We start from the raw sequence: 44,956 nt of genomic DNA on the forward strand, positions 1-44,956 counted from the left end.
ACCTGGGACACCAGCGACCTCTCCTACGCGCGCCCGCTGACCATGGAGACCGAGCCCGCCACCCGCTGGTAGCGCCCAGTTGATGACCACTACTCGACGGCGAAAGCCGGCGTCGTCGGGTTGCCAACGCCCTCACGCTCGAACTGGGATCGCAGGGCATCACGGTCAACACGATCCCGTCAGGCTTCGTCGACACCCGATGCTGCGCAGGTCTGAATCCCGTGGCGTCCTCGGGAAGGGCGTCGGCCAACACGAGGCGACCACTTCCGTCCGCCGAGTCGGCCAGCCCGAAGACATCGCCGCGGCGTGCGCGTTCCTGGCCCGTGCGGACGCCGGCTACATCACCGGCCAGGTCATCGCGCGCAACTGCGGAAGGACCACCTGACATGGCACGCATCGAACCGCTCACGATCAAGCAGTGGCCGCCGCAGATGCGGGAGGCTCTGGCCGCGATGCTTCCACCCGAGCCGCGCCACCCACGTCCCGTCCGCGAGGACCGGCCGATGTCGAGGAACACGCTCGGAACGCTCGCGCACCACCCGGCGCTGAGCCGGGCGTTCTTCACCTTCAACGGCCACGTCATCATGGCGACCACCCTGTCCGAGCGGCAGCGCGAGTTGCTCGTCCTGCGGGTCGCGACACTGCGACAGTCCGCCTACGAATGGGCGCAGCACATCTACATGGGTCGTGACGCCGGGCTGACCGACGAGGAGATCAGTCGGATCGCCTACGGGCCGGACGCACCCTTCTGGACTCCGCTGGAATCGGCGCTCCTACGCTGCGTCGACGAACTGGTCCGCGACGGCGCGATAAGCGAGCCGACCTGGACCGTGCTCGCCGGCGAACTCGACGCCCAGCAACTGCTCGACGTGATCTTCACCGTGGGCGCCTACGAGACGATCGCCTGGATGATGCGCTCGTTCGACCTTGACCTCGACCCCGAACTGGTCGAGCTGCGGTCGAAGCCCTACGTGGCCCCCGTTCACACCCCCGTCGGGGCTCCCATAGAAAGGCAGGATCTGTGAGCGTCACCGCTACTCCGGTCACCCCTGAGGTCGGCGTTGAGATCACCGGGCTGACCGGTCGCCAGTTCGTCGCCCCGCGCGTCGCCGCCGACTGCCAGGCCGCTCTGGACATCTACGGCGTGGTGGTCTACCGCGAGGCGCATATCGACGATGATGACCTCGTGACCTTCAGCCGGCTGCTCGGCGAGGTCATCCTGGCCCCCATGGGCGGCCTCAAGACCCACCCCGCGATCTCGCCGATCAGCCTCGACCCGACCAACAGCGAGCTGGCCAACTACCGGAGGAGCACGTTCTTCTGGCATATCGACGGCGTCAACGACGACGTGCCGCAGAAGGCGAGCCTCCTCGCCGCGCGCCGCGTCGCTGATGAGGGAGGCGACACCGAGTTCGCCAACACCTAAGCCGCCTACGACGCCCTGCCCGACGACGAAAAGGAGCACCTGGCCGCCCTTCGCGTCGTGCACAGCATGGCCGCGACCCAGCTGCTGTCGTATCCCAACCCCTCCGACAAGCAGCGGGCTGCCTGGGACCAGGTGCCCTCCCGCGAACACCCGCTGGTCTGGACCCGCCGCAGCGGACGCAAGTCGCTGCTCATCGGAGCCACCACCGAGCACGTTGTCGGCCTGCCACCTGACGAAGGCCGCGCCCTGCTCGACCGGCTCCTCGTGTGGTCCGCCCAACCGCGGTTCGTACTCCGTCACCGGTGGCACCCAGGCGACCTGGTGATCTGGGACAACACCGGCATGCTTCACCGAGCCCTGCCCTACGAACCGACTTCCCCTCGGCTGTTGCACCGCACGACCCTGGCTGGCGTCGAGACCATCGCTTGAGCGGACCGGGCCGATGTCTTCGGTGCGGTCTTCGCCTACCTGGACAAGATCCTTCTGATGGCCAGCGAGTGTCTGCGGCGCTGTCTGCTGCATCGGCTGGTTGAAGCGTGCAAATACCTGCCCGGCCGGCGGTCGAGCGCGACAAGGAGGGTGGGGCGCGGCGCGGAAGGACGAGGTGCGCCCGGCGGCACAGGATGACGGGCGACCTGGGTGCCTGGCTGTGCCTCCGGAGGGCAAAGCCGGCTAGGAGCTGAAGCCGCCCAGGGCGGACCTGGGGCCGACGCGGGGTCACTGTGTTAGTGCGGTGACCCCGCATCGGCATCCAGAGGAACTTGCTGGTCGGACTGATGGGCACCCGGCCGGCCGGATGCCCCACCTGCTGTCTTGCACCCATCTGTCCCGCGGCCCCCGTTGCAGCCAGCGAGCTTGACACGAACGACTACGCCAGGCTCCTGGACAGGCGCCTACCAGTAGCCCGGCGCGCCGATCGTGCTGGTCCACAACAACCTAAGCACCCACCGCAGCGCCGCGATGCACGGCTGATCGACGCCCGGCCTGAGCAGACCGCCTACCAGCTTCGGCCAACGGCTCCGAGCTCCACCCTTGTCGAGCGGTCTGGGCCAGATGAAAAGGTCCCTGGCCAACCTGGTCAGCCAGCGTCGATCAGCTCGACGCCCTCGTGGTTAACACCTCGAGTGGATGCAGTACCGTCCACAGCTCTTGGCCGGTTTCGTCGCCAGAACTGGCCTGGACCTCCAACCGCCGACCATCATGGGTTAAAGATCTCCAGTGATGGAGCTGGACTGGATCTTTTTCGTCGCCCGTCAGTCCGCGATTGGAGTGTTGCCGAGGACCTTGTACTCGGCGGGCTGGCCTTTGCTGTCCAGGGTCGTGGACAAGCCGCCAAGGACGCAGACGGCTGGCGCCCCCGGGACGGCCTTGCCGTTGCAACGGTACTTGATTCCGCCGCCGCCGGGCAGGTCCGTCTCTTTCATAGCTTTGATCGTCGACGCGATAGCCGTCGAGGTGATGTCACCGGAGATGCCTTCGACCGCCTGCTGGAAACCGGCAGCGATCATGAACATGATCATGCCGTCCTGGGTGCTGAGGTCGATGTCCTCGCCGTAGGTCTCGGCGACCTGAGTGTAGAGACGCATTGACGGGCTGTCCGGGCCGATCGGCGCGGAGGCGGAAACGATCACGCCATCAAGCGTGCTGCCAGAAACGGCTGCGCGGGTGGCGTCGGTGACGCACTGGGAGATCGCGCTGATGGTGCCAGTGAAACCGACAGCCTTGAGGCCGTTGATCGCGCTGATGCAGAACGAGTCGTTGCCGAGGATGAAGACCTGATCGGAGCCGTTGCCGACGATCTGCTGCATCTGGGGCGTCATGTCGGCTGTGCCGGGTGCGATCCGGAGCAACTCGTAGTCAACGCCGGCCTTCTGGAACAGGGGCGGCGCGACCTCCTGGGCGGAGCGCAGCGCGGCAGGGACGTCGATGACGATCGCGGTGACCTTCTTGTTGCCCATGTCCTTGGCGACCTGGATCGGGAGGTCGATAACGGAGAAGGTTGGGTTTCCTAGTGAGAAGGTCGTCGGGCTGGCGAGGAGATCGGGATCGTCCGAGCCGTAGAGCATGACGGGGATGTGGGCGTCGTTCAGCGGTTTCCAAGCGCTCTCGATGACGGCTGACGTGCCGATGAGGGCGGCGGTGACGCCGTCGTGAACCAGTTCGTTGCCGCAGTCGGTGGCCTTGGACGGGTCCCCCAAGGTTTCGCAGATCGTCAACTCGATGGGGTGGCCGCCGAGCCCCGACTTGTGCTCGTTGATCCACTTGGCGGTGGCCTCGGCCACCCTGTTGTCGTTTCGATGATCAGCGATTGGGCTGGCCCCGTCCGTGATCACGCCGATCTTGACTGGCGTACCAGTGGCCTTCGCGATTGGACCGAGCAGGTCCTCGGAACTCGCGGAGCCGTTGGCCGTGGGGGTGGAGTCGCTCTGCTCGTCGGAGCCGCAGGCCGAGGTGAGGGCCAGTGTCGCGGTCAGGAGGGCGACCAGCGGTAAACCCGCCGCACGGGTGCGCTTCTGCGGGGCTGCGACGGATCGCAGCGATGCGGCCAATGCCCGGTGGGTGACCAGTCTCCTGATGTCTAGCATGTTCCGCCTTGTCGCCAGATGGTATGACTTCGACGAAAGCCGAACCGTGAACGAAAACTGGCTGACGGTTCGGCTGGGAAACTTTTTAAACTCAGGACGGCCTCGAACGTCGCCCAAAGTGGCGCGATCAAAGGCGCTGGAGGCTTGGCGCCTTGAGTCTTGGCGCACCAGAAAGGCCGCGCAGGCCAATTGGAGATGATCGCCAGGTCGAGCGACACCCTACGTGCGCGGTCGAGGAAATCGCCTCAACACGCCTTGGTGGCGCCGAGTGTCATGGCTGTCGGTGAAGGTGCGTCAAACTGGCAGTAGTGCGCCGAGCGGCGGGTCCTCGTGCCGGACGCCACCCATGATTTCCGTCTCGTTGTCAACGCCGAATCACCCACGTCGCCAGTGCCGATCGTTGTCATGACCATCCCCTCTGACGCGCTCCTATAACGTGCGGACGCCCATGCTGTTGTCCGTGGGTCGACGCCGAGCCTCCAGTAGGCGGGCAGGTGAACGGGCAGACAGTCGATTTTCCTCACACTCGCAGCAGGATGTTGCACGTCTGTATAGCAGGATTTTGCGCTACTGTACAGCAGCTGTCGCGGACGCGGTGGAGGACGCCGCATGGCACTGGGGCGGGCGGGCCGAGTGCGGCGCGCGGTCCCTACGAGGACGATGGCATCGGTGAGATGCCCAGCGCCGACCTCCTTGCCGCTGTCGGACTCCGGGCGGCCTGGTCGTCGCGATCGACCTGTTCGAGATCGAAGGCCGCCCGGCCGGCCCGGGCCAGCCCACCGTCGTCGACCTGCGCGACAAGCGCCACCGCCGTACCGCCGCCACAGGCTAGGGCGCCGCCGGCCACGCGTCAGACGGTCAGCGGAGGGCGGACGCCGGGTCACCAAACTGGGCCACGTGCAGGCGCGCGTAGGAGCCGCCCGCGGCCAGAAGTGTTTCGTGCGTGCCCTGCTCGACTATGGTGCCCTCTTCCATGACGACGATGGTGTCGGCGTCGCGGATCGTGGACAGGCGGTGCGCGATGACGAACGCCGTACGGCCTTCGCGCAGCCTGGCCATGGCCTGCTGGATGAGGACTTCGGTGCGGGTGTCGACGGAGCTGGTCGCCTCGTCGAGCACGAGGATCGTGGGCTCGACGAGGAATGCTCGGGCGATAGTGAGCAGCTGCTTCTCTCCGGCGCTGACGCCGGAACCGTCCTCGTCGATCACTGTGTCGTAGCCGGCGGGCAGGGTGCGGATGAACCGGTCGGCGTGGGCTGCTCGCGCCGCGGCGACGATCTGCTCCCGGGTGGCGTCGTGGGCGCCGTAGGCGATGTTGTCGGCGATGGTGCCGCCGAACAGCCAGGTGTCCTGCAGGACCATGCCGATACAAGAACGCAGCCGCTCGCGTGGCAGGACGGCGATGTCGACGCCGTCCAGGGTGATGCGCCCCGCGTCGAGGTCGTAGAACCGCAGGAGCAGGTTGACCAGGGTGGTCTTGCCGGCGCCCGTGGGGCCGACGACGGCGATGGTGTGGCCGGGCTCGGCAACCAGTGACAGGTTCTCGATGAGCGGCCGGGCGGAGCTGTAGCCGAAGGTTACGTCCTCGAACGCCACCCGACCGGTGACCGGCGTCGCCAGAAGGTTCGGCTCGGCGGGGTCCGGCGTCTGCTCGGGCGCGTCGAGGATCTCGTAGATCCGTTCAGCCGAGGCGAGGCCGGACTGCACCATGCCGGCCATGCTCGCCAGATAGACAAGTGGCTGGCTGTACTGGCGCGAGTACTGGATGAACGCCTGGATGTCGCCGACCGTCAGCGCGCCGGCGGCGATCCGTATCCCGCCGACGACCGCCACGAGGACGTAGTTGAGGTTGCTCAGGAACACCATCGCCGGCTGGATGAAGCTTGAGACGGACTGTGCCCGGTAGGCCGTCTCGGTCACCTTGTCGTTTCCCTCGGCGAAGACCTCGGCCGCCTGCCGCTCGCGCCCGAAGGCCTTGACCACCGCGTGGCCGGTGTACATCTCCTCGATGTGGCCGCCCAGGCGCCCGGTCTGTTTCCACTGCTCCTGGTAGAGCGGTTGCGCGCGTCGGGCGACCAGCATCACGACGAGCAGGGACAGCGGGGCGGTGACGAGTGTGATCAGCGCCAGCAGCCACGAGATCCAGAACATCGCGGCCAGCATGCCCGCGATGCTGAACAGCGGGATGACGAGCTGGCTGAGTGTCTGCTGGAGGCTCTGGCTGAGGTTGTCGATGTCGTTGGTGACCCGGCTGAGGATGTCGCCGCGGCGGTGCTGGTCGAAATACGAGACGGGTACCCGCGAGATCTTGACCTCGATCTCTTGGCGGAGCGCGCGGATGACGCGCTGCACGGCGAGGTTGGCCATCCATCCCTGGACGAAGGCGCACAGACCGGCACCCAGGTAGACCAGCGTCGCGTACAGCAGCGTGCGCCCGAGTGTTTCGGTGTCGACGCCGTGACCGGGGACGAAGTCCACGGTGCGCAGCATCCGCGCGATGGTGTCGTGGCCCTGCGCGTTCAGGTCGTCGACGACCTCGGCCCTGGTAGTGCCCGCATCGAGCTCGCGCCCGATGGCGCCGGCCAGCACGAGGTCGGTCGCGCGGCCGAGCAGCCAGGGGCCGGCGGCTGTCAGGACGACGCTGGCGACGGCGAAAACGCCGGTTCCCGCGAGCAAGGCACGCTGCTGGCGTACCGCGTGCCACAGGCGACGGGCCACGGCGCGCGTGTCGGTGGACCGGTCGGGCTGGCGGGGGGCGGGAACCGCGGCGGCCGCGGCTCGGTCGCGGGAGTGTCGGGTCCCTCTCATGCCGCTTCCGCCTCGGTGAGCTGGGACAGCACGATTTCGCGGTAGGTCGCGTTGCCGGCGAACAGCTCGCCGTGGGTGCCGGTACCGACGACCCGGCCCTCGTCGAGCACGACGATGCGGTCGGCGCCGCGGATCGTGTTCACGCGCTGGGCCACGATGATGACAGCCGACCCGGACGTGTGCCGGACCAGGGCCGCCCGCAGTCGCGCGTCGGTCGAGTAGTCCAGGGCGGAGAAAGAGTCGTCGAACAGGTACACGTCGGGCCGGCCGACCAGGGCGCGCGCGATCGCGAGTCGTTGGCGCTGTCCGCCGGACAGGTTCGTGCCGCCCTGCGCGACCGGTGTGTCGAGGCCCTGGGGGAGGGCCTCGACGAACGCGCGTGCCTGGGCGATGTCCAGAGCCCACCATAGGTCGTCGTCGGTGGCGTCGGGATCGCCGTAGCGCAGGTTCGTGGCGACGGTGCCCGAGAACAGGTAAGGGCGCTGGGGGACGTATCCGATGGTCCTGCTCAGCAGGGTCTGGTCGAGGGACCGCGCGTCGACGCCACCGATCAGCACCGCGCCCTCGGAGGGATCAGCCAGTCGGGGGATCAGGCTGAGCAGGGTGCTCTTGCCGCTGCCGGTGCTGCCGATGACCGCGACGGTCTCGCCCCGGCCCGCGGTGATGCTGATGTCGTCGAGGACGGGTGCCTCCGCGCCCGGGTAGCGGAATCCGACGTCACGCAGTTCGACATGCGCGGGGCGGGGGAGAGCAGCTACCGCGGACATGGGCGGGACGACGGTGCTGGCGGTGTCGAGGACCTCGCCGATGCGGCGGGCGCAGACCTGCGCGCGTGGCAGCATCCGCAGCAGGTAGGTCATCATGACGGCGGCCCCGAGGATCTGCAGGACGTAGCCGAGAAACGCCGACAGCGCGCCGACCCCGATCGCGCCCGTCTCGACCCGCGCGGCGCCGAACCAGACCACGGCGACGCTGGCGACGCTGGCGACCGCGGTGACCAGGGGGAACATCAGCGCCATGAGCAGGCCGACGCGCGCGGAGACGTCGGTGAGCCGCGCGTTGGCGGCGTCGAAGCGCGCGTTCTCGCGCTCCTCCTGGACGAAGGCGCGGATGACCCGCAGCCCGATGATCTGCTCGCGCATGATCCGGTTTACCGAGTCTGTCGTGTCCTGCAGGGTGGCCGACAGCGGGGCCATGCGGCGCAGAATCCCCCAGGCCAACCCGCCGAGCACCGGCGCGACCACCGCGAGCAGGAGCGATAGCGGCGCGTCCTGAGCGAGGGCGAACACGACCCCGCCGACGCACATGATCGGCGCGGTGACCATGAACGTGAGCGTCGTCTGTACCAGCATCTGGACCTGTTGGACGTCGTTGGTCGTGCGGACCGTCAGGGACGCGGCCCCGAACCGGTTCAGCTCCCGGGCGGAGAAGGACTGCACCCGGGTGAACAACGACACGCGCAGGTCGCGCGCAAGGTACGAGCCAACCCGCGCCGCGACCCGCGCGGCACCGACGGTGCAGACCAGTTGCGCGAGCGACACGGCGGTCATGAGCGCGCCGAGGCGCCAGATGTAGGCCGTGTCGCCGGTCAGCACGCCTTTGTCGATCACGTCGGCGCTCAGGTCGGGCAGATAGAGCGCGGCGGCGGTCTGGGCGACCTGGAGTAGCGCCACGAGGATCACGGCCCGCTGGTACGGGCGTGTGTAGGGCAGCAGCAGACGAAGCAGCACGGGGCCTCACATCGGCCGTCGGGTAGCGCCCAGACCTCGGTGTGGGCTGGGCGCCTGCGAGACTAGGCCCACGAGGCGGGTTCCATCAAGTTAGATGTATCGTGATTGATGTAAGGTTGGCATGGACGGATTCGAACTGTTCCAGCTCGGTCGCCGGCTGATGAAGCTCGGCGAGCAGGCGATCCCGGAGATCGGGCTCCACCAGATGTCCGCCCCGACCCGTGCGGTCATCTTCGATGTCTTCGCCAACCCCGGCAGCTCGATCTCGGACATCACGGCGCGGGTCCGGTTCCCGCAGAGCCAGGTCTCGGCCTGCGTGGCCCGCCTGCGCGAGGCCGGCGCCGTCGAGACGATCACCGATCCCGCCGACCGCCGCCGGACGCTCGTGCGCCCCACGCAGGAGGCCCTGCGGCGCGCCGAGGACCGGCCCCCCGCCGAGGTCGACGAGGCGCTCGCCGGGGCGATCGGCAGCACCGACCCGGTCGAGATCCAACGGGTGCAGGACGCTCTGGAGACGCTGGCCGGCCTGCTTAACCCGCGTGATCCACGCGGTGACGCGGAGGTTGTCCCAGGGCAGGCGGAGATACCTGCGACCGATACCACCGGTCAGAAGAGTCGCGTCGAGCGGCGCCCTGTCGGCACGCGTCGGGCGGACACGCCCCAGGGCACTCCGCCCGGCGCGCCGTCGGATAGGCGAACAGGCTGACCTCGCCTCTGTGCCGGCCGCAGCCGCGGTAGCGGCGCGCTGAAGCCACCTCATCACCCTTGGCGGGATGAGACCGGCATCAGGGGGCCGAGTGCCAGCGGTGGCGTAGGGCGAAGGCGGCGGCCTTGGGCCGGCGGTCGCGGGTGAAGACGCCCTTCTTGTTGCCGTCGACCCGCATGATGCCGGGCTTGGTGGCGAAGTCGGCGAAGTTCCAGACGTGTTCGCCGACGACGGCGTCGACGCGGTCGAAGACGCGGTGGTTCATCTCCAGGTATTCGACCTGGTACTCCTCGCTCCACGGCTGCGCTGGCAGGGTGTGTAGCCCGGCGACGGTGTCGGCGCCGTACTCGGTGACGATGATGGGCTTGCCGTGTGCCGCCCAGGCCTCGAGTTCGGCCTGCCAGTTGGCCTCGGCGCCGGCCAGGTCGCCGGTGTTCAGGTACCAGCCCCAGTAGCGGTTGAGCATGACCACGTCGGTCAGCGGGATGAGCAGGTCCCTGTCCGGCCCGGCGAGCAGCATGTTCACGTAGCCGACCGGCCGAGTGGGATCGAGCTTGCGGGCCAGGGTGAACAGCGGCTCGAAGTACTCCACTGAGGCTTGGGTGGTGGATTCCGGCTCGTTCGCGACGCACCACAGCACGACACTCGGGTGATTCTTGTCGCGGGCCACGAGTTCGCGGATGGCCTGGGCGTGGACCTCGCGGCTGGCGTCGTTGATGGTCTCGGGGGAGAAGGTGGGGTACGAGCCGCCGCCCACGATGCCGCCGGAGATGGAGGTGTTCTGGCCGACGGCGGCGGTCTCGTCGATGACGACGATGCCGTGCCGGTCGGCGTGGTCGAGGACCTCTTCGGCGTAGGGGTAGTGCGATGTGCGGAACGAGTTCGCGCCGGTCCACTCCATCAGCGCGAAGTCGTGGACCATGAAGGCGTCGTCGTGGCCCTTGCCGCGGACGGGCAGGTCTTCGTGCCGGCCGAACCCGGTGAAGTAGAACGGCTCCCCGTTGATCAGGAACTGTGTTCCCCGGACCTCCACGGTGCGCACGCCGACGGGGAGCGAGTAGGTGTCGACCACCTCGACGCCGTCGACGAGCTCCACGCGCAGGTCGTACAGATAGCCCTCGCCAGGTCGCCACGGGTGTACGTCGGCCACCGTGAGAACGCCGTGCGTCCCGGTGGCCTGGGCAACCTCGGTTCCCTCGCCGTCGGACAACACCGCCCGCACGGTCAGGCCGTCACCGCCGGTCACGTCGACCTGGTAGTCGACGGCGCCCTCGGTGTCCGTGAGTCCTGTCACGACGGTGACGTCGGTGATGTGTGCTGGCGGCGTGCTGTACAGCCAGACGGGTCGGTGCAGGCCGGCGTAGTTGAAGAAGTCGTGGAAGTAGATCTGCTGCCGGCCGGCGGGGGTGTCCTGGACGACACCCGGAGGGACCGACTGCCAGGTCAGCTCGTTGTTGACCACCGCCGTCACGCGGATCTCGCCGCCTGGCGGCGCCTGCGCGGTGATGTCGGCCTCGAACGGGGTGTAACCGCCCTCGTGTTGGGCGACCTCGACGTCGTCGACCCAGACGACGGCGCGATGGGTGGCCGAATCGAAGCGCAGCACCACCCGCTGCCCCGCCCAGCCTCGGGGCACCCGCACGGTCGTCTGGTACCAGGCGTCCCCGACGTGGTCGCGAGCCGCGGCGTCGGCGAACACGTCGTTGTAACTGGCCGGCACCGGGACCTCCCGCGCCTCGGCCAGCCGGCGGCGCCACCACCCAGCCTCGCGGCCGGCCCGCTCCGGATCGAGGCGGAACAGCCAGAGACCTTCGACGCGCCGGCGTTCACGGGTGGCACTGTCCTGGGGACGCAGCATCGGAGTCCTTCCGCGATGAGACTCGGGACCGTAGCGGGCACCCGGTCCACGCTGAGGGTGCCGGGGCTGGTCCCTGTCGGTTCGGCGCGACGTCTGCGCAGTAGGTCACATGGCCATCCGGGGGGCAATCGGTTGCCAGCAGTTGCCGTAGGCGTCGCGGAAACGTGCCGTGGGCTGCGGGTTCTCCGCGGGAACCAGTTGCCGCGATGGCCGCGGGCGCATACCGTTGCCGCCCTAGGCCCCAGCCGAAGGGCACGCGGCGACGGCAAAGCCCCGTATGCCCGGAGGCTCTACGACCACGAGGCCTCGGGAGTCCAACGATGGCAGACTTAAGCGCGCCGTCAGCACCGCGCGTTGTGACGATCTACGATGTGGCCCGAAGCGCGGGTGTTGCCGCCTCGACCGTCTCTCGCGCCTTCTCTCGCCCGGGTCGGGTGAACGCCGCGACCGCCGAACGCATCCGGCGCATCGCCGACGAGCTCGGCTACCGCGCGAACCCGGTCGCGCGGGCGCTGTCCACCGCCCGCACCAACATGATCGCCGTGGTCATCCTGGACATCGCCAACCCCTTTTACGCGGAGATTGTCCGCGGCGCGCAGGCCGCGGCCGCGGCCGCCGGCTATACGGTTGTCCTGGCCGACGCTCAGGAGTCGGACCGGCTGGAGCGCTCCGCGCTGGAGCGCGCGGTGACCGCGGTGGACGGGATCGTCCTCGCAAGTTCCCGGATGTCCGACTCGGCCATCCGAATGATTTCCAAGCAGAAGCCGGTGGTGGTGCTCAACCGGGCGGTCGTGGATGTCCCGTGTGTGGTGACGGACAACGCACGCGGGGCGCGCCTCGCCTTGGAGCACCTCGGCGCGCTCGGGCACGACCACGTCACCTACGTCGCCGGGCCGGAGGCGTCCTGGGCGGACGGGATGCGCTGGCGGTCGTTACGGGAGGCGGCCGCCGAGCTGTCGCTCCGCGTCCGCCGGATCGGCCCTTTCGCTCCCGATGTGCCCGGCGGCATTCGTGCCGCCGAACAGCTGGCCGCCGCGCCGGTGTCCGCGGTGGTCGCCTACAACGACCAGCTGGCCATCGGCCTCGTCCAGGGCCTGGCCACCCGCGGGATACGGGTCCCAGGGGAGGTCAGCGTGATCGGCTTCGACAACATCGCCGCCGCGGGCCTCGTCACTCCCGGGCTCACGACGGTGGCCGCGCCTCTCTATGCCCTCGGGGTTACGGCGACCCGGCACGTCCTTTCAATGATCGAGGGTGGTCGTGGTCACACTGGCCCGCCGGCTGTACTGCCGGTACGCCTGATGGCCCGCTCCTCCACCGCCGAGCCATACCGTGTCACCTCTCCCCGCCGCCGTGAGCGAGCCGTGGCCGCCGCACCGCTGGCCTAGCGTCTAGCGCAGCCGGAAGAGGATCTCGCCGGCGTCGGGGACGACGAACGTCGCCGGGTCGGCGTGCGCGGCGGTGACGTCCACCGCGGCCGGGTTCACATAGTCGAGGTTCACCGCGCGGACCACGTCCTCGGGAATGCCGGTCGCCAGGGTCACCCGCACCCGGCATCTTTCTCCGACAAGCTCGTCGTAGGTACCGGCGCCCCGCAGATGGGTGGAGTGAGCGAGCACGCCCCGAGGCACGTGCCGGTAGCGGTCCCACTGCTTCACGAAGTAGTCGCGGCAGTGGTAGCCGATGTCCAGGATCTCCGGATGCGTGCCGGCGACCTGCGTGATGTGCGGGGCGTAGAGGATGACCTCGCCGCCGTCGGCGACGACGGGCTCGAGCTTGTAGAAGCCCTTGGCCGCGGTCCAGATGTCGTCGTACTTCTCGGGCATGACGGCCAGCACCCGCTGGACGGGAGCGTCCAGATACTGGACGTGGGTCTCGGCGGAGACCTGCGCGGCCGCCGCCCATGCCGCCTTTGGCTCGCCGAAGGCCGCCGCGTGCAGCGCCCCGCTGCCGGACCGCGCCACGACGCAGAGCGCCAGGGTCGTGGCCGGGATCAGCGCCGCCGCCTCGTCGATGAGTGCGCGGACGGGCGTCGTCCCAGGTGTGCCGATGATGCCGGCGCTGGTGATCAGGGCGCCCAGCCAGTGGGAGAGGTCGATCACCTCCGGCCCCGCGACTCCGGGGAAGAAGTACTTGTTGCCGCCGGAGAAGCCCACGACCTCATGCGGGAAGACCGGGCCGACCACGAGGGCGACCTCGTGCTCCACGACGGCCCGGTTCAGCCGCACGGTCACGCTCTCGCGCAGCCGCCCCTGGGAAAGTTCCGCCACCCGCTTTGCGGGGATCGTGCCAAGGGAGACGAACGTCCGGGGATCCCACCACTCGTGGTTGTGGACGCTCATTCCCGGATAGCGGGCACCGATGTCCCCAGGTGGGTGGCCCAGGTGACGGGCAAGCTGGGCCTCGGACATCGCCGCGTGAGTACCAAGCGCGACGAGCACGGTCAGCCGGCTCACCCGGCCGGCCAGCGCCCCGTGCACCGCCGAGAGCAGGAGTGGCAGCGGGCAGCTGCGGGTCCCGTCCGGGACGATGACGCAGACGCTCCGCCCCTCGAGGTCACACGCGTCGAGCTGGGCGTGGACGAACGCGGTGACCCGGTCCTCGGAGAGCGACTCGCCGACGCCTCCAAGAACCGCCACTGTGCCGGGTTGGAGGCAGCCCGGGGCGCTGGTTCCTGGAGCGGCTGGCTCCGCCGTGGGAGTGATGGTCGGGGCCATGTCTCTCACCGTGCGCCGGGTCTACGGCCAAGACAAGGAGGTGATGGCAACAGACGGCAACCCACGCTGTCACCGTCACCCGCGGTCGACCGCGCCGCCGCCACCACCGCGTCGCCATGGCAGAGACAACAGGTGGCAATCCATTGCCGCCCGTTTCGACAGGCCCCAACGATGCCGCTATGTCCGTCTCCGCCGGCCTGGTTCGGCATCCCGACCGGCTGTTGCCAGTAGAACCGAGTGTCCGCGCCATCGCCCGGCGGCTGTATGGCTCCGTCCGCGACCTGCCGATCGTGTCTCCGCACGGCCACGTCGACGCCCGGCTGCTCGCTGACGATGCGCCGTTCCCGGACCCGTCGGCGCTGCTGGTCACTCCCGACCACTACGTGACCCGGTTGCTGCACGCCAGTGGCGTTCCGCTGGGCGATCTCGGTGTCGGGCGTGGGCCGCTGCCGGAGGAGGAGTCCAGGCGGGTCTGGCGCCGGGTCTGCGCGCGCTGGCACGTCTTCCGGGGCACGCCCGTCCGGTACTGGCTTGAGGCGGAGCTCGCCGAGGTCTTCGACGTCCAGGAACGCCCCACCGCCGAGAACGCGGACGCGATCTACGACCAGGTCGCCACCTGCCTGGCCAAGGACACGTACCGCCCACGGGGCCTGTTCGAACGATTCGGCATCGAGGTGCTCGCCACGACCGACGACCCGTGCGACGACCTTGCGCCGCATGCGCGGCTGGCCGCTGACCCTGCCTTCACCGGCAGGGTGCTGCCCGCCTTCCGCCCCGACCGCTACCTGGAGGCCACGCGGCCCGACTGGCTGGCGGCCGTCGCGCGGCTGGGCGAGGTCGCCGACACCGACACCGGCAGCTACCGCGGCTGGGTGGCGGCCATGGAACAGCGACGGGCCTACTTCGTCCGCCACGGGGCGACCTCGACCGACCACAGCCACGACGACGTCGGCACCGAGCCGCTCGCGGCTGCCGAGGCCGAGCGGATCTACCGCGCCGCGCTGACCGGGAACGCCACGGCGAGGGAGGGTGCCGCGTTGCGGCGGCACATGCTGCTGGAGATGGCGCGCATGTCGTGCGACGACGGGCTGACGATGATGCTGCACCCGGCGGTGCGTCGCGGCCATCATCGACCGACGCTTACGGCCTACGGCCCGGACACCGGGCATGACATCCCGATCCGCGTCGAGTTCACCGACGCGCTGCGGCCACTGCTGGAACGGTTCGGAACCCATCCGAACCTGCGCCTGGTGCTGTTCACCCTCGACGAGACGACGTACTCCCGCGAACTCGCCCCGCTGGCCGGCTTCTACCCGTCGGTCTACCTGGGGGCCCCCTGGTGGTTCCTGGACGCGCCCGACGCCGTGCTGCGCTTCCGCGCCGCGGTCACCGAGACGACCGGGTTCACCCGCACCGCGGGCTTTATCGACGACGCCCGCGGCTTCTGCTCGATCCCGGTCCGCCACGACATGGCCCGGCGCCTCGACAGCGGCTTCCTCGCCCGGCTCGTCGCCGAGCACCGGCTGGACGAGGACGAGGCGCTTGACGTCCTCGCCGACCTCGTCACCGGCCGGCCGCGCGCCGTCTTCCGGCTGTGACCGGCGCGGCGCGGCGGCTACGCCGCGACGGCCCGGCGGCGCCGGTCAGAATCGTGCACCTTGGCCTGGGCAGCTTCTTCCGCGCCCACCAGGCCTGGTACACCGACCGGGCGAGCGACGCGGACGGCTGGGGCATCGCCGCGTTCACCGGCCGGCGCCCGGACGTCGCCGACGCGCTGGCCGCCCAGGACGGCCTCTACACCCTGGTGACCCGCGGCGCCGACACCGACGACTTCGCCGTGGTCCGTTCGGTTTCCCGGGCGTACCCCGGCACTGACCACGAGGCGTGGCTCCACCACCTTGGCACCCCGGACGTGCGGGTTGTCACCCTCACCGTCACTGAGGCCGGCTACCGGCGCGGCGTGGGCGGCGGTCTCGACACCGCCGACCCGCGCATCGTCGCCGACCTCGCGGCGCTGCGCGCCGACCCAGCCGCCCCCGTCTCGTCGGCGCCCGCCCGCCTCGTGGCCGGCCTGCTGGCACGGCGGTACCGGGACGCCGGGCCGCTGACCCTCGTACCCTGCGACAACCTGCCAGGCGCCGGTTCCGTGCTGGCCGCCGCGCTGCGCGATCTTGCGGCCGACGTCGACAGCAGCCTGCCCGTATGGATCGACGGGCAGATCCGTGTGGCGACGACGGTGGTCGACCGGATCACCCCCCGGCCGACCGACGCCGACCGGCGGGCGGTGCTGTCCGTCACCGGGGTGGACGACCGCGGCCCCGTGGTGACGGAGCCGTTCAGCGAGTGGGTGCTGGCGGGGGAGTTCCCTGGCGGGCGGCCCGCCTGGGAGAGTGCCGGGGCGGTGTTCACCGACGACGTCACCCCGTTCGAGGACCGCAAGCTCTGGCTGCTCAACGGAGCTCACTCGCTGCTGGCCTACGCTGGCCCGGCGCGAGGCCACGCCACCGTCGCCGAGGCCGTGGCCGACCCGGTCTGCCGCGGCTGGCTGGGTCAGTGGTGGGACACCTGCGGGCCGCACCTGGCGCTGCCGGCAGCGGATGTCGCCGTCTACCGGGAGGCGCTGCTCGCGCGGTTCGCCAACCCCCGGATCCGCCACGAGCTGGCGCAGATCGCCGCCGACGGCTCGCAGAAGCTCCCCGCGCGCATCCTGCCCGTGCTGCGGCGCGAGCGTGCGCACGGCCGGCTGCCAGGCGTCGCCGTCACCGCGCTCGCCGCCTGGGTCGCGCACCTGCGGGGAGCCGGCCCGCCGGTCACCGACGTCCGCGCCGCCCAGCTCGTGCCGCTGGCCGCCGACGTCCTCACCGACGCCGTGCCCAGGCTGCTCGCGACCCTCGACCCGGCTCTGCCGGACGACGCGGACCTTGTCGGCGCCGTGAAGGTCCGAGCGTCGTCCCTCGCCGCTCGGGCGGGGGCGGCGTAGACCAGATGCCGGGGCCGGCGTGCTCGACGGCTCGGCAGGCCACAGGGTCGGTAGGCAACTGGCGGCAACCGCTTGGTACGACGGGCAGGTGTGCGGGCCAATGAGGTCGGGTCAACGTGGATCGAGAGGTGACATGACCAGGACCGACTTCACCGCGCTGCCGGCCGACGACTCCGGGTTCAACGCCCTTGGGCGGCTGCCCATGCACGCGCTGCGGCGGGCGCCCGAGGTCGAGCTCGACGGCACGTGGGAGTTCCAGCTCCTCGACAGCCCGACCGCGCCGATCAGCGAAACCTGGAAGACCGTGGAAGTGCCCGGCCTATGGACCATGTGGGAGGACGCCGACCCGCCGCACTACACCAACGTCCAGATGCCGTTCGACGACATGCCGCCGCGTGTGCCCGCGCGCAACCCCACGGGGATCTACCGGCGCTCCTTCGAGCTGCGCCCGGCCGAGGGCCGCCGCGTCGTGCTGCACGTCGGCGCCGCCGAGGGACTGCTGCGGGCGTTCGTGAACGGGCGTCCGGTCGGGGTCAGCGCCGACTCGCATCTGGCAGCCGAGTTCGACGTCACCGAGGCATGCGCGGCGAGCCCCGCTGGGCCGCACACGGTCGAGCTGGTGGTATCCAAGTGGTCGTCGGTCTCCTACCTGGAGGACCAGGACCAGTGGTGGCAGTCGGGCCTGTCCCGCTCGGTGTACCTCTACACCGTGCCGGAGACCCGGCTGGCCGACCTCACGGTCGTCGCCGACTTCGACCCGGCCACCCGGCGCGGTGCGCTGCGCGTCGAGGTGTCCACCGCCGGGCTGGAATACCTGGACGAGGGCGGCTGGTCGATATGCGTCGACGTCCTCGGCCGTGACGAGACCGTGCCGGTCGCCCCGCGCCGCCCCGCGCCGCGGCTCCCACCACTCACGGACGACCGGACGAGCCGACCGGCGACGATGATCCCGCCCGACCTCATGGACCTGCCGTCGCTGCTCGCCGCGGACGCCCCCATCCCGCCGGCCTGGGTGCCGGCGGCTCCGATGATGCGCCAGTCCCTCGCGCCGGCGCCCGTGGCCGGGACCGCCGTCCTCGACCTCGACGACCTGGCCGTCGAGCCCTGGTCGGCGGAGAACCCTCACCTGGAGGAGATCGTGGTCCGGCTCGCGGGGCCGGACGACACCGTCGTGGACGAGGTTGCCACGCGGGTCGGCTTCCGCCGGGTGCGGGTCGAGGGCCGCGACCTGCTGGTCAACGGTCGGCGGATCCTGGTCCAGGGCGTGAACCGGCACGACATCGACCCCAGGACCGGGCGTGTCGTCACGGCGGAGCGGATGCTCGCCGAGCTGTCGCTGCTTAAGCGATTCAACGTCAACGCGATCCGCACGTCGCACTACCCGAATGACCCGCTCTTCCTCGACCTCTGCGACGAGATCGGTTTCTACGTGGTCGACGAAGCGGACATCGAGGCCCACGCCTTCGCCCCCGCGGTCTGCGACGACCCGCGCTACCTGCCAGCCTTCCTCGAGCGGGTGTCGAGGATGGTGCTGCGCGACCGCAACCACCCGTGCGTCATCGCCTGGTCCCTGGGCAACGAGACCGGCTATGGCGCGAACCACGACGCCGCGGCCGGCTGGCTGCGCCGCTTCGAGCCGACCCGGCCGCTGCACTACGAGGGTGCGATCTCGCTGGACTGGCACGGCGGGCACGCCGCGACCGACCTCGTGTGCCCGATGTACCCGTCATTCGAGAGCCTGGCGGCGTACTGCGCCGACCCGCGCGCGGACCGGCCCGTCATCCTGTGCGAGTACGCGCACTCCCAGGGCAACTCCACCGGCGGCCTCGCCGACTACTGGGACCTGTTCGAGACGCTGCCCGGCCTGCAGGGCGGCTTCCTCTGGCAGTTCACCGACCACGCCCTCGACCCCGACGGCGACGGCCGGTACCGCTACGGCGGCGACTTCGGCGACGTACCCAACGACGGGACCATATTGCTCAACGGAGTCGTCTTCGCCGACCTCACGCCCCAACCCGCCCTGTACGAGGCGCGCGGCCTGTTCAGCCCGGTGCGGATCGTCTCCGACGCCGCGGCGGCGCTCGCCGGGACCGTCACGATCCGCAACCGTCAGACGTTCAACGACCTGAGCGCCTACACCTTCGAGCTTCACGTGGAGACCGGCGAGCCACCGGACCCTGTGGCCATAGAGGTGGGCGAGGTCCCCGCCGGAGCGGCGGCGACTGTCGACCTCCCCGAGGCGGTCCGCGAGCAGCTCAAGACATCGTCGTCGCCGCCGCTGGCCCTGACCCTGACCGCGCGGACCAGGAACGCCGCGCGGTGGGCACCGGCGGAAACGGCCGTCGCCATCCACCAGGTGGTTTTTCCGCGTCCCGCGCCGCCGGTCGCCACGGCCGTGCCCGCCGCGCTTCCCGAGGACGGCGACGGGGAGCTCGCGCACCCGCTGCTGCGGGCCGCGCCACGCCTGTGCCTGTGGCGGGCGCTCACCGACACCGACCGGTCCTTCGCGCTCGACCAGCGTTTCGTCCGCTCCGGCTTCTTCCGGCTCACCCCGGCGAGCGTCACCGTCGAGGCGGCCGGGAAGGGCCTGGTGGTCGCCACCACCGTCTACCGCACCGCGTTCGACACGGAGATCGTGCACCGCCGCGAGATCGTCGCCCTCGCCGAACCGGGCCGGCCGTTCGCCGAGTACCAGCTCACCGAGCAGGTCCGCCTGCCCGACGACACCGAGGACGCGCTCCGGGTGGGTGTCGAGTTCGAGCTGGTCGACGGCTTCGACGAGGCCCGATGGGTGGGCCTCGGGCCGTGGGAGAACTACCCGGACCGCCGCGCGTCCGCCCTGCTCGGCCACTGGCGCAGCCGGATCGACGACCTCGCCGTGCCCTACGTGTGGCCACAGGAGAACGGCGGGCGCGGCGAGGTCACCGAACTGCGACTGACCGGCCCCGCGGGCACGGTCAGCACCATCCACGAGACCCCGCTGCAGATGGCCGTGAGCCGCTACCGCGTCGAACAGTTCGAAGCGGCGCGGCACTGGTGGCGGCTCCCGCCCAGTGGCGCCACGGTGGTGCACCTCGACGTCGCGCATCGCGGGCTGGGGACCGCCGTGGTCGGTCCCGACACCCGGCCCCGGCACCGGCTGACCGGTCACGAGTACGCCTGGGTATGGCGCCTGCGCCTCGAGGCGACGCCACCGCGCTGACGCGGCGCGGCGGCGGGCGTCACGCCGGTGCCGGACCACGCGACCGGCCCAGCAGCCCTGCCGACCCTCGTCTTCGGGAGGAGACGCGGCGCTCGAAGCCGGCGGCGGGACGGTGTAACCAACAAAGATCCAGACTCAGGAGGCCAGCCGGCCATGTCTTCCTTTCCCAAGGGGTTCCTCTGGGGCGCCGCCACCGCGCCGCACCAGGTCGAAGGCGGCAACATCGCCAGCGACATGTGGCGCAGCGAGTGGTCGGAGGGCTCGCCGTTCCACGAGCCGTCGGGGGATGCCTGCGACCACTACCACCGCTATCCCGAGGACATCGCCACCCTCGCCGGGCTGGGCCTGAACGCCTACCGGTTCGGCGTCGAGTGGGCGCGGATCGAGCCGGAGGACGGGTTCTTCTCCCGGGCCGCGCTCGACCACTACCGGCGGATGGTCGGCACCTGCCTGGAGCAGGGCGTCAAGCCGGTCGTGACGTACAACCACTTCACCACGCCCCGCTGGTTCGCCTCGGCCGGCGGCTGGGACGGCCCCGGCGCGGCCGACCGGTTCGCCCGGTACGCGGCTCGGGTGACCGAGCACATCGGTGACCTGGTGCCGTGGGTGTGCACCATCAACGAGGCGAACCTGATCTCCCTGATGGTGCACACCCGGTTCGCTCCGGCCGCGTCCCGGGAGGACAGCCTGGGCCTGTCGGAACACACCGGGCTCCCGGACCCGCAGGCGCCGGCGCCCCCGCCCGTCGGCTGGCCCTCCTACAACCTTGAGGTGATGGCCAAGGCACACCGCAAGGCGGTCGATGCCATCAAGTCCGGACCGGGTAACCCCGCGGTCGGCTGGACACTGGCCCTCGTCGACCTGCAGGCCGCCGAAGGCGGCGAGGCCCGCTGCGCGGCCGCGCGCCAGGCGACGCTGCTCGACTGGCTCCAGGTGTCCCGAGACGACGACTTCGTCGGCGTCCAGTCCTACACCAGGGAGCGGATCGGGCCTGGTGGGCTGCTGCCGGTCCCGGAGGGGGCGGCCACGACGCAGACCGGCTGGGAGGTCTACCCGCCGGCCCTCGGGCACTCCGTACGGCTCGCGGCGGAGCAGACCGGGGTGCCCGTGCTCGTGACCGAGAACGGGATGGCCACCGACGACGACGACGCCAGGATCTCCTACACCCGGGCCGCCCTGGAGGGGCTCGCCGGCTGCGTCGCCGACGGCGTCGACGTGCGCGGCTACCTGCACTGGACGCTGCTGGACAACTTCGAGTGGACGTCGGGCTACGCGATGACCTTCGGACTGATCGCCGTCGACCGGACGACGTTCGCGCGCACGGTCAAGCCCTCCGCCCGCTGGCTCGGCGAGGTCGCCCGCGCGGGCGGCCCGTTCTGATCATGAAGGTGTCGAAGACCACGCCAACGGCTGGGCGGCACCGTGGAGCGGAGACGCTCTCGGGTCCGGACACACCGGGCATGGCTGTGCCGGGGGGTGAACCGGGGACGCACCGGCGGTTCAACCCGCTGACGGGCCGGTGGGTGCTCGTCTCGGCCGGGCGGGACGGCCGGCCCTGGCAGGGCGGCCGGGAGGTGCCGGCGGCGCCTCCCGGCACCGCCCACGACCCAGGCTGTCACCTCTGCCCGGGCAACGCCCGCGCCGGCGGCGCGCATAACCCCGACTACCAGGGCCCGTTCGTCTTCACCAACGATTTCCCAGCGCTCCGGCCGGTCAGACCAGACACGGGCGTGGCTGGAACGGGTCCATCACCGCTGTTGGCCAACCGACTGCTGCACGCCGAGCCGGAGACCGGGACCTGCCGGGTGATCTGCTTCAGCCCGCGCCACGACGCGAGCCTCGGCTCGCTGCCGCTGGCGGGCATCCGGGCGGTGGTCGACACCTGGGCGGCGCAGGATCGGGAGCTGGGCCGCGACTGGCGGTGGGTGCAGGTCTTCGAGAACCGCGGCGCGCTCATGGGAGCCTCGAGCCCGCACCCGCACGGCCAGGTGTGGGCGTCGTCGTCACTGCCCGACGAGCCGGCGGCCGAGGACGCCCGGCAACGGGCGTACCTCGCCGAGCACGGCGCGCCGCTGCTCGCCGACTACGCCGACCTGGAGGCCGCGGCCGGCGAGCGGGTGGTGCTCGAAGGTGAGCACTGGCTGGTCGTCGTGCCGTTCTGGGCGGTCTGGCCGTTCGAGACGCTCCTGCTGCCGCGGCGCCAGGTGGCCCGGCTGGCCGACTTGTCCGAGGCCGAGCGGAACAGCCTGGCCGACACGCTGCGCCGGCTGCTGAACTGCTACGACGCGGTGTTCGGCTGTCCCTTCCCGTACTCCATGGGCTGGCACGGCGTCCCCGGCCCGTGGCCCGCTCCGAGCGGCGACGTTTCCGGCCCGTCGGGTGCCGGCGCATACTGGCAGCTGCATGCCCACTTCTACCCGCCGCTGCTGCGGTCCCCGACGGTGCGCAAGTTCCTGGTCGGCTACGAGATGCTCGCCGGCGTCCAGCGCGACCTCACCCCCGAGACCGCCGCGACCCGCCTGCGCGCCTGCCTGCACTCCCCGGCGGCGCCCGCCGGCCAGGACCCGGCCGGGCAGACCGGCCTGGCCCGGCCGAAGGCTGACCGGTGATGGGCCCAGGGCCGGAGCCCGCGCCCGGGCGGCCGCCGGCGCGGGAACGCGCGATCGCGGGCTTCGCCGCGGCCTTCGGCGGCCACCCGACGGCGCTGGTCCGCTCGCCGGCGCGGGTCAACCTGATCGGCGAGCACACCGACTACAACGATGGCTTCTGCCTGCCCGTCGCGGTCGACCGGGAGCTGTGGATCGCGCTGCGGCCGTCGCCAGGCGACGCCGACGACGCGATCGAACTGGTTTCCGAGCAGGAGGCCCGGGCAGCGCGGGTTACTCTTCCTCCCCCAGACGTGCCGCCGCCCGCCGCCGCACAGCGGCGGACAACGGAGGGCTGGGCCGGCTACGTCGAGGGGACGGCGGTCATGCTCGCCGCGGCCCACGGCCCCCTCGCCGGCTGGCAGGGCGTAGTGGCCAGCGACATTCCGACGGGCGCCGGGTTGTCCTCGTCGGCGGCGTTGGAGCTCGCGGTCGCCGCGGCCTGCGCACACATCGCAGGGCTGCCATGGGACGCATTGGCGATGGCCCGGCTCGCGCACCGGGCGGAGAACGAGTGGGTGGGCGCGGCGACCGGGCTGTTGGACCAACTTGCCTGCGTCAGCGGAGTCGCCGGCCATGCGCTGCTGGTGGACTGCCGGCACGGCACCGTCGAGCCAGTTCCCCTGCCGGCCCACGTCGCCGTCGTCGTCCTCGACACATCCACCCGTCGGCGAATCGTGACCAGCGCCTACGCCGACCGACGCGTTGAATGCGCCAGAGCCACCCGGCTGCTCGGCGTACCCGCGCTGCGGGATGTCGGCCCGTCGCTGTTGGCCGAGGCTGCCGGGCGGCTCGACCCGGTGGCGCTCGCCCGGGCCCGGCATGTCGTCACCGAGAACCAACGGGTACTCGACGTCGCGGCTGCGCTACGGGCTGGCGACGTGGCCACGGCCGGCGCGCTGCTGACCGAGGGACACCGCAGCATCCGGGACGACTTCGCCGTGTCCAGCGCTGAGCTGGACGCGATGGTCGAGGCCGCGCTCGCGGCACCCGGCTGCCTGGGAGCCCGGATGACCGGTGGCGGGTTCGCCGGCTGCGCGGCTGCGCTCGTGGACCGGGCGCTACTCGACGCGTTCGCCGCGGCGGCCCTTGACGGCTACCACGCGGCGACCGGGCTCACCGGATCAGTCCTGCCCTGCTCGGCGGTCGCCGGCACCGTGGCCGAACCCTGCCCGGGCGTCTCCTCACCTGGGCATGACCGTCAGGAGGCGCATCGCGACAACCGTCCGTAACCGTGGCTCCGTCGACGGAACGACTCCCCGCTGGATCACCTGATCGGCGCATTGGTGCTGGAGCCGTCGGCGCACCGTTCGTGTCCGTGCTGGCGAAGTGCCCGTCCCCGCCCACCGCGGTGCGTCGCCCGACGCGCCTGACCGACGCCTCGGGTCGCCCGGCCACCCATGACTCGCCGCACACGAGCCCGCGGGCGCTGGCAACTCCTGGCAACATCTCGTTCACCGCGGTGACGAACCCCAGTATGGCGAGGTGAGCACCGGCCGCCCACTCGTTCCCGTACCACGATCTCTTTTCTCTCGGCGGGCTCCAGCACCGGTTCTGTCCTCGTGGGCTGGTCGTCGGCGGGCTCATATGTTGGTGCGGCCGGGACACGGTGGACCAACCCGAACGGCCCGCCTTCCGCTGAAAGACGAGCAGCGGCCCTCCACCCTCTCGATCACGCCGCGCGGGCGTGGACGCATCTTGGTCACCACGGCGATCCGCCGCTCGCGATTACCTGTATTTGCGGAGAGTTGTATGAAGAAGAACGCCGCCGGTTCCCCCCGTTCTGATCGGCTCCGGCCTTGAGCCGATCATCCGCTTCGGTGCCGAGCGTCCCCGAGGCGGCGAACTCCGCGCCGTCGACGGCGGCCGGTCTGGCCTCCGGGTTGATCGCGGCGGAGGCCGAGCGCCAGCAGCGGCAGGCGGATGCGCAGCGTGAGGTGCTGTTCGCGGACGAGCTGCTGCCAGGGGTCGGAGATGAGCGGCTGTCGCTGCGTGAGGGCCTTGCCGCGGGCGGTTCACTGACCTTCACGACGCTGGTGGTGTTGTCGGCGCTTGACGAGCTGGAGTCGGCGTCGGTGTCGGTGCTGTCGCCGGAGATCCGGGACGCGTTCGGGATGAGCGACGGGATGATGGTGTTCGTCGCGTCGGCGTCGAGCGCGTTCCTGGTGCTTGGCGCGTTGCCGATGGGCTGGCTCGCTGATCGGTATCGCCGTAGCCGGATCATCGGGTGGGCCGGCGCGGTCTTCTCCGTCATGGTGTTCGCGAGCGGGTTCGCGGCGAACGCTCTGTTGTTCTTCCTGGCTCGGTTCGGCGTGGGGATCGCGAAGTCAAGCAACACCACTGCGCACGTATCGCTGTTAGCCGACACCTATCCGATAGGCGTGCGAGGGCGTATCTCGGCGTTCACCTACGGCGCCGCGCGGATCGCGGGCACCATCAGTCCGCTGGTCGTGGGCGGTATCGCCACGTTGGCCGGTGGCGAGGACGGCTGGCGGTGGCCGTTTATCATCCTGGGTCTGCCCGCGTTGGCTGTGGCGCTGTGGGCGTTTAGACTTCCCGAGCCCCCGCGTGGTCAGCACGAGATGAAATCGGTGCTGGGAAATGTCATCAAGGACGAGAATCCGCTGCCGATATCGATGGAGTCGGCGTTCGCGCGGTTGATGCGCATCCACACGGTCAAGAGCGCGATCCTGGCCTTCTCTGCCCTGGGGTTCGGGCTTTTCGCGACAGGTATTCTGGGAAGCCTGTGGGCAGAGGACCACTACGGTATGTCAGCCTTCCAGCGTGGCCTCATGGGCACGTTGGGTGGCGTAGCACTGTTGTTTACCCTACCGGTGGTAGCGCCGCGATACGACCGTCTGTACCACCGGGATCCGGCAAAGGCGCTTCGCCTTCTGGGCCTTTGCATCCTTCCGGCCTCGGTGCTGCTGCCAATCCAGTGGTTCATGCCGAACTGGATCGCCTTCATGATAGCGGGCGTCCCCGCCGCGGCGCTGTCCTCCGTGGCGTTCGCCATGATAGGTCCGATCATGCAGTCGATCGTCCCGTACCGCCTGCGTGGCATGGGCGTGGCGCTCGGCGCGGTCTACGTCTTCTTCATCGGCGGAACCGGCGGTGCGGTGCTCGCCGCCCTGCTCGCCGATGCCTACGATCCGCGGGTGGCCGTGCTGGTCATCGGGATTCCGTCGCACGCGCTCGGCGGCTATCTGCTGATCCGTGGGGCGTCCTTCATCAGGAACGACCTGTCGCTGGTGGTGGCCGACCTGCGCGAGGAACTCGCGGAACACGACCGTCAGCAGGCGGATCCGGCGAACATCCCGGTCTTGCAGGTCAATGACATCGACTTCTCCTACGGGCACGTGCAGGTGCTCTTCGACGTCGGATTCGAGGTCAGGCGGGGAGAGACCCTGGCATTGCTGGGCACGAACGGCGCCGGCAAATCGACCATCCTGAAGGTGATCTGCGGTCTCGGCACGCCCTCGAGAGGGGTGGTGCGGCTGAACGGCCGGACGATGACCTATGTACCTCCCGAGCAGCGGGGCCGATACGGCGTGCACCTGCTGCCGGGCGGAAACGGCGTGTTCCCGGCGATGACGGTCCGGGAGAACCTGGAGATGAGCGCGTTCCGGATGCGCCGGGACGGCGCCGACCGCGACCGCCGGTTCGCCTACGTGCTCGACCTGTTCCCCGACCTGGCAAGCCGGCTGGGGCAGCAGGCGGGGTCGCTGTCAGGAGGGCAGCAGCAGATGCTCGCGCTCGCGGCGGTCCTCCTGCATGACCCCGAGGTGCTCCTGATCGACGAACTGTCGCTGGGACTGGCGCCGGTGGTGGTACAGGACCTGCTCGCCGTCCTGGAGCGGCTCAAGAACGACGGTCTGACGATCATCGTGGTGGAACAGTCGCTGAACATCGCGCTGGCGATCGCCGATCGGGCGGTGTTCCTGGAGAAGGGCCAGGTCCGCTTCGTCGGACCGGCCCGCGAGCTGGCTGAACGCGACGACCTGGCACGCGCGGTGTTCCTCGGCCGGGAAGGCGGCTGAACGGCCATGGAGATACCCACCACGCAGGTGTTGTTCGACGGCGCCGTCACCGGTCTGGTGATCGGCCTGCTGGCAGTCGGGATCGTGCTCGTGTACCGCTCGACCCGAGTCATCAACTTCGCTGTGGCGAACATGGGCCTGGTCGGCTCCGTGCTGTTCGCGCTCCTCGTAGTCCGCTACAACGTGCCGTACTGGGTCGGCCTCCCCATCTCACTGCTGGCGGGGGCAGTGTTCGGGGCCGTCGTGGAACTGGTCGTGGTGCGCCGACTGTTCACCGCCCCACGAGTGATCGTCCTGGTCGCCACCATCGGGGTTTCCCAACTCGCGCTCATGATCGTCACGGCGTATCCGGACCTAAAGGACTACGCCGACCGGTCCTATCCCGTGCCTTGGGGAGGGCGGTGGTCTCCGCTCAGCGGCCTGCAGGTCACCGGTGCACAGATCAGCATCCTCGTGGTCGTTCCGCTGATCACGACCTTGCTGGCGCTGTTCCTGAGCCGCACGGTGCTCGGAAAGACCGTGAAGGCATCGGCGGACAATCCCGAGCTCGCCCGCCTGCGGGGCATCAATCCGAAGATTGTCTCCGCCGTCGTGTGGACGGTGGCGGGTTTCATCGGCACTCTGTGTCTGATCCTGATCTCCGCGCAGAACGCGTCACTGGCGCAGATCACCACGCTGGGACCGACCACTTTGCTTCGGGCGCTGGCCGCCGCGGTGCTCGCCCGGATGGCCTCGCTACGTGTCGCGCTGGCGGCCGGGGTGGGACTGGGTATCGGGCAGTCGTTCATCCAGTTCAACTGGCTCGACCAGCCAGGTCTGACCGACGCCGTCATCCTGCTCCTGGTCCTCGGCGCGGTGTTCTTCGTCAGCCGTGGACGCGAGACTGAGACCTCGTCGTTCTCGTTCGCGCCGAAGGTCCGGCCGATCCCCGAGCGCCTACGCGAGATGTGGTGGGTCCGCCACCTCGAACGTGCCCCGTTGCTGGTCCTCGGGCTGTCCGCGCTCTTCCTGCCGCTGGTGATCACCCAGCCTTCCCGGCACCTGCTCTACACGATCATCATGGCCTACGCCATCTGTGCCACCTCCATCACCATCCTCACCGGCTGGGCCGGCCAGCTCTCCCTGGGCCAGATGGCCTTTGCCGGGCTGGGCGCGCTCACGACGGCGACACTGGGCCGCGGGCTGCGCTTGGAGATCGGCAGTGTCACGGTGGCTGTCAACCCGCTGCCATTTCCCGCCGCCGTGCTCACCGCCGCCGTGCTCACCGCTGCCCTGGCCGCAGTGATCGGTACGGGCGCGCTACGGGTACGGGGACTGCTGCTCGCGGTCAGCACCTTCGCGTTCGCGATCGCCGCCGAACAGTTCCTCTACCGGCGCGAGATCTTTCACGACGAGGGGTCGACCACCGCGTCACTTACTCGCGACTCTGTCTTCGGCCTCGACGTCTCGTCCCAGCGCGCCTACTACTACGTGGTCCTGACCGTTCTCGCCGTCGTGCTGGCCGTCGTGGCCCGCCTGCGCAGGTCCGGAATCGCCCGAACCACCATCGGGGTACGGGACAACCCAGCCGCGGCGGCTGCCTACACCGTTGTGGGCACCGGGGTGAAACTGCGCGCTTTCGCGCTCGCCGGGGGGCTGGCGGGCCTTGGCGGTTCTCTGCTCGCCGGAGCCGTGCAGGCCGTCCCGTATACGGACAGGTACTTCCTCAGCAACGACTCCCTCGTCCTGGTCTCCATCGTGGTCATTGGTGGTCTCGGCTCGGTCTACGGTCCCGTGCTTGGCTCACTGTGGGTAATCGGCCTGCCGTCCTTCATGCCCAACAACGAACTCGTCCCGCTGCTGACGTCCAGCCTGGGCCTGCTCATCCTGCTCCTATATTTCCCAGGGGGCCTGATCCAGGTCGGCTATGCCGCCCGCGACGCCGTCCTTGCCTGGGCTGACCGGCGGCTCGGGGAGGCACCGCCGGTCAAGACCGTCACCTCCGCGGCCGTGGTGCTCACCCATGGCACGCGCGACCCGGCTCCGGCCGGCCAGCCCGTCCTGACCGTCCAGGACGTCCGCGTCCGCTTCGGCGGCCGAGCCGCCGTCGACGGTGTCTCCCTGGAGGTCATGCCTGACGAAATCGTCGGGCTTATCGGCACCAACGGCGCGGGAAAGTCGACGTTGATGAACGCCATCGGCGGCTTCGCTCCCGCTACGGGCACGGTGACGCTCCTCGGCCAGGACGTCTCCCGGTCCTCTCCGGAGAAACGAGCGCGCGCGGGACTCGGCCGCACCTTCCAGGCCGCCACCCTCTTCCCCGAGCTCACCGTTCGCCAGACCGTCCAGGTCGCCCTTGAGGCTCGGATTCGGACCGGGTTCCTTGCCACAGCGCTCCACCTTCCCCACACATTTCGGGCCGAACGAGCAAAACGCGCCGAAGCGAACGAGCTCATCGACTTTCTTGGTCTCGGCCGCTACGCCGACGCCTTCATCGCGGACCTCTCCACGGGTACGCGGCGCATCGTCGAACTCGCGGGGCTGCTCGCCCTCGATGCCCGGGTCCTATGCCTAGACGAGCCGACTGCCGGCGTCGCCCAACGGGAGACAGAGGCGTTCGGTCCTCTGCTCCAGGAAATCCGCCGTGAACTCGGCGCAGCGATCCTCGTCATCGAACACGACATGCCACTCGTCATGGGTATCAGTGATCGCGTCTACTGCCTCGAGATCGGCAGGGTCATCGCCTCTGGCCCACCCGACGCCGTCCGCGGCGATCCCAAGGTCATCGCCAGCTACCTGGGCACCGACGAGCGCGCCATCCAACGCAGTGGAACGTCCCAGACGGCCGTCGAGACGAATGACGGATTCTCCGCCGGTGCCACGGTCGTGCTGTGAGCTCGGTCGGACACATTACAGAACGACAGGAGTGACCATGCGGAATCTCAGACGCGGCGCCGGATTACTGGCCACCGCCGTCGCGATCGCCCTCGCCGGGTGCAGCGTCGAATCAAGCGACAAGGCGGACCCTCAAGCAGGCGCGGAGGCGAGCCCGGAAGCCTTCCCGGCCCCACCGGCGCCGGCGATATCCCCGGGTGTCACCGACGACGAGATAAAGATCGGATTCGTCTACCCAGACCTCGAGAAGGTCAGGCAGTACATCGCCATCGACCACGGGGACTACGAGGCGACGTTCACCGCGCTCGTCGACAAGGTGAACGAGGCGGGGGGCGTCAACGGTCGCAAGCTCGTGCCGGTCTTCGGCGCGGTCAACACCCTCTCGCCCGCCGGCGCGCAGGAGACCTGCGTCCGTCTCACCCAGGACGAGAAGGTCTTCGCCGTAGTCGGCAGCCTCAATGCCGACGAGCCGCTCTGCTACCTCCAGACCCACCAGACGGCGGTCATCGGGGGTCCCCTCACCGCGGCCCGCTACGCCAAGGCGAAGGCACCCTGGTTCTCTGACCAACGCGGCGGCGACGAGGTGGAGGGCGGCATCGAACAGTACGCCGCCGGCGGCGCACTGAACGGCAAGAAAGTCGCGGTCATCGCCACGGCGGATGACAAGGACACGGTCGACTCCATTGTCCTCCCAGCCCTGAAGCGGGCCGGCGTGACACCGACGGAGGTCTCGGTCGTCGCGGTGGACCTGAACGACGAGGCCGCGACGAACCAGCAGTTCAACGTCTCCATCGAGAAGTTCCAGACCGCCGGGGTGGATACCGTCATCGTCGCGACTCGTGCCACGGTCCAGTTCTCCAGGCAGCTGGCGAAGACGGCCTACCGGCCGACTCTGCTGTTCACCGACCGAAACTCAGTGGCGAGCTTCGTTCGCGCCAAGGAGAACGAACCGAACCTGGTGGCCCTGCAGAATTCCACCGGCATCGGAACCTACGCGGACATCACCGAGAAGGGCTTTGCTGAGTGTGCCCGGATCGCCGAGGAAGCCATTCCTGAGATTCGCGGAAAGATCGTCGATCCCAACAACGTGCCCCGCGGGGCGCCGAACTACGCGATCTCGGTCGGCGTCTCGTGCACCGCGCTCCGGCTCTTCCAGGCGATAGCGGGTAAGGCAGGGCGGGACCTCACCTACCAGACCTTCCAGGAGGCGGGATTCTCGCTCGGGCCGTTCCGGACGCCCGCAGCCGCCGACGAGGCCACCTACGGGCCTCAGACCCCACACGGCAACATTCCGCCCCACCTGTTCGACTTCGACTCGAAGACCGGAACCTTCGTCCTTCGCGACTGAGCGCGGTTCGTCAGCTGTCGTGGGAGCTGGGCCCTGCCTACGCGGGTCCAGCTCCTGACCGACTAGTCTTGGAGGTTTCGTTGTCCCCTGTCTGGCAGGCTTCCTTCGTCGCCGCGCCAGCCCACGCCTCGGGGCGAGCCCGCGGCGCCGCGCCCTACCTGCGGACCGAGTTCGCCGTCGACGTACCGCCGCGGCACGCCACCCTGCACGTCACCGCGCTAGGTCTGATCGAGCCCCACGTCAACGGCGTCCGGGTGAGCGAGGAGGTGCTCATTCCGGGGTGGACGTCCTACCGGCATCGCCTTGCAGTGAGCAGCGCCGATGTCACCGCGCTCGTCGTGCCAGGCCGCAACGCGCTGGGCGCCGTGCTTGGTGAGGGATGGGCCGTCGGCAGGCTGACCTCCGACCCGCAGCGCCTCGGGTTGTGGGCGGACCGCCCGGCCGCTTTCCTCCAGCTCGAACTGGACTACGGCGATCGGGTCGAGCTGGTCACCAGCGACGGCAACTGGCGCGCGTCCACCGGCGCGGTACTGGCCAACAGCATCTACGACGGCGAGGCCCACGACGCGCGGCTCGAACCGATCGGCTGGAGCACCGCCGGCTTCGACGACCGGGCATGGTCGGCCGTCGAAGCCGTCGACGTGGACCTCGACACGCTGATTGTCCCGTCGCGCCCACCGATCCGGCGCATCGAGGAACTCCCCAGTAAGGAGATCATCACCACCCCTTCGGGGCGCACGATCGTCGACTTCGGCCAGAACCTGGCGGGGTGGGTGCGGCTCACGGTGACCGGAGCCCCCGGCACGACGATCACGCTGCGGCACGCGGAGACGCTCACCGGTGGTGAGGCAAACTTCGTAACCAATCGTGGTGCCCATGCCACCGATAGCTACACGCTGTCCGGTGGTGGAACGGAGACCTGGGAACCAAGGTTCACCTTCCACGGATTCCGCTATGTCGACGTGGAGGGCTGGCCCGGGCCGCTCGACCCTGGGTCGCTGACGGCCGTCGTCGTGCACAGCGACATGGCCAGGACCGGATGGTTCGAGACCTCCCACGAACTGATCAACCGGCTCCACCGCAACGTCGTGTGGTCCATGCGTGGCAACTTCGTCGGCCTGCCCACCGACTGCCCGCAACGCGACGAGCGCCTCGGCTGGACGGGCGACATCAACGCCTTCGGCCCCGTGGCGGTCTTCCTGTACGACGCCCGCGGCGTGTTGGAGTCCTGGCTCGAGGACGTCGCGGCCGAGCAGCGGGAGAAGGGATTCGTGCCGCACACCGTCCCGGACGCGTTGGGCACGCCCTCCCCACCGGCCGCGCTGTGGTCGGACGTCGTTGTCGGCCTGCCGTGGACGCTGTACTGGGAATGCGGAGACCAGGACGTGCTCGCCCGCATGTACCCGGCGATGACCGCCTTTGTCGACGACGTCGCGGCGCGGCTCGACGACCGTGGGCTGTGGAACCGCGGCTTCCAGTTCGGCGACTGGCTCGACCCGGACGCGCCGGCCCACGACGCCGCCGCGGGCAAGACAGACCGGTACCTGGTCGCGACCGCGTTCTTCTGCAGAACCACCAACCGGCTGGCGCGTATCGCCGAGATCCTGGCGCGACCCCAGGACGCCGCTCGGTACGCGGCCCTGCACACCCGCGTCCGCGAGGCCTTCCGGCACGAGTGGGTCACACCGGCCGGGCTCCTCGGCGTCGGCACGGCCACCGCCTACGCGCTGGCCATCTGTTTTGACCTGCTCGACGCGTCGCAGGAGCGCCGCGCCGGTGACCAGCTCGCCGACCTCGTCGCGAAGGCCGACTACCGGATCACCACCGGGTTCGCGGGCACGCCCTTCGTGACGCACGCCCTTAGCCGCACGAACCATCTGGACACGGCCTACCGGTTGCTGCTGCAGACCGAGTGCCCGTCGTTCCTTTACCCGGTGACGGCGGGCGCGACAACGATGTGGGAGCGATGGGACGCTCTCCTGCCCGACGGCAGCGTCCACGACACCGGAATGACATCCCTGAACCACTACGCGTTCGGAGCGGTCGCTGACTGGCTGCATCAAGTGGTCGGCGGTCTGAGCCCGGCTGAACCGGGCTATCGGCGGATACGCGTCGCACCGCGACCGGGCGGCGGGCTGACCCATGCCACGACCACGCACGACACCCCCCACGGCCGCATCCAGGTCGCCTGGCGGCGAGTGACCGACCATCGAATGGCCCTTGAGGTCGACGTTCCACCGGGAACCAGCGCGGACGTGCTCCTGCCAGAGCACCCGGACCACCGACTCGAGCAGGTGGGCGGGGGACGGCACCGGTGGGAGTACGAGGTGCCAGCGTCGGACCCCGCCGCCTACGACTTTGACACCCCGATGGCCGCCCTCGCGGCGGACCCGGCGGTGTGGGCCGCCGTCTCCGAGGTCCTGCATCGGCACCTGTCGCAGTACGCGGAACGGTGGACGAGCGACGCCCCGCCGCCCCAGCTACCCAACCTGCGGGCCTTCCTCACCATCTTCGCCGGTCGCGCTCCCTCGATGGAGACCGACCTCGTCGCCGCGCTCAAATCCCGGCCGCTTGTCGCGGATCGATGACCGGGCGCGCGCCCACACGGCAGTGGCCAGCCGGCGGCTGTTCCCAGACCGCTTGGCCCAGGTTGAGCCGGAAGACGAAGGAGGTTTCGCCGTGGCGCGGGTCGACATCGCCTTGCTGACACTCGAGCAGAAGGCGTCCCTGCTGTCGGGTCAGGACCAGCAGTTCACCAAGGCGCTGCCCGAGGCCGGTGTGGCCGCGATGCTGCTGTGCGACGGTCCCTACGGGGTCCGCTTCCTGCCGCCGGGAGAGTACGAGGACCTGGAGAGCTGGCTGGACATCGCACGGCCGGCGACGTGTTTCCCGGCCGGGGCGGGGGTGGGTAACAGCTGGAGCCCTGAGGTCGCAGCCGAGATCGGTGCCGCGGTGGGCCGGGAGGCACGCGCCTACGGCGTCACCGTGAACCTGGCGCCAGCGATGAACATCAAACGCTCCCCGTTGTGCGGGCGGAACTTCGAGTACTACTCGGAGGACCCGCTGCTGACCGGTGTGCTCGCGGCGGCGTATGTGCGCGCCGTCCAGAGCGAGGGCGTCGGGGCTTCGGTCAAGCACTTCGCCGCGAACAACCAGGAGACCTCGCGCATGGAAATCAGTGCCGAGGTCGACGAACGGACGCTGCGCGAGATATATCTCCGCGCCTTCGAACTCGTCGTCACGCAGGCCCAGCCGGCGACGGTGATGGCTGCCTACAACCGTGTGAACGGGGTCTGGGTGTCCGAGAACAGCTGGCTGCTGCGGACGGTGCTGCGTACCGAATGGGGGTTCACCGGACTGGTCGTGTCCGACTGGGGTGCCGTGAACGATCGCGTAGCAGCCCTGCGAGCTGGCCTGGACCTGGAGATGCCCGGACGCGGCGAGGCACAGCAACGGGTGATCGTCGACGCTGTGCGCAGTGGCGACCTGGACGAGGCGATGGTGGACGAGAGCGTCGGTAGGGTGCTGGCGCTGACCGAGTTCGTCACGGCGGCCGAGGGCTCGTTCGACGTCGACGCCCACCACGCTCTGGCGCGCAAAGTCGCGACCGAGTGCGTGGTGCTGCTGAAGAACGACAACGAGACACTTCCGCTTGACGACGCACGGCGTATCGCCGTGATCGGGACTTTCGCCTCCGAACCCCGCTACCGCGGGGGCGGAAGCTCCCGTGTCCGCCCCACGCGGGTCGACGTATCTATCGATGCTATCCGCGCGATCACAATGAAACGCGGGCAACGCGTTTCCTTCGCCCCGGGATTCACCCTCGACGGCAGCGGCGACGAGGAATCCCTGCAGGCCGCCGCGGTCACGCTCGCCCGCGAATGCGACGTGAGTGTGGTGTTCGCTGGCCTCGCCGAGCAGGACGAGTCAGAGGGCTTCGACCGCGCCCGCCTCGAGCTGCCCGCGGCGCAGGTGGCCCTTATCCGGGCGGTGGCCACGGCCAGTCCGCGGACGGTGGTCGTGCTCGCCCATGGTGGAGTCGTCAGTCTCGAGGGATGGCACGACGACGTCGAGGCGATCCTCGACGGCTCGCTGATCGGCCAGGGAGCCGGGGGTGCCCTGGCCGATCTGCTCTTCGGGATCGAGAATCCCTCTGGGCGCCTCGCGGAGACCATCCCCGTGCGGCTGCAGGACAACCCGAGCTACCTCAACTTTCCGGGAGAACTTGGCCAGGTCCGCTACGGCGAGGGTGTCATGGTGGGCTACCGCTACTACGAGACCGCGGACGTGGCCGTGCGCTACCCCTTCGGACATGGCCTGAGCTACACGACGTTCGAGACGAGCGACCTGACGGTCACTTCCATCGGCGTGGACACCGTCGAGGTATCGGTCACCGTAGCGAACACCGGCCGGCGGGCAGGTAGACACGTGGTACAGATCTACGTCTCCAGCGAGGCCGGACCGGTCCGCCGACCCGTCCGCGAACTTCGCGCATTCAAGAAGATCTCTCTGCTGCCCGGCGCTGTCGAGACCGCGACATTCATCCTGGATCACCGCTCGTTCGCCTACTACGACGTGCGAGAGGGCGACTGGGTCGTGGCCGGTGGCCAGTACACGATCCAGGTCGGTGACAGCGCGGCCGAGATCGTCGCCGAGGCGACCGTGACGCTGACCGGCCACGCCACCCTGTCCGCTCTCACGCTCAATTCCACGGTCGGCGACTGGCTGCGGCATCCCGTCGCCGGTCCCCGCCTGCTTGAGGTTCTCGGCGCGAGGAGTCCGATGGGCGAGGCGGACGCCAGCGTGCCGGATCCGACCGAGCTGAGCAGAGCGGTCGGGTCGATGAGGATCCGGGACTTCGCGAACCATCCCAAGGTGGGCATCCCACCGGAGGTGCTCTCCAAGGTTCTGGGATGAGCGGGCGGACCGCCCAAGCCCGACCCCGACATGTATGAGGTAGAAAATGTCCGCGATCATCAGTCGTCTCACCTTCGAGTACCTGCGCAACCCGCTCGGCGTCGGCGTGTCTCGCCCTCGTCTGTCCTGGATCGTCGAGACCACGACGCCGAACTGGATCCAGAGCGCCTACGAGATCGAGGCGCGAGGGATGGTGGTCCGCGCAGAGTCATCGGACTCTGTCCTGGTGGACTGGCCGTTCGCGCCGCTCGGGTCACGGGAGCGCCTCACCATCGGGGTCCGGGTCGCCGGGCCGGGCGGGGAGTGGACCGAGTGGATCCACGCCGACGTCGAGGCCGCGCTGCTGCGCGCCGCCGACTGGAGTGCCGCGTTCGTCAGCCCGGGGCAGGGGTCGCTCGTACGCGGCGAGTTCTTGGCGCGACCGGGCCTGCGGTCCGCCCGGCTGTACGCGACAGCGCTCGGCGTGTACGAGGCGTGCCTCAACGGGTCCGTGGTCGGCGACCACGTCCTGGCACCGGGCTGGACCGCCTACCACCAGCGCCTGCGCTACCAGACGTTCGACGTCACGGGCCTGATCGTGGAAGGGCCTAACTGTCTCGGCGCGACCGTGGGCGACGGCTGGTACCGGGGAAGGCTCGGCTTCGAGGGCAAACGCGCGCACTACGGCGACCACGTGGCCTTCCTCGCCCAGTTGGAGCTCACCTACCAGGACGGCACCGTCGAACGCATCGTCACCGACGAGACCTGGATGGCCCGGTCGGGGCCGCTGCTGTCCAGCGACCTCTACGACGGCGAGCACCACGACGCCCGGCTGGAGCCGCCTGACTGGTCCACGACCTCCTGCGACGACGCCGGTTGGGAACCCGTCCGCGTCATCCAGCACGACCTCGGCACGCTGTTCGCCGCCGGCAGCCCGCCCGTGCGCCGAACCGAGATCCTCGCGCCGGTGGCCACCACGGTCGCACCGTCCGGCGCCACGATTCTGGACTTCGGCCAGAACCTGGTCGGCCGCCTGCGTGTCACCGTCCGCGGCGAGGCCGGCGAGAAGGTGATCCTGCGCCACGCCGAGGTTCTCCAGGACGGCGAGCTGTGCACGGCGCCGCTGCGCACCGCGCAGGCGACGGACACCTATGTGCTGGCCGACGGCGGCCCGCGGACCTGGGAGCCGCGCTTCACGTTTCATGGCTTCCGCTACGCGGAGGTGACCGGTCCCGTCGAGTCGGCCGTCGCGGTCGTCTGCCACTCCGACCTCGAACGCACCGGCTGGTTCAGTTGCTCCGACCCGCTGGTGGAGCGGCTGCACGACAACGTGGTCTGGAGCATGCGGGGCAACTTCCTCGACGTACCGACCGACTGTCCGCAGCGTGACGAGCGGCTCGGCTGGACGGGCGACCTCCAGGTCTTCGCCCCCACCGCTTCCTTCCTGCACGACAGCGCCGGGTTCCTCGCGTCGTGGCTCGCCGACCTCGCCGTGGAGCAGGGCGACGACGGCGTGGTGCCGTTTACCGTCCCCAACATCGTGGGATCATCGACACCAGCCGCCGCGTGGGGCGACGCGGCGGTGATCGTGCCCTGGACCATCTACCAGCGCTACGGCGATCGTGGCGTGCTGGCGGCCCAGTTCCCGAGCATGTGTGCCTGGGTCGACAGGCTGCGCTCCCTGGCCGGCGAGAACCGGCTGTGGGACACCGGCTTCCAATTCGGGGACTGGTTGGACCCGACCGTGCCAGGCGAACGGTCGGACCTCGCCAGGACCTACCCCGAGATCGTCGCCACCGCCTACGTCGCGCGCTCCGCCGAGTTGGTGAGCCGCGCGGCCGAGGTGCTCGGCCGGCGGGAGGACGCCGAAAAGTACTCGGCGCTCGCCGAGGAGGTACGCGCCGCCTTCCGCGCCGAGTACGTCACGCCCGCGGGCCGGCTGCTGTCCGACTCCCAGACCGCCTATGCCCTCGCGCTCACATTCCGGCTCATCGCCGACGAACGCATCCGCTGCCACGCCGGACAACGGCTGACCGACCTGGTCCGCGGCAGCGGCCACACGATCGCGACCGGTTTCGTCGGTACCCCACTGATCTGCGACGCGCTCACCGACGCGGGCTCCGTGGAGACCGCGTACCGGCTACTGCTGCAACGCGGCTACCCCTCCTGGCTCTACCCCGTCACCCAGGGCGCGACCACCATCTGGGAGCGCTGGAACAGCCTGCTGCCCGACGGAAGGGTCAACCCGAATGGCATGACCTCGTTCAACCACTACGCCCTGGGAGCAGTCGCCGACTGGCTGCACCGGGTCGTGGGAGGGCTGGCCCCGGCCGAGCCCGGCTACCAGCGGCTGCGCGTGGCGCCCCGGCCCGGCGCAGACCTGACCAGCGCGGGTGCGCGATTGCGCACCCCGTACGGCCTCGCGGCCTGTTCCTGGAAACTCGATAGGGAGATCCTCACGGTCGATGTCGTCGTCCCCGCCAACACCACCGCCGAGCTCGACCTGCCCGGCTGCGCCCAGGAGACCATCGGCTCGGGCAGCCATCGCCGGAGCGTTCCGTTCACGGGACATAGCGGCGCAACATCCGCCCTCACTCTCGACAGCACCATGCGGGAGGTCGGAGACCGACCCGAGGCCATGAAGGCGATCAATGACGTAATCATCGCGTGGCGGCCGGAGATCGCCGATCTTGTCGCTACAGGGCCGTCCGCCATCTCCCCGGAGACAACGGTCCGTGATGCCCTGGCCATCCTACGTAACGACGCGCTCCTCGCCGACGTCGAGGCGGCCTTCGCTGCACTTTCACCCTGAAGGCGCCAAGGCGCCGTGCCGGGCGCGAGCCCAACTGTGGATGCTGAACTTGCGTGGTTTATGGTCACGCATGGGCAAGCTACGGGTCGGCGATCTTGGTGTGCGTGGCACGGGAGGCGAGCTCGAACTCCAAGCGGTTCGCCGGTGACGCCATCCTGTGGCCGAAGATCTAGCAAAGCGCCGTGACTCGGTGGCGCAAGGTCCGTGGGTGGATGTGCAGGACTTGGCCATTAGCCGCCTAACTACGCGGCATCGCCCCGCAGGGTTCGGCGATATCGACCGTGCTCGCCAACCTGTTTAGCGCTACGCGTTCGAAGTGTTCCTGGTCCGAAAGTTCCCGGATGGGCAGTTCGAGCGGTGTGCGGACAGCGCGATCGTGCACTGCACGTCGGAACCGGAGGCCCGCGAAGTGCTGGCCGCGCCTACTGGCTGGATGAAGGGGGTCGGGCTGCGGCTGCACCCGACCAAAACTTTCGTGCACTGGCCTGAGAGCGCACGCCTGAATACGACAAGAAAAACGGCGTGGACCGAGAGGCCTTTACACGCCAGGTGGCGGTCGACGGCCAGAACCGGCCACCGGTCCCGATGGCCGTCTTGTCATGTCGCGCGTTCCTTTCTCGGCCGGGACCCCACCGGCCGGAATGAGTCAAGCGGGCCTGACGGCAACCGTGTCACCCGATGCTGCTCGTTTGTATAGCACGTCCATCGTACGTCTGTACAGCTTCTGGCCGCAGGGGCAGGCATCGCCGACGATGCCGCGGAAACTCGGACCGAAGCGGCATCCGCCGTCCAGCGGATACAGGTCAGCTCGATCACCCTGCGAAGCGGGTCGGTACGGGATCTGCATGCCCAGGGCCTCGCCCGCGAAGGGGGCTGCCGGTCGATGCCGCCCGTAGGGCGCCCGCCGAGCCGAGGCGGCCGGCGAGCGGCTCGATGATCGGCTGCGCGACGGCGCCGGCCCGTAACAGTCAGTTCCGATGCCTAGGTGGCCAAGACCTGGCGCAGGTCACCTTTCGGACGCGCAATGTGGATGCCGTCCAAGACATCTGGAGCCTTGGGCAGGGCTTGGTGGTCCACGACTCCGCCTGGGCGTCGCCTCGACAGACCACCTTCTCGGCGTGCTTGGCCTCTCGACCGCGCCGCAGAGTTGTCACGGCGAACCGTCCAGTAGAACGAGACTCTCGACATTTCGGACACAGCCGTTCGGGTCTCAGTAGAACTTGACATCCTCATCGAAGGCTGCGAGCATGCGGCCACTCCCGTGCCGGACCGCCCGAGCCGGCGCCGAAGCCCCGTTCGGCAGCCAACTCCGGCCGCTCGTACTCCTGCGGCGAGTCTCCGATGCTGTGGAACATTGCCGAACTTTCCTACGACGGCCGCAGCGTGCCCGTGGCGCCATAGCTCGCGTGCCCGTCATTCCAAATCAACCGCCGCTGGGCGGGCTTCTACCACGAGGTGAGGCAAGTGGCACATACGAGAGTCCTGTTGAGCAGGCCGAACCGTCGATGTGCATGGCGGGTGACTGGTCGGTTATCTGGCTTGTCCCGGTCCTCAGGATTATCTGGTCTGGTCCTGATGTTTGCGGCGACCGGGGGCCTTCTCGCGGCCTGTGGAAGCGACGGCGACAGCAACGGCAGCGTGTCAGCCGCCTCGGCGAGTGCCGCGGCCTCGATACTCGGCCCATCCGCGCCCGCCACGGGCGCACCGGTCAAGATCGGAATCGTCTCCGAGGGCAAGTCCGCGGTCTCGGACATGTCCGCGCAGAACACCGTCGCCGACGCCACCGCGAAGTGGCTCAACGAGCACCGTACCGGGATCGCCGGCCGGCCGATCGAGCTGATCAAATGTGATGCCCTCGGCGACCCCGGCAAGGCGACCGACTGCGGCAACCAACTGGTCGAAGCCGGGGTCGTCGCCGCCGTGTTCGGCGAGTCCGCCGTCATGCAGGACGCCTGGAGGCCACTGCACGAAGCCGGCATCCCGGTGATGCTCTACGGCACCACCGAGCCAGCGCTGCTGGCCGACAAGGACTCGACGTTCATCCTGTCCGACCCATCGGCCGGGCCCATCGGCCTGCCGATCTCGGTGGCCAAGGACAAGGGCTACAAGAAGGTGACGTCGATCGTCATCGACGTTCCGGCCGCGCTTGGCCTGGAGACGACGGTGGCACCCGCCAAATACAAGGAAGCGGGCCTGGAACACCAGCTCGTCCGGATCCCGCCGGGCACCGCCGACATGACACCACAGCTGGGACCCGTCGTCGCGGACGACCCCGGCATGGTGTTCGTGCTCGGCAACGACTCGTTCTGCATCAGCGCCTTCAACGGTCTGCGCGCGGTCGGATACACCGGCCAGGTCACCAGCATCGCCCAGTGCATCACCGACGCCACCCGCACGGCGGTGCCCGGCGACGTCCTCAACGGCATGGAGATCACGGCGTCGGCGCCGATCGGGACCGACAACCCCTCCACGCAGCTCTACCAGGCCGTCGTCGACACCTACAGCAAGGGTGTGGACACCAGCCAGATCGGCGGGATGAGCATGTTCACCGCGCTCGCCGGCTTCCAAGTGGCGGTTGCCAAGATCAGTGGTGAGATCACGCCCGCCACCATCATCTCCGCCGTCCGAGCGATGCCGGAGGCGGAGCTGCCCGGCTCCGGTGGCCTGAAGTTCCAGTGCGACGGCAAGGCCAGCCCGCTGTCGAGTGCGATTTGCGGCCATGGCTCGCTGGCCGCGACCTTGGATGCCAACGGCCAGCCGCGCAGCTACGAGGTGGTCGACGCCACCGCCGGAGGCTGATTCGGCCAGCGACCCTGGGGCCGGGAACCGTCACGGCCCCAGGGTCCACGCCGTCGGCGGCGAACCGGGCGGCGAGACCTCCAACCAACTGCCGGCGAAGTTGTCACGCTCCGCGGAACGATGAGCCCCGCAGTGAGAAGTCCTGAGTTGGGAATCCGGACCGGGCGGCGGACGGAGGACACAACGGCCCAGCCGATTCGATCAAATAGTTCGTCCGCGGCGCCTGACACTACCGCACCGTCCAGATCCGGGCCAACCGACGCCTACTCGCTGTTAAGGGTCGACTCCCGATCGACGTCCGCACCGCGCTCGCAATCATCAGCTGAACACGGCATGTGTCTTGTCCTGACAAGAGTCGAATTCCAGCGGAGGCGCGACCCTCGAGGACAACGGCTCAACAGAGCCGGTGCCGGGCCAAAACCTCAGGACCTTGACGCGGCTACGGCGTTTGTGCTAAACCATGGAACGTCAGCAATACGATCGTATAGCATGCGGCTTCGCTGGCTCGTGGGACACCGGGCCGGTAAGCGTCATGACGCTCGAAGGGAGAGGGAGTTGCCCGACTGGAAGGCGGTCGACTACTTCGGCGATGAGTCACTCCTTGAGAATCCATACCCCTACTTCGATGAGCTGCGCGCGGTGAGTCCGGTGCTGCCGCTACCTCACTTGGGGGTGGTCGCCGTCACCGGCTACGACGAGACGATCGAGGTGTACCGCGACGCCGAGAACTTCTCCTCGTGCAATTCGCCGGTCGGGCCGTTCGCGCCGTTTCCCGTCCCGCTCGAAGGTGAGGACGTCAGCGAGCTCATCGACCGATATCGTGACCGTCTTCCGCTGAACGAGCACATGGTCACGATGGACCCGCCCACGCACACCCGCGAACGAGGGCTGCTGATGCGGCTTCTCACCCCCAAACGACTCCAGGAGAACGAGGACTCCATCTGGCGCCTGGCCGACCAGCAACTCGACGAGTTCACCGCGGATGGCAGGTGTGAGTTCATCGGGGCATACGCCCAGCCGTTCGCCATGCTCGTCATAGCCGACCTGCTCGGCGTGCCCGAGGCCGACCACCAGCGGTTCCGCGAAGGTTTCGGTCTCACTGTCAGCCCCGGCCAGATCGGCTCCGACCAAAGCGACCGAGAGCCAAACTCGCTAGGGTGGCTCGACGCCGAGTTCACCCATTACATCGAAGACCGCCGGCGCGAGCCACGCAACGACGTGCTCACCAGCTTGGCACTGGCAACCTATCCGGACGGGAGCACGCCGGACGTGACCGCGGTGGTCCGGGCATCCTCATTCCTGTTCGCCGCCGGCCAGGACACCACTGCACGCCTGCTCGCCGCCGCGTTGAAATACCTTGCCGAGCACCCCGAGGCCCAAGACGAGCTTCGGGCACGTCGCGAGTTGATTCCGCACCTAATTGAGGAGACACTGCGGGTCGAGAGCCCGGTCAAGGCGGATTTCCGTCTGGCCAGGCGCGCGACGACCATAGCCGGCGTCGAGATCGCGGCGGGGACACCAGTCATGCTGCTCAACGGTGCGGCCAACCGAGACCCACGGCATTTCGAATGCCCGGCCGAGTTTCGCGTCGACCGCGACAACGTCCGCCAGCAGATAGCATTCGGCCGAGGGATCCACTCCTGCCCCGGAGGCCCGTTGGCGCGCGTCGAGGGCCGAATTAGCCTTGAGCGTATCCTCGACCGCACCCGTGATATTCGGCTTTCTGAAGAGCATCACGGGCCGACAGACGCCCAGCACTTCAACTACCAGCGCTCCTGGCTCCAACGGGGTCTCACCGAGCTGCACCTGGAGTTCACGCCCGTTGCTAGTGACCGATGAGCCGCACCGCCATCGTCACCGGTGGCGAATCCGGCATGGGGCCGGTGTTGTCCCATGGACCTGTCGCGGGCGGTCGCCACATCGGCGTGGGCGATCGGGACGAGCTGACGGCCAGATCGCTCGTACTGCATCCGGAAGAGGAGGAGACGCCGAACTTCTATTGGAATGTTGTGTTGCGCGGAGGCCAGCACCGAGCTGCTGTGCTAGGTCGCTCCGCAGATCGCATGAAAGAACTCGGCGAAGGTAACCGATCTTCGCCCCCGAGGGCATGTTCGGATCGATGACATCCGACCCGCCAGCTGGACCCTGGCGATCGACGGTTCGCCAACGAGACCTAGGTAAGGTTGCTGGCTGATTGACTGAGATACTTGGTCCGGGAGTTTGACCAGCACAGCAGGTCTGCAATGTCTCCGCCAGCGATCAATCGGATCAGATGCGGCCCTCAGGTTCTTTACCACGGCTATGTCCCACCGCCGCCGGCTGGATGGGCCAACATCGGGAAGATCCTTTCTGCCGGCGGATTCTCGACCAGCGGCGCCCTAAAGCCAGCCAGCTCGACGCACGGCGGGACAGTAACCGGATCAACTCCAACCGCGGCCGGTTCAGAGCCGGGCTCAGCGCAACGCGGGCTGAAACGCCCCCTTTCAGCCCGAAGATCCATGATCAAAGTGATGCCGATCGAATGGAGGATTAGTCGATGGAACTACGGGAAGTGCGCGACGTCGTTGGGGATTACACCGGGAACGCCCGCGCTGTGCTGGAGTACAGCCTGATGGTGAAGGGTTTACTGGACAGCGCGAAGGAGCCCGGTTTCTCGGTCGAGAGCTGGGCGCCGCTCGCCGAGCTGGTCGAGGTCGACGAGTTCGAGCGCGTCGGCAACTTCAAAGAAGTCATGACCTGGCGGGACTACGTCAACTTCCTCACGCCCTGGGCGATCTCGGCCAACTGGGAGTGCTCGTTCAAGCGCCTCACCGAGCGGCCGGGGGTAGTATATCTTGAGCTCGAGGAACGCAGCCGCGTCAATGGCAACCTGCGGGCTATTAACTCGCTGTCGGTCTACGAGTTCAATGAAACCGGTAAGATCCGGCACCTCGACGTGTACCTCCAGATGCCGCTTCCTGGGCCGGACATGCTCCTGAGGTATGAGGGTATCAAGATCGCTAATTAGCGGGCATCCTCAAGTAGTACTCCAGCCGGACTTCTGTGGTCGTTTGGATCTGGTGGGCTGGGATTGGGCGGCCGGGCTGTCCTGAGTGGTGTGGCGATCCCGGGCGTGAAGGGCCACCGGTCGATCGTGGCGGGTTGTGTGGACTCTCGAAGATCAGCCGGTGGCCGCATGCCCCAGCGAAGACCCTGACCCTTGGCGGTCCGGATTCGAAGCTCTCGCGGCCCGGGTCGACTGTCGCTTCGCCGACGCCGAGTCCCGGAAGCGGGCACGGTCGTTCCTAGCGGTCTGATAGCAGGGCTGCTGCGAGTGAACTGCAGGTGGACGTCATGTCGGATGGAGATGACGACGGCCGGGGAGGGGGCGATATCAACGGGCGGGGCACTGCACCGGCTGGGCCGATCCGGGTTGCTGCGTGCGGCGAGGAACGTGCCGGGAGGCGTGGTGTACTAAGCGCGTATCCAGAAGTCCTGCACGTAACCCGGAGTGAGGTCGCGGGCGTGGAGGAGTGGCGACACCGGCCTCG

Annotated in this window: 23 protein-coding genes and 2 pseudogenes; 20 read left to right on the forward strand and 5 right to left on the reverse strand. The window is 69.2% G+C overall.

Annotation, left to right across the window (positions count from 1 at the left end; genetic code table 11):
- Window positions 1–87 precede the first annotated feature (87 nt).
- The 3 genes and pseudogenes from I6A81_RS14015 to I6A81_RS14025 all read left to right on the forward strand — a co-directional run.
- A pseudogene (locus I6A81_RS14015) lies at window positions 88–385 on the forward strand (SDR family oxidoreductase); the annotation flags it as partial.
- Between the two features lies 1 nt (window position 386).
- Window positions 387–1,025, forward strand: a complete 639-nt coding sequence (locus I6A81_RS14020) for a carboxymuconolactone decarboxylase family protein (protein WP_203002530.1) — start codon at window positions 387–389, stop codon at window positions 1,023–1,025.
- Window positions 1,022–1,855, forward strand: a pseudogene (locus I6A81_RS14025) (TauD/TfdA dioxygenase family protein). The gene I6A81_RS14020 and the pseudogene I6A81_RS14025 overlap by 4 nt, the downstream one beginning before the upstream one ends.
- A gap of 824 nt (window positions 1,856–2,679) precedes the next feature.
- Here I6A81_RS14025 and I6A81_RS14030 read toward each other — a convergent pair.
- The 3 genes from I6A81_RS14030 to I6A81_RS14040 all read right to left on the reverse strand — a co-directional run bounded on the left by I6A81_RS14030 (window position 2,680) and on the right by I6A81_RS14040 (window position 8,549).
- On the reverse strand, window positions 2,680–4,011 hold the full coding sequence (locus I6A81_RS14030) for an ABC transporter substrate-binding protein (RefSeq protein ID WP_203002531.1): 1,332 nt from the start codon (window positions 4,009–4,011) through the stop codon (window positions 2,680–2,682).
- A gap of 858 nt (window positions 4,012–4,869) precedes the next feature.
- The gene (locus tag I6A81_RS14035) at window positions 4,870–6,819 is read right to left on the reverse strand and encodes an ABC transporter ATP-binding protein (protein WP_203002532.1); all 1,950 of its coding nucleotides are present in this window, start codon (window positions 6,817–6,819) and stop codon (window positions 4,870–4,872) included.
- The gene (locus I6A81_RS14040; protein ID WP_203002533.1) at window positions 6,816–8,549 is read right to left on the reverse strand and encodes an ABC transporter ATP-binding protein; all 1,734 of its coding nucleotides are present in this window, start codon (window positions 8,547–8,549) and stop codon (window positions 6,816–6,818) included. The genes I6A81_RS14035 and I6A81_RS14040 overlap by 4 nt, the downstream gene beginning before the upstream one ends.
- A 121-nt stretch (window positions 8,550–8,670) precedes the next feature.
- Between I6A81_RS14040 and I6A81_RS14045 the strand changes: the two genes are divergently transcribed.
- On the forward strand, window positions 8,671–9,255 hold the full coding sequence (locus I6A81_RS14045) for a MarR family winged helix-turn-helix transcriptional regulator (RefSeq protein ID WP_203002534.1): 585 nt from the start codon (window positions 8,671–8,673) through the stop codon (window positions 9,253–9,255).
- 79 nt (window positions 9,256–9,334) lie between these two features.
- On the opposite strand, the gene uidA is transcribed toward I6A81_RS14045, so the two are convergent.
- The gene (gene uidA / locus I6A81_RS14050) at window positions 9,335–11,113 is read right to left on the reverse strand and encodes a beta-glucuronidase (protein ID WP_203002535.1); all 1,779 of its coding nucleotides are present in this window, start codon (window positions 11,111–11,113) and stop codon (window positions 9,335–9,337) included.
- A gap of 320 nt (window positions 11,114–11,433) precedes the next feature.
- On the opposite strand from uidA, the gene I6A81_RS14055 reads away from it, so the two are divergent.
- Window positions 11,434–12,501, forward strand: a complete 1,068-nt coding sequence (locus I6A81_RS14055; RefSeq protein WP_203002536.1) for a LacI family DNA-binding transcriptional regulator — start codon at window positions 11,434–11,436, stop codon at window positions 12,499–12,501.
- A 3-nt stretch (window positions 12,502–12,504) separates the two neighbouring features.
- On the opposite strand, the gene I6A81_RS14060 is transcribed toward I6A81_RS14055, so the two are convergent.
- Entirely contained in the window at window positions 12,505–13,830 is a 1,326-nt protein-coding gene (locus tag I6A81_RS14060; RefSeq protein WP_203002537.1) for a lactate racemase domain-containing protein, read from the reverse strand.
- A gap of 179 nt (window positions 13,831–14,009) precedes the next feature.
- On the opposite strand from I6A81_RS14060, the gene uxaC reads away from it, so the two are divergent.
- From uxaC to I6A81_RS14135, 15 genes are all read left to right on the forward strand, one after another.
- Window positions 14,010–15,428 carry a glucuronate isomerase gene (uxaC, locus tag I6A81_RS14065; protein ID WP_203002538.1) on the forward strand — a complete coding sequence of 473 codons (1,419 nt, stop codon included), beginning with the start codon at window positions 14,010–14,012 and terminating at the stop codon, window positions 15,426–15,428.
- 53 nt (window positions 15,429–15,481) lie between these two features.
- On the forward strand, window positions 15,482–16,810 hold the full coding sequence (locus tag I6A81_RS45550) for a mannitol dehydrogenase family protein (protein ID WP_307874653.1): 1,329 nt from the start codon (window positions 15,482–15,484) through the stop codon (window positions 16,808–16,810).
- Window positions 16,811–16,943: 133 nt separating this feature from the next.
- Window positions 16,944–20,012 (forward strand): glycoside hydrolase family 2 TIM barrel-domain containing protein, encoded by a 3,069-nt coding sequence (locus tag I6A81_RS14075; protein WP_203002540.1) that lies wholly within the window; start codon window positions 16,944–16,946, stop codon window positions 20,010–20,012.
- A 153-nt stretch (window positions 20,013–20,165) separates the two neighbouring features.
- Window positions 20,166–21,392, forward strand: coding sequence for a glycoside hydrolase family 1 protein (locus tag I6A81_RS14080; RefSeq protein ID WP_203002541.1), 1,227 nt, complete (start codon window positions 20,166–20,168; stop codon window positions 21,390–21,392).
- Between the two features lie 80 nt (window positions 21,393–21,472).
- Window positions 21,473–22,621: a UDP-glucose--hexose-1-phosphate uridylyltransferase gene (locus tag I6A81_RS14085; RefSeq protein ID WP_203002542.1), complete on the forward strand. Its 1,149-nt coding sequence runs from the start codon at window positions 21,473–21,475 to the stop codon at window positions 22,619–22,621.
- Window positions 22,621–23,889 (forward strand): galactokinase, encoded by a 1,269-nt coding sequence (galK, locus tag I6A81_RS14090; RefSeq protein ID WP_203002543.1) that lies wholly within the window; start codon window positions 22,621–22,623, stop codon window positions 23,887–23,889. Before I6A81_RS14085 ends, galK begins: the two co-directional genes overlap by 1 nt.
- 588 nt (window positions 23,890–24,477) lie before the next feature.
- Entirely contained in the window at window positions 24,478–26,697 is a 2,220-nt protein-coding gene (locus I6A81_RS14095) for an ATP-binding protein (RefSeq protein WP_307874654.1), read from the forward strand.
- A 6-nt stretch (window positions 26,698–26,703) separates the two neighbouring features.
- Window positions 26,704–29,571, forward strand: coding sequence for an ABC transporter permease subunit (locus I6A81_RS14100; RefSeq protein WP_203002545.1), 2,868 nt, complete (start codon window positions 26,704–26,706; stop codon window positions 29,569–29,571).
- Window positions 29,572–29,608: 37 nt separating this feature from the next.
- The gene (locus I6A81_RS14105; protein WP_203002546.1) at window positions 29,609–30,919 is read left to right on the forward strand and encodes an ABC transporter substrate-binding protein; all 1,311 of its coding nucleotides are present in this window, start codon (window positions 29,609–29,611) and stop codon (window positions 30,917–30,919) included.
- Window positions 30,920–30,999: 80 nt separating this feature from the next.
- Window positions 31,000–33,507 carry a glycoside hydrolase family 78 protein gene (locus I6A81_RS14110; RefSeq protein WP_203002547.1) on the forward strand — a complete coding sequence of 836 codons (2,508 nt, stop codon included), beginning with the start codon at window positions 31,000–31,002 and terminating at the stop codon, window positions 33,505–33,507.
- A 91-nt stretch (window positions 33,508–33,598) separates the two neighbouring features.
- Window positions 33,599–35,836: a glycoside hydrolase family 3 C-terminal domain-containing protein gene (locus tag I6A81_RS14115; protein ID WP_203002548.1), complete on the forward strand. Its 2,238-nt coding sequence runs from the start codon at window positions 33,599–33,601 to the stop codon at window positions 35,834–35,836.
- A 46-nt stretch (window positions 35,837–35,882) separates the two neighbouring features.
- Window positions 35,883–38,627, forward strand: a complete 2,745-nt coding sequence (locus I6A81_RS14120) for a glycoside hydrolase family 78 protein (protein WP_203002549.1) — start codon at window positions 35,883–35,885, stop codon at window positions 38,625–38,627.
- Between the two features lie 1,464 nt (window positions 38,628–40,091).
- On the forward strand, window positions 40,092–41,426 hold the full coding sequence (locus I6A81_RS14125) for an ABC transporter substrate-binding protein (RefSeq protein ID WP_203002550.1): 1,335 nt from the start codon (window positions 40,092–40,094) through the stop codon (window positions 41,424–41,426).
- Between the two features lie 555 nt (window positions 41,427–41,981).
- On the forward strand, window positions 41,982–43,265 hold the full coding sequence (locus I6A81_RS14130; RefSeq protein WP_203002551.1) for a cytochrome P450: 1,284 nt from the start codon (window positions 41,982–41,984) through the stop codon (window positions 43,263–43,265).
- Between the two features lie 772 nt (window positions 43,266–44,037).
- Window positions 44,038–44,433, forward strand: a complete 396-nt coding sequence (locus I6A81_RS14135) for a hypothetical protein (RefSeq protein ID WP_238428911.1) — start codon at window positions 44,038–44,040, stop codon at window positions 44,431–44,433.
- Window positions 44,434–44,956: the final 523 nt, after the last annotated feature.

This window comes from Frankia nepalensis (assembly GCF_016786325.1).
Classification (GTDB): domain Bacteria; phylum Actinomycetota; class Actinomycetes; order Frankiales; family Frankiaceae; genus Pseudofrankia; species Pseudofrankia nepalensis.

Bases quoted from the DNA above. Each gene is read 5' to 3' on its own strand.
- I6A81_RS14020 (WP_203002530.1), top strand. From the start codon at position 387: ATGGCACGCATCGAACCGCTCACGATCAAGCAGTGGCCGCCGCAGATG.
- I6A81_RS14030 (WP_203002531.1), bottom strand. From the start codon at position 4,011: ATGCTAGACATCAGGAGACTGGTCACCCACCGGGCATTGGCCGCATCG.
- I6A81_RS14035 (WP_203002532.1), bottom strand. From the start codon at position 6,819: ATGAGAGGGACCCGACACTCCCGCGACCGAGCCGCGGCCGCCGCGGTT.
- I6A81_RS14045 (WP_203002534.1), top strand. From the start codon at position 8,671: ATGGACGGATTCGAACTGTTCCAGCTCGGTCGCCGGCTGATGAAGCTC.
- uidA (WP_203002535.1), bottom strand. From the start codon at position 11,113: ATGCTGCGTCCCCAGGACAGTGCCACCCGTGAACGCCGGCGCGTCGAA.
- I6A81_RS14055 (WP_203002536.1), top strand. From the start codon at position 11,434: ATGGCAGACTTAAGCGCGCCGTCAGCACCGCGCGTTGTGACGATCTAC.
- I6A81_RS14060 (WP_203002537.1), bottom strand. From the start codon at position 13,830: ATGGCCCCGACCATCACTCCCACGGCGGAGCCAGCCGCTCCAGGAACC.
- uxaC (WP_203002538.1), top strand. From the start codon at position 14,010: ATGTCCGTCTCCGCCGGCCTGGTTCGGCATCCCGACCGGCTGTTGCCA.
- I6A81_RS14075 (WP_203002540.1), top strand. From the start codon at position 16,944: ATGACCAGGACCGACTTCACCGCGCTGCCGGCCGACGACTCCGGGTTC.
- I6A81_RS14080 (WP_203002541.1), top strand. From the start codon at position 20,166: ATGTCTTCCTTTCCCAAGGGGTTCCTCTGGGGCGCCGCCACCGCGCCG.
- I6A81_RS14085 (WP_203002542.1), top strand. From the start codon at position 21,473: ATGGCTGTGCCGGGGGGTGAACCGGGGACGCACCGGCGGTTCAACCCG.
- galK (WP_203002543.1), top strand. From the start codon at position 22,621: ATGGGCCCAGGGCCGGAGCCCGCGCCCGGGCGGCCGCCGGCGCGGGAA.
- I6A81_RS14100 (WP_203002545.1), top strand. From the start codon at position 26,704: ATGGAGATACCCACCACGCAGGTGTTGTTCGACGGCGCCGTCACCGGT.
- I6A81_RS14105 (WP_203002546.1), top strand. From the start codon at position 29,609: ATGCGGAATCTCAGACGCGGCGCCGGATTACTGGCCACCGCCGTCGCG.
- I6A81_RS14120 (WP_203002549.1), top strand. From the start codon at position 35,883: ATGTCCGCGATCATCAGTCGTCTCACCTTCGAGTACCTGCGCAACCCG.
- I6A81_RS14135 (WP_238428911.1), top strand. From the start codon at position 44,038: ATGGTGAAGGGTTTACTGGACAGCGCGAAGGAGCCCGGTTTCTCGGTC.